Source organism: Syntrophales bacterium, assembly GCA_035363115.1.
GTDB lineage: Bacteria > Desulfobacterota > Syntrophia > Syntrophales > PHBD01 > PHBD01.
In genome coordinates this window covers 285772-342246 of sequence record DAOSEM010000003.1, presented here as the reverse complement: position 1 = coordinate 342246, position 56475 = coordinate 285772, and the positions used below count along the sequence as shown (strand labels likewise).

Genomic DNA, 56475 nt, shown 5'->3' with positions numbered 1-56475 from the left:
GCGAGGAAATCGTAGGTGAGCGCGTGTTCAACCCGGAAGAGGTCTACCGATGAGGACGCTGAAGCTCGGGATCCCGAAGGGAAGCCTGGAGGCAAGCACAGTCGACCTGTTCCGGAAGGCGGGCTGGCGGATCACCTACGACGGCCGCAGTTATTTCCCCGATATCGATGACGACGAGATTTCCTGCTCCCTGGTCCGGGCGCAGGAGATGTCCCGTTACATTGAAAGCGGGGTTCTCGATCTCGGCCTCACGGGTCGGGACTGGATCCTCGAAAACGAGTCGGATGTTGTTGTCGTTGAAAACCTTGTCTATTCAAAGGTATCCGCACGCCAGGCCCGCTGGGTGCTGGTCGTCCGGGAGGATTCGCCCATTCGCTCCATCGAGGATCTGGAGGGAAAACGCATCTCAACCGAGTTGGTGAACTTCACAAAGAAATATTTCCAGGAACGGAACATCCGCGTCCATGTCGAATTCTCCTGGGGTGCCACAGAGGCCAAGGTGGCTGACGGTCTCGTGGACGCCATCGTGGAGGTGACGGAGACGGGTTCCACCCTGCGGGCCAACAAACTGCGTATCGTCGAGGAAATGATGAGAACCAATACGCAGCTTGTGGCCAATCGGGATGCCTTCGAGGATTCATGGAAGCGACAGAAAATCGAACAGATCCGGACGCTTCTCGTTGGATCGCTGCTGGCCATGGGAAAGGTGGGCATCAAGCTGAACGTATCAAAAGAAAACCTGGGACGGGTGATCCTTCTCCTCCCGTCCCTAAAGGCTCCCACCATTTCGAGCCTGTTTTCCGAAGAATGGCATGCCGTGGAAACGATCGTGGACGCGGGCATCGTCCGGGACCTGATTCCGCTTCTCAAGGAAGCCGGGGCGGAGGGAATCATCGAATATTCTCTCAACAAGGTCATCTGACCGGAAGGGATTCCCATGGCGAGGAAGGCGAAGATCAAGCGGAAAACCACGGAGACCGACATCGCCCTGGAACTGGGGCTGGATGGATCGGGGGAAGGGACTCTCTCCACCTCCATCCCTTTTCTGGACCATATGCTGAACCTTTTCAGCCGGCACGGCCTGTTCGACCTGACCATACGGGGAAAAGGGGACCGCGAAGTCGACGACCATCACCTCGTGGAAGATCTCGGCATTTGCATGGGAGAGGCCCTGAAGCAGTCCCTTGGAAATAAGCGCGGCCTGGAACGCTTCGGCGAGGCCACCGTGCCCATGGATGAGAGCCTGTGCAGGGTCGTGATGGACCTGTCGGGCCGGCCCTTCCTGGTTTTCGAAGCCGATTTCGGAGACGGCCGGATCGGGGATTTCGATCCCTCGCTCCTCCGCGAATTCTTCAAGGCGTTTGCAGACCACAGCGGAACGACGCTTCACATCCAGATTATCCACGGCGGAAACAGCCACCATATGGCCGAGGCGATCTTCAAGGCGTTCGCCCGTGCCCTGAGAAAGGCCGTTACCCCCAACGAACGGATCCAAGGGATTCCGTCCACAAAGGGCAGCCTCTGACCGGTCCCGACCGTCGGACTTGCCCGTCCGTAAGGAGGTGACCTTTTGCACAGATCAACCATCGCGGAGCGGTTTGCCCGTATCCTGATCGCGATTATCCCGGTACTAGTGATCGCCGGCTGCGCCTCTTCCCGGACCTCCGTCCCGGCAGCGGGAGGGGAGATCACCGTCCACCGGATCGCCGTGCTGCCGTTCCAGAAGGCCTCTCCGTCGGAAGTGGCAGTCCGGGTGGCAAGAGAGCCGGTCATCCTGGGAGACATGGGAGCCGACCGGCCGGAAGACTCACCGGAACGAATCACAGAACGGATTTTCCTCGACCGCCAGAAAGCCCTGGGCAGAATCCAGATCGTATATCCGGATCGGGCGGGTGCCGCTTACCAGAGCGCATCGTCCGGTTCTTTCACAATGAAAGCCGCCGAGATCCTTCGCAAGATGGGCAGCGACCTGGAAGTTGACGGCATCGTTGTGGGTTACATATATCGCTGGCGCGAGCGGAAAGGTCTCGCCTACTCCGTCGAGAAACCGGCCTCCGTCGCCTTCGACATCCACCTGTACCGGGCCGGTGACGGCGCCCTTCTCTGGCGCGGCCTCTTCGACCAGACCCAGGCGTCGCTGATGGAGGACATGCTTCAGATTCCCTTCTTCTTCAAGGAAAAGGGGAGGTGGCTCACCGCCGAAGAGCTGACCGCAGCCGGCATGGAGGAAGTGTGCAAGACATTCCCGGCAACGCCTTGAGCAAGGCGCGGTTGGGCGCGATAAGGGATCGGCTCCGGCGTCCGGAAGGGAGATTTCATTTTGATCATCATTCCCGCCATTGATCTGAAAGACGGCCGCTGCGTCCGGCTGGCCCAGGGAGACTTCCAGCGGGTAACCGTGTACGGGGAAGATCCCGCCCAGGTGGCCCGGATGTGGAAGGACGGAGGAGCCTCCCGGCTGCACATGGTCGATCTGGACGGGTCCCTGGCGGGAAAGCCCAGGAACGGTGAAGCCGTCGAGGCCGTCGTCAAAGCCACCGGGCTTCCGGTTCAGGTCGGCGGCGGCATTCGCAGCATGGAAACCATCGTTTCCTACATCGAGGCCGGTGTTGCCTGGGTCATTCTGGGTAGCGCGCTCCTGAAAGATGAATCCCTGGTCCGGGAAGCCTGCCGGCGCTATCCGGGCCGGATCATCCTGGGGATCGACGCCCGCGGAGGCCGGGTCTCCGTCGAAGGCTGGACGGAACAATCGGACATTCCTGCCGTCGAGTTGGCGAACCGGTATAGGCAGGAGGCCCTGCATGCCATCGTCTACACGGACATTCACCGGGACGGCATGGAACAGGGAGTCAACGTCGAGGCCACGCGCGCCTTGGCGGATGAGACGGGTCTCCCGGTCATCGCCTCCGGGGGCGTATCCGGGATGAAGGACATCCAGCGACTGCTGGCATCCGGAGGTCCCGGCATCCTGGGGGTTATCGTGGGCCGGGCACTTTATACAGGCGCCCTGCGCCTGGAGGACGCCATCGCCGAGACGCTCAAAACCAACGCCGCAGAAGCCAGGAAGGAGGATTGAAGCCATGGACGACTGCATTTTCTGCAAAATCATCGCCGGATCGATCCCCTGCACCAAGGTCTACGAGGACGAATGGGTCCTCGCCTTCGACGACATCCATCCGGTAGCCCCGGCTCATGTCGTGATCGTCCCGAAGAAACACGTTCCCACCCTCCTCGACGTAAAGGACGAAAACACAAAGCTGCTCCCGCATCTTATCCATGCGGTTCAGGAAGTAGCCCGGCTCAAGGGAATCGACCAGCGGGGTTTCAAGACCGTCATCAATACCAATAAGGAAGGCGGACAGGTCATCTTTCACCTCCATGTCCACGTTGTAGGAGGCGGACCGATCCGCATGAAGGATATGTAAGGAACCATCCGGCCCCTGTTGACAACCGGGGCAACGGGAAACAAATTTAAGAAACAGGTGCGTGCGATGACAATGAAAAAGCAGGTGGAACAGGGAATGATCGAGGCCGCGAAAGCCAGGGACAAGATCCGGCTTTCCGCGCTGCGCCTGATCAAGACGGCCATGCATAACCGGGAGATCGACCTCAGGCGTGAACTGAACGAAACCGAGATCCTGCAGGTTCTCTCCGGAATGGCGAAGCAGAGGAAAGACTCGATCGAGCAGTTTGCCAAGGGCGGACGGATGGACTTGGTGGCCCAGGAAGAGGCTGAGCTCGCGATCATCCAGTCCTTCATGCCCCAGCAGCTATCCCGGGAGGAGCTCGAGGTGGAAATCGACAAGGCGGTCGGTGAAGCGGGGGCTTCGTCCGTCAAGGATATGGGCAAGGTCATGAAGGTCCTGATGCCCCGAATCACCGGCAAGGCGGACGGCAAATTGGTGGGAGACCTGGTCAAGGCCAGGCTGGCCGGTTAGCCCACGGGCCGTTGAAAACGTGATTCTGTCCGCGGGGCGTACACCGGTGACGGACTGCACGAAGGAGAGGCTCCTGCCGAAGAGGATCGATCGGCAACAGGGATTCAAGCAAGGGGCGAAACATATCCATGGGCTTGATACCCGAAGAGAAAGTGGAGGAAATCAAAAGCCGCGCGGACATCGTGGAGGTCGTATCGGATTTTGTGACCCTGCGGAAGGCCGGTCGGAACTATGTGGGCCTGTGCCCTTTCCACCAGGAGAAAACCCCGTCCTTCACGGTCAATCCGGAAAAACAGATCTTTCATTGCTTCGGTTGCGGTGAGGGAGGAAACGCCGTCACCTTCCTGATGAAGGTGAACGCCATGACCTACCCGGAGGCCCTGCGGCACCTGGCGGGCAAGATGGGGATCCAGATCCCCCGAAAGCCTCCGCCCCCCGGGGAAAACCGGGGGTTGCGCAGCGCCATCCTGGACATGAACGAGAAGGCCGCCGCCTTCTTTACGGGCAACCTTCAAAGTCCGGGAGGGATGGATGCCCGCAAGTACCTTGAAAGAAGGGGGATCCGCGAGGAGACGCGGAAGGCCTTTCGCCTCGGCTTCGCAAGAAACGAGTGGACGGGTCTTCGCAAAGCTCTTGAGAGGGAGGGGGTCTCCCTGGATGTAGCGAAGCAGGCGGGACTGCTTCTATCCCGGGAAGACGGCGGTTCCTACGACCGCTTCCGGGGACGCGTCATGTTTCCGATCGAAGATGCCTCGGGCCGCGTGATCGCCTTCGGCGGCCGCATGATTGGCGACGGTGAGCCAAAGTATCTGAATTCACCGGAGACGGCCGTCTTCATCAAGGGGCGCAACCTGTTCGGGATCCGGCAGGCAAAGGAGACGATCCGACGCAAAAGTTGCGCTGTTCTCGTGGAAGGATACTTCGACGTCATCTCCCTTTGGAACGCCGGAGTACGGAACGCCCTTGCCTCTCTGGGTACGGCCCTGACATCGGATCAGGTTCACCTGCTCAAGCGCTATACAAGGGACGTTGCCGTGATATTCGATTCCGATCCGGCGGGCCGCAAGGCCCTGGACCGGAGCCTGGAATTGTTTCTGGCGGCCGACGTGGAGGCCCGGGCCGTGTTTCTGCCCGACGGAGCGGATCCGGACGACTTCGTCCGGGCTTCCGGGGCGGAGGCGCTGGAAGAACTGGTGCAGCGATCCCCGACGTTCATGGATTACTACCTGGAGACGCTGGCCGGCAGCGGAAGCACCGTCAGCGCAAGGACGGCGGCGGCACAGGGCGCCGTGGCCATGCTGGCCAAAGTGGATGATCCCATCAAGCGGAACCTGCTTTTGAAACGGGTGTCCGAAAAGACGGGCCTCGACCAGTCGGTGTTGAAAAGGCAGGTCGGAAAAACCGTGGGCACCCGGGAAACGACCGTATCCGGAGGGAATCCAAAGGACCCGCGACCTGAATCGGACCCGCTGGAGTTGAATCTGGTTCTGCTCATGATCGAGCATCCGTTCCGGATTCCCGACGTGATCGGATCGGGCGTTCTGGACCACTTTGCCGACGGAGCCTTGCATGCCTTTGCGGAGACCCTTTCCAACGCTTTCAGCAGAGACGGACGGATCGACGTGGCCACGCTGGCCATGGAAATCCCCGAGGAAGGGGTCCGACAGAACATATTGAAATCGCTCGTCCAGAAGCAGCCGCTGGATGAAACCCTGGTGGAACGGTTCCTCAGGGACAGCATCGGACAGATTCACCGGAAATGGTTCCGCAGGCAGCACGAACAGTTAAGGCAACGCCTGCTCGGCGCTCAGGAACGGCAAGACGGAGTCCTTTGTGAAGCCCTGCTCCGGGAGAAAGAGCGGCTGCTGAACATGGAAAGGAATCTGCGGAAGGGAATCTGACGGCTCGTTTCCCTCCAGTTTGATGATCCGTAAAAAAACAGGGAGAGAACATATGGCGAAAGACATTCAGTCCGATGAGTTCAAAAAGCTGATTTCCCTCGGCGAGGAGAAGGGTTTTCTCACATACGACGACGTGAACGATCTGTTGCCGTCGGATATCGTCTCCTCCGATCAGATCGATGACATCATTATGCTTTTTGGAGAAAAGAACATCGATATCATCGATACGGACAAGGGCGACAAGCTGATTGTCAAGAAGGCAGCCGAAGAAAACATCGAAACGAAGGAGGAAGACGTTCTCACCCTGATGCCGATCGCCGGGAAGACCGGTGACCCGGTAAAAATGTATCTTCGGGAGATGGGAATGGTGTCCCTGCTCAGCCGCGAGGGTGAGGTTGAGATCGCCAAGAAGATTGAGGCGGGCGACAAGGTCGTCATGGACTCGGTCTTCAGCGTGGACTGTTGCATCAAATATGTGGTCGAGCTGGGCGCAAAACTGAAACGGGACGAGATCCGCATCAAAAGCGTCATCGACAATCTGGAAGATGAGGACGGTTTCGTCGAGGAAGACCTACACAAACAGAGAGTCGTCAAGCTGATCGACCGGGTCGCCACCGTGGACCGGAAAAATGACCAGATTCACAAACGACTCAAGGAAAAGGGTCTCGAGGAGGAAATCCGCAAAGAACTCCGCGACGATCTGGAGAAGAACAGGAAGAACATCGTTCGCCTCTGCCGTAAGGTCCGGTTCAGCAAAAGGCAGACCCATTCCATGGTTGCCATGCTGAAGGAGTATATCGCCGGAGTGGAGGAGGCTGACTGGATGATCCGCCAGTGCAAGGAAAGAACGGGTCTTCCTGTCAAGGAAATGGAGAAGACCTGGTCCCGCCTGCGGCAATCCCCTAAGGAGGCCAAGGCCATCGCAAAGAGCCTGCGGATTTCGCAGGAGCGCCTCAGGGAGTGCGAGGAGCAGTACCGGGAAGCGGCCCGGAAGATCAAGGCCGTGACCCTGGCGACGGGCCTCCCGGCGGCTACGCTGAAGAAGGTTGTCTACCTGATCGAAACGGGAGAATTTGATGCGGAGATCGCCAAGCGGAAACTCGTTGAGGCGAATCTCCGGCTTGTGGTCAGCATTGCGAAGAAGTACACGAATCGGGGCCTTCAGTTTCTGGATCTGATCCAGGAAGGAAACATCGGCCTCATGAAGGCTGTGGACAAGTTCGAATACCAGCGGGGCTACAAGTTCTCCACATATGCCACCTGGTGGATCCGCCAGGCCATTACGAGGGCCATCGCGGACCAGGCCCGAACGATCCGGATCCCGGTGCATATGATCGAGACGATCAACAAGCTGATCCGCACCTCCCGGTACCTTGTGCAGGAACTGGGTCGGGAACCCACACCCGAGGAAATCGCCAACAAGATGGAGTACCCGCTGGAAAAGGTCCGCAAGGTATTGAAAATTGCCAAGGAGCCCATCTCCCTGGAGACTCCCATCGGAGAGGAGGAGGACAGCCATCTCGGTGACTTCATCGAGGACAAGAAGATCATGTCCCCTTCCGAGGCAACCATCAGCATGGACCTCGCGGAGCAGACAAGAAAAATCCTGGCGACCCTGACCCCGCGGGAAGAGAAGGTGCTCCGCATGCGGTTCGGCATCAGTGAGCGCATGGACTATACCGACGAGGAAACCCGAGAGCTTCTCGAATCCTCGCGGCGTGAGACACCGCGTCCGCTGCCGGCATCTACGGGGAAGAAAATGATCAACCCGCCCCGGAGACGAGTCCTCAAGCTTGTGACAAAATAGACCATTGACAGCGCCAACCATCGGGTATAGCAAACAGACGCGCCGTGGACGGATGGACCATACGTTCACGGACGCAGAGTAAATTGAGAGGGCCCATAGCTCAACTGGTAGAGCCACCGGCTCATAACCGGTCGGTCCCTGGTTCGATCCCAGGTGGGCCCACCATTCGTTTATTCAAGGCCATGAAGATACCAGAACACTCATCGGCGGTTTCAACCGCAAGCGGCAGGAAGGGGCGGACCAGTCGGTCGACAATCGCCGGCGGTGCAAGTTCCCGACAGGGAACCTCCGTCCCGCAAGAATAAATCAATGCACCGGCTCCGGTGCATTTTTTTTTGACTCTTTGTTTGAAAGGGGAATGATCCTTGAAAGAACTGCTTTCTCTCTTAAGAGATCTGCAGAAAGTCGATTCCGCAATCGAGAAGATTCAGGGTCGTAAGACCCAATTACCCAGCCTGCTGGAGGCGCTGGATGGGATATTCACGGCGTCCCAGACGGAGATGGTCGAACAGAAAGAAAGGCTTCAGGAAGCAACAAAAAAACACAGGGAAAAGGAAGAACTCCTTCGTAGAGGGCAGGATTCCCTGAAGAAAGCCAAGGCTCGCCAGTTTGAAGTCAAGACCAATAAGGAGTACGAGGCCATCCTGAAGGAAGTCGAGACCCTGGAAATGAGAAACAGCCAGATCGAGGACGAGATTCTCGAGGCGATGGAAGAAATGGACCGGGTACGCGGCCTCGTACAGAACATCGAGCGGGACTTCGATCAGGCCAGGTTGCGCTACGAGGGGGAGCGGAAAGAACGGACCGAGGAACTCGCCCTTGCCGATGAAGATCTGCGTGCGACCAGAGAAAAGAGCCAGGCATTGCGAGAAAAGGTCCCCCCTGACATCCTCAAAAGGTACGAAACGATCCGCAACGCCAGTGCCGGCGTAGCTGTCATCGGCGTCTGGAAGGAAGTCTGCCAGGGATGCCGGATGAATCTCCCTCCCCAACTCTACAACGAGATACAGAGAGAGGAAGAGATCCGGTTCTGTCCCAATTGCAACCGGATCCTCTACTGGGACGACCAGAGCAACGGGAATCATGACAAGAACAATCGGGGCTCTTGATTCCGCCTTCCTGATGGGATATTTTACGGAACAGGCTTATTCCGCATGTTGAAGCGGAGCAGGAAGGGATCTTTGAAAAGGTGCCGGAGCAGATCAGGTGGTCGCCGTTCCCCTGAGGGAACGGAGGAAAGTCCGAGCTCCACAGGGCAGGATGGTCGCTAACGGCGACTGGGGGCAACCCTAAGGAAAGTGCCACAGAAAATATACCGCCTGCATTGCAGGTAAGGGTGAAAAGGCGAGGTAAGAGCTCACCAGTTTCCCGGGTGACCGGGAAAGCTTGGTAAACCCCATCCGGAGCAAGACCGAATAGGAGAACGCTTGAGGACGGCCCGTCCGAGGTTCTCGGGTAGCGTCGCTTGAGGCGGCAGGCAACTGCCGTCCCAGATGAATGGCCACCACCGCCCGGCCGGCAACGGCCGTACGGAACAGAACTCGGCTTACGATCTGGTCCGGCACCCTCTTTTCTACCAGAGACCGTCAAAGGCATCCCGGAAAACCTCAATCCGGGTCCCCGAGACATCCATCTTGACCGATACGACGTCAAAACGGCACTTCTCGTTCACGAGTCCCTTCCAGTTCAGGTAATGAAGGGAAATCCTCGTCAGCCTCCGCTGTTTTTCCGGCCCCACGGACTCCTCCGGCTCCCCGAAGGCCCCGGAGCGCCGTGTTTTCACCTCCACGAAAACAAGAACATCGCCTTCCCTGGCGATGATATCCATCTCGCCGGCTGAACACCGATAATTTCTCTCGACGATCACATATCCGGCTTTTTTCAGATGAGCTGCCGCCAGTTCTTCCCCAATGGCGCCTCTTCGCGGAGTCGGCGCCTCTTTTTTCGTTTCCGACTGGCGCCTCATGAAAAGGGGAGAAGCTCCGAGGGAGAGGAAGAGGCCTTCCCCTTCAGGTGAAAGGATTTGCGGTGAATCTTGGAGGCCCCGTAAACCTGGATGGCGTTCCGGTGTTCCTCCGTTCCGTATCCCTTGTTCCGGAGAAAATTGTACTGCGGAAACTGGTGATGATAGATTTCCATGATCTTGTCGCGGGAGACCTTGGCCACAATGGAAGCCGCGGCAATGGACACGCTCAGGCGGTCTCCTCCGACGATGACCTTCTGATGAAAGTCCAGGGGAATTGCATTCCGGCCGTCGATCAGGAGGTAATCCGGCCGCCGGGACAGGCTGAGGACGGCATCCTTCATCGCGGCCAGCGTCGCCTGCAGGATGTTGATCCGGTCGATCACCTGCGCTTCGATCACTCCAATGCCGACCGCCAGAGCGTCCTGGTGGATCCGGTCATGGAGAGTTTCCCGGACCTGCGGGCGAAGCAGCTTGGAGTCTTTAATGTCGGGATTCCTGTATCCGGAAGGAAAAATGACGGCGGCGGCAACGACGGGTCCGCAAAGAGCCCCCCGACCGGCCTCGTCAACGCCGGCAATGGAGAAAAAACCCTCCTGAAGAGCCTTGCGTTCGAAATGATCCATCGCTCCCTTCGGCGGAGGTCCCCGTAAGAGACCCCGCCGCCGCGGGATGGAGTGCGCCTGTCCCGCTGTTTCAGATCCTGCTTGCGTCCTTGATCCGGGCCTTCTTCCCTCTCAGGCCCCTCAGGTAGTAGAGCCGGGACCGGCGGACCTTGCCGCGGCTGATCACCTCGATTCGGTCGATGACGGGGGAATGAAGCGGAAACGTTCGTTCGACTCCGATACCGTAGGAGATCTTCCGGACGGTGAAGCTGGAACGGTTGCTTCCACGCCTTTTCCGGATCACAACTCCTTCGAAGGCCTGAATTCGCTGTTTCTGGCCTTCCACGATCCGGACGTACACTTTCACCGTATCACCGGACTTGAACTCGGGGATGTCGCCCCGCATTTGTTCCTTTTCAATCATATCCAATACATTCATGGCTAAAACCTCCTTCTATCCCTTCAAGGCAATCCCTGTAATAAGCCTTTGGTCGACCTGTCTCTCTCTTGCTCTCTGCCCGCCGTCATGGAATCGAAAACCGGCGTTACAGACCTTCCCGCTCCTTCTCCAGGACCAGGCTCTGCAGCATTTCCCGGTCTTCGTCCCGCAGCGGTGCTGATTCAAGGAGGTCCCTGCGCCTCTGCCAGGTCCTCTTCAACGCTTCCCTTCTCCTCCAGTCTTCAATGGCCTTGTGATGGCCCGACAACAGAACGTCCGGGACTTTCCATTCCCGGAAATTCTCCGGTCTCGTATACTGCGGGTATTCTAGAAGCCCGTCGGAAAAGGAGTCGGCCTGGGGAGACGTGCTGTTTCCCAGAACACCGGGAACCAGGCGGGCAACGGCATCCACAAGGACCATGGCCGCCAGTTCCCCTCCCGTCAGGATATAGTCACCGATGGAGATCTCCCGGTCGACCAGATGCGTCCGGATGCGCTCGTCCACCCCCTCGTAATGCCCGCAGATCATGACCAGCCTGGACCACGAGGCCAGTTCCCGAACCAGTTCCTGCCGAAGCGGCTCTCCCTGGGGAGTGAGGAGCACGACGAGAGCCCCTTCCCGGTCCGGCACAACGGCTTCCAGCGCCCGAGCCACCGGCTCCACCTTCATGACCATCCCGCCGCCACCGCCATATGGATAGTCATCGGTCATCCGGTGTTTTCCCTCGGCGTAATCCCGGATGTCATGCAGGTGGATCTGGATTATCCCCTTATCCCTGGCCTTCCCGATGAGGCTGGCATCGAAGGGAGATTGAAACATCTCGGGGAAAATCGACAGGACATCGAAGCGGAGCATGGTGGATCAAAGTCCCTCGAGGATCCGGACGCTCATGAATCCTCTTTCCATGTCAATCTCCCGAATCACGTCTGCAATGGCCGGGAGCAGGATCTCCCTTTCACCCCCCCGGCAGACGTAAACATCGTTGCTGCCCGTGGGAAGGATCTCTTCGATGAATCCTAGAAATCGGCCTTCTTCCGATCGGACCTCCAGGCCGATGAGCTGCCACCAGTAATACTCACCCTCGGGCAGTTTCTCCAGGCGATCCGCCGGTATCCAGACGCTGCATCCCAGAAGGGAATCCGCCTGTTCAATCCGGGCAACTCCCTCCACGGCAAGCAAAAATGCCCGCTTGAGCGGGTCTATCGTCTTGATCCGGTACAGAACGGCCGATGCGTCATCCTTCCCGATATACACTTCACGGATGACTTCCAGTGTCCGCTTTCCCTCCAGGAAGGAGAGTACCTTCACGGCTCCCTGCAGCCCGTGACATTTGACGATGCGTCCTATTTCCAGCAGCTTCATGCATCATTCGATGATCTCTAGGACCGTTCTCTTGCGGATTTTCGTGGACGCGGCGCTCAATATGGCCCGCATTGCCTTGGCGGTTCGTCCCTGTTTTCCGATGACTTTCCCCAAGTCCTCCTTGGCCACTCTCAATTCGATCACCGAGGTTTGTTCGCCAACGATTTCATTCACTTCCACCTGATCAGGATGATCCACCAAAGCCTGCGCCATGTACTTGATGAGCTCCTTCATCGTTCCCACCTCCGTGATGTCTGCAAAGATTGAAGCGTCACGAATATCGATTCTCGCCGGCTGCCCATCGGCAGCCTGGGATCTCCTGCGTGCACGATCGATCGTGGGTCGGAAGCGCCCGAAACATGCCGTTGGTCCGGGGATAACGGGCAGCAACTATCCTTTCAGTGGGATTCCCTTTTTCTTCAGCAGCTGGGAAACGGTAAGCGTCGGTTTCGCTCCCTTGGAAAGCCAATCCCGGACGCGCTCATCCTTTACGGTTACTTCGGCCGGCTCTTTTTTCGGGTCGTAGTGACCGACGATCTCAATGAATCTCCCGTCTCTGGGAAATTCGGAATCGGCTACTACGATACGGTAGAAAGGCCTGCTCCGTGATCCCATGCGTGCCAGTCTTATCTTTGTCGCCATCCTATCTGCTTGTAACCTCCTCCGAAAATGGTTTTGCCAACGAAAAGGGTGATTGATTAACATATCTTTTTCAGAATGAAAAGGGAAAATTCCCCCTTCGGAGGGCCTTCATCCCGTCCTTGGAGGTCATCCGTTTCATCATTTTTCTCATCTCAATGTAATTTTTCAACAGCCGGTTCACGTCCTGTACGGAGGTCCCGCTTCCCCGGGCAATCCTTTTGCGCCTTGAGCCTTCGATGATAAGGTAGTTCGCCCTTTCCTGCCGGGTCATGGAATCGATGATGGCAGAGATCCGTACGAGTTCCTTTTCATCGGGCATGGTATCCTTCATCGCCTTCATTCGCCCCAGGCCAGGAATCATGCCCAGAATGTCCTGGAGCGATCCCATCTTTCGGATCTGAGACAACTGGTCGCGGAAATCTTCAAGGGTGAATTCATTCTTACGGATTTTCCGCTCCAGTTCAAGGGCCTTCTTCTGATCGACGACCGTCTGGGCCTTCTCCACCAGGGTCAGAATATCGCCCATCCCGAGGATCCGGGAAGCCATCCGCTCCGGGTGGAACGGCTCCAGCGCGTCCACCTTCTCCCCGACACCGACAAATTTGATCGGCTTTCCAATGACCGCGCGCAGCGAAAGGGCCGCACCGCCCCTTGCATCCCCGTCCATCTTCGTCATGATGACACCGTCGATGCCGAGGCTCTCGTTGAACTTTGCCGCCACGTTTACCGCTTCCTGACCGGTCATCGCATCGGCCACGAAAAGAATCTCCCCGGGTTGGACGGCCTCCTTGATGCGCCGCAGCTCGTCCATCATTTCCTCGTCGATGTGCAGTCGACCCGCGGTGTCGATGATCAGGACTTCATACCCTTTCGAACGGGCCTCATCGACGGCGTTCAGGCAGATTTTCACGGGATCCTTCATGTCATCCGCCCGGTGGAAACCGGCACCGATGGACCCAGTAAGGACCCGCAGCTGTTCGATGGCAGCGGGCCGATAGACGTCGGCGGAAACGAGGGATACCCGTTTCCCCTGAGCCGCCAGGAAACGGGCCAGTTTCACGGACGTTGTCGTCTTTCCGCACCCCTGGAGACCCACCATCATGACCGGCGTTGGGATCCTGTTCCCGAAGCGCATCGCGCTTCCCGTTGTGCCCATGAGCTCCACGAGGCGGTCGTGGACGATCTTGACGACCTGCTGCCCCGGTGACAGGCTTTCCAGAACGTGCTGGCCGACCGCGCGGGTGCGGACGTCCTCAACGAAATCGCGAACGACCCGGAAGTTTACATCCGCTTCGAGAAGAGCCATGCGGATCTCCCGCATGGCCTCCTGGATGTTCTCCTCCGTCAATACGCCGCGGCCCCTGAGCTTCTTGAAGATTCCTTCCAGCTTTTCCGTCAGATTTTCGAACATGATCGTCAGCCTTCGCTGCATGCTTTCGGCACTTTTGTTCCGGAATGCATGCGACACGGCACGCAACCGTCTCCGGACCTTCGCAGAGACAGCCCGTCACCCTGAAAAAATCAGATTTTGCGGATGATGCAGCTTGCTCCTTGGATCTTCTTCGCGATCCGATCAGCGGCCTTTTGCGCCGCCTCCCTGGACTCAAATCCACCGACGACGATACGGTACCAGCGCCCTTTCGCCGGCAGGTCAACAGCCAGAACGCGCGGCTTGAATCCGAGGGACCCCAGTTTTTTCGCCGTCTCGTCAGCCTTCGCTTTTTCCTTGTAGGAGGCGACCTGCAGGCTGAAGGATTCTTTCCCCTTCCCGGTCTCCTTCGCCGGTTCTGACGATTTTCCGGGAGTCACGCTCCCCGTCGTCGCCCCAGGGGCAGGTGCAGGCGGCGCAATCGCCTTTGCGGCCTTTTTCTCCGCAGCCGCATCCTTCGAACCCGCCGCTGCACGTTCCGTCGCACTCGTCGATGGGGCCGCCCCTTTCTGCGCTGCCGCAGCACCTGACGGTGGAGAGGGTACGGCAGCCGGCAAGGGCACCGGCGGCCGGCCGGCCGGCTGAGCCGCCTGGGCCGGTGGAGGAACCGCACCGGATGATGCCGCCTGCCCCACCGGGGTGATACCGGGTGACACTGCTGCAGCCTTCTCCCCTCCCATGGGCGGTGTCTCAACGGCTTTTGCCGGAGCCGTCGCCGTCGTTCCTACCTTTTCTGCCCCGGCCGGGGATGAGCGGCTGATCCGGATGGCCGGATTCTCCATATCCCGGCCCATCTGCAGTCCCACCCAGAAGGAGGCGAAGATGAGAACCGACATTCCCGCGGCAAAGAGCAGCAATCCGCGCTTTCCCAGCCGGAATTCGAATCGCTTTTCGTTCCTCGGGGGCATGCCGCCGTTCTCCTTGCCGCTGCGGGAAAAACCGGATGTTACATCGCTTCGGGCGCCGCCACACCGAGCAGGTTCAATCCGTTTTGGATCACCGTCTGGATACAGGCGACCAGGAAGAGACGCGCCCTGCTCAGGGACTCGTCCTCGGAAAGCACCTTGTTCCGGTTGTAGTAACTGTGAAACAACCCTGCGAGATCGTTCAGATAAAAGGTCAGGCGGTGCGGTTCCAGGGTCAGGGACGCCGCTTCCACGACCTCCGGATAGCGGACAATCGTCTTGATGAGGGCAATTTCCTCGTCCAGATTCAGGGCCGACGGATCCACCTCCCGGCGCACGGGCCTGACGACATTCCGTTCCACCGCGGTCCTGAAGATGCTACAGATCCGGGCATGGGCGTACTGGACGTAATAAACGGGGTTCTCGTTGGACTGGCGCTTCGCCACTTCCAGATCGAAATCAAGGTGGCTGTCGGAGCGGCGCATGAGGAAATTGTACCGGGCCGCGTCCTTCCCCACCTCGTCGACAACCTGCCTGAGCGTAACGAACTCGCCGGCCCGGGTGGACATGGCCACCGGTTTCCCGTCGCGGAGCAGGTTGACGAGTTGCACGAGGATCACCTGTAGTGCTTCGCGCTCGTGACCGATGGCCTGGACGCCAGCCATCATCCGTGGAATGTATCCGTGGTGATCGGCACCCCAGATGTCGATGACCGTATCGAACCCCCGGGCGAACTTGTTCCTGTGATAGGCGATGTCGGCGGCAAAATACGTCGGCTCGCCGTTCTGACGCACCACCACCCGGTCCTTCTCATCTCCATACGAGGTCGTCCGGAACCAAAGGGTGCCTTCCTCTTCGTAGATGAATCCCTTTTGCTTCAACTCCTCAAGAAGTCTTGCAACACCATCGTCCTTGTAGAGTTCCCGTTCGCTGAAATAGAGATCGAAAACCACGCCGAAGGCCTTCAGGTCGTCCTTGATCCCCTCCAGGATCACGCCACCGGCGTCGGAAGACAGGAGCGGCACGGACTCCTGTTCTCCCAAGGTCCGGTAGCGATCGCCGTCCCGGTCCAGGATCTCCCGGGCGAGTTCCGTGATGTAATCTCCCTGGTACCCGTTTTCCGGGAATATGACGTCCTCTCCCAGGAGTTGCAGGTATCGGTAATAAACGGAGCGCCCCAGGTTGTTCATCTGGTTGCCCGCATCGTTGATGTAGTACTCCCGGAAAACCGAGTGCCCGGTGGCGGCAAGGATGTTTGCGACGACGTCACCCACCACGGCACCGCGGGCATGCCCGATGTGCAGGGGCCCGGTCGGATTGGCACTGACGAATTCAACCTGCATTCTCCGGTTCCGTCCGAGGTCCGACATTCCGTACCGTTCACCCCTCTCCTCAACCTCCCCGAGCTTCTGGTACCATTGGACCGGCGCAACGAAAAAGTTGATGAAACCGGGACCGGCGATTTCCATCTTCTGAATGACACCCCCGGAATCGCCGAGCTTCGCCACGAGGATCTCCGCGATCTGGCGCGGCTTTCTCTTCAGGCGGGAGGCCAGGACCATGGCCGCGTTGGAGGCATAGTCACCGTGGACGGGGTCTTTCGTCCAGTCCACTTCAAGGACGGGAACGTCACACGACGGCAGGAGCCCTTCCCGGAAAGAGGCCGTCAGGGCCTCGGAGAGCATGTTTTGCAGCGTTCGTTTCATACCGGTTTTTAAATAATATCCCCTTCAGGACAGCAAAAAGGCTGGCACGGGGCCAACCTTTTCAAAACTGCTGGTTCAGAAACTCACCATTGGGATCCGCATCGAGAAATCCAATGCTTTCAGGCCCGGATCCCGCCGGGGGTCCGTTCCTATCCGTCGAATTTCTTCTTCGCCGTTTCGATATCCTGGTCCTTGATCGCCAGATCCCTCGTGTAATCGGGACAATGCACGTTCCCCGAGGAATCCGTCGAGACGCTGAACCGCTTCTGGCAGGTGCCTCGCCACGCACAGATCGCACAGTATTTTTTATCCGTTCCCATTGAGATCCCCCTTTTCAGCCTTCGATCAACTTCGCGTCCGGAAATCAACCCGCAACAGGCGCCGATTCCTTACCGCTCGGGCGATACATCTATCCGCACCACCCGATGAAGTCAAGCCTTTTTGAGCCTTACGCGCGCGTCAGGAGCCAGCGCAGAAAAGGCTCCCCGGCAAAAAGATAACCCAGGGCCCCAAGGCAGAGGAAAGGGCCGAACGGGATGGGAGTCTCCCGGCCCTTCTTTTTCAGCAGGATGTATCCTACCCCGGCCAGCGCTCCGGTGAAGGAACTCGCCAGAATAATGAAGAGCAATGATTTCCAGCCGAAAAAAGCGCCCAGCATGGCCAGCAGGTTGACGTCTCCGCCGCCCATGCCCTCTTTTCCCGTAATGGCCTCAAAGTACACCGCCACGAAATAGAGGGTGCCCGCTCCGATCATGATCCCCAGAAACGAATCCACCACCGGGACCCGCATGATGAAGACGGCCGCCAGGAGACAGAGCGGAATCCCGGGCAGGGTGATCGCATGGGGGATGATCTGGTGGTCCAGGTCGATGAAGGTGATGACGATGAGGGCACAGACAAACACGAAGGCAGCCAGAAAGGGGAGGCCGAGGCCGAACATGTTGAAAAGCAGCCACCCCAGCAGGGCCGTCAACGCCTCCACCAGGGGATACCGGAAGGAGATGGGCTCTCCGCAGTCCCGGCATTTCCCCCTCAAAATCAGCCAGCTGATGATCGGGATGTTATCGTAGATGCGAATCGGGTGCCCGCACCGGGGGCACCGCGACGCGGGCTTCACGATGGACTGTCCTTCGACGGGCATCCGGGCGATGCAGACGTTGAGAAAGCTGCCGATGCAGGCTGCCGCGACCGTGATGAAGATGTCCATGAATACGGCCATGGTCGCCTTTCGCTATCCGTCCTTCCGGTCCCAGCTGTACGGAATGTCGTTGTTATGGGGATCGGCCCGGTATTCATCCGGGTCGTCGTAGCGGTACACCCGGTCGGGCACGTTCACCACGATCGCTTCCTCCCCGGAGATGCACTTGAAGCCGTGGTAGACGTAAGGTGGAATGTGGACCAGGATGGGGTTGTGCTCCCCGGCAAAGAACTGATTCACTTCCCCGCAGGTCGGGGAATCCTTTCGGGAATCGTAGAGAACGATCTTCATCATCCCTCGGACGACGGCCATGTTGTCCGACTGCTCCTTGTGATAATGCCAGCCTTTGACAACCCCGGGATAGGCGGTGGTCATGTAGACCTGTCCGAAGGTCCGGAACATATCGTCGTCCGCACGGAGGATCTCCATGAGCCGTCCCCGCTCGTCGGGGATCACCTTGAGCTTCTTGATCTTGACGCCGTCGATCATGACGCCTCTCCATTCACTTTCCATCCCACCCCTTCACGCAAGGCGGTTCGCCCCCGTCTTGGCCACCATATTGGAGGCATAGAGAAGGGATTCGAAGGTACCCGCATCGGACCACCAGCCGTCCAGGATGTTCCACTCCATCTTTCCTTCCCGGATGTAGAAGTTGTTCACGTCGGTGATCTCCAGCTCCCCCCGCTGGGAAGGCTTCAGGGTCTTGATGAAATCAAACACGCGGCGGTCGTACATATAAATGCCGATGACGGCATACGAAGAAGCCGGATTCGCCGGCTTCTCTTCCACTCGGACGATGCGGTCCCCTTCGAACACGGGAACCCCGAACCGCTGGGGATCGGAAACTTCCTTGAGCAGGATCCGGGCACCTTCCTTCTGCTCCCGGAAGGCCTGTACGGCCTGGTGGATGTTTTTCTCAATGACGTTGTCGCCCAGGATGACGATGATGCGGTCATCATCGGCAAAGTACTCCGCCAGGCTCAGGGCGGCGGCAATGCCCCCTTCTCCTTCCTGGTAGGTATAGTTGATGTGCCTGAGTCCGAAGTCCTTGCCGTTGCCCAGCAGCCTGAGAAAATCGCCTGAATTCCCGCCGCCTGTCACGATCAGGATCTCGTCGATGCCCGCATTGACGAGGGTCTTGATGGGATAATAAATCATCGGTTCGTTATAGACGGGCAGGAGATGCTTGTTGGTCACCTTGGTCAGGGGAAACATCCGGGTCCCCAGCCCTCCCGCCAGGACAATCCCTTTCATGCAGAGTCTCCTTTCATTACACCGGTTCTTTCAATGGCGCGGGATGTATACCATAAATCCCCCGGATGCCCAACAAAAAGCATTTTTCCTTCCAGGCCGCGCGTGATATAGGTCGGCGACCGCGGCAGCGAAGGAGAAGATCCGGATGAACAGCGACGAACGTTATATGCAGAGAGCCCTTTCCCTTGCAGGGAGAGGCGAATGCCGGGTCACTCCAAATCCGATGGTGGGCGCCGTCATCGTCCGGGGCGGCCGGATCATCGGAGAAGGGTACCACCGATGCTGCGGCAGAGAACATGCGGAGATCAACGCTCTTCAAGCGGCCTCGGAGCCTGTCGAGGGGGCGACCGTCTATGTCACGCTGGAACCATGCAGTCATTACGGCCGGACCCCACCGTGCGTTGAAGCTCTGACAAAACACAAACCGGCCCGCGTCGTCATCGGCACGAAGGATCCGAATCCCCTTGTTGCAGGCGCCGGAATCGCCGCCCTGGAGCGGGCCGGCATCCGGACAACCGTGGGTGTCCTGGAATCCCGATGCCGCGCGCTGAACGAGCGCTTCTTCAAGTATATGGAAACGGGGCAACCCTTCGTCACGCTGAAATTCGCCCAGACGCTGGACGGCCGGATCGCCACCTGTACCGGCCATTCGCGCTGGATCAGCTCTCCCCCCTCCCTCGCATTCGCCCATCGCCTGCGCAGCGTCCACGATGCGATTCTCGTCGGAGCCGGAACCGTCCTGGCGGACGATCCGGAACTGACAGTCCGCCTGGTGAGGGGACGCAACCCTCTCCGGATCGTTGTCGACGGCTCCCTGCGTATTCCCTCTGAGGCCCGGATTCTTCAGGATCTGAGCACCGCAGGGACCCTCGTCGCCGTTACCGAACGTGCCTCCCGACGGAAGATCGATCAGATCAGGCGGAAGGGCGCTGATGTTTTGCAGGTTTCAAAAGATGCGGCGGGCCATGTCGATCTGTACAATCTCTTTATGGCTCTGGGACGCAAGGGAATCACGTCGGTGCTCGTGGAGGGCGGAGCGGGGGTGATCACGTCGGTCCTTCGGGAACGCTTGGCAGACCGGATTGTCGTCGTGGTCGCTCCGAAGATCGTAGGCAGGGGGATCGAAGCGGTGGGAGACCTGGGCATTAAAAAGATGGAGGATTCCCTCGGGCTCACCTGGCGAAGGATCTTCCGGCGGGGAGACGACATGATCTTCGACGGCCGCCTCCGGGACCGTCCGATGCCGCCGAGAACTCCGGACGTTCTCTCCGGCAATTCTGAAAACTTACAAAAATAAGGACTCCCAGGACATGCCCTGGTATGCCATCCATACCAAAAGCCGGCACGAAGACAAGGTCCTCCTGGGGCTGACCCAGAAGGCAATCCACGCCTTTCTGCCGAAAATGGAGGTATGGAGCAAACGCAAAGACCGGCGGAAAAAGATCCATATCCCCATGTTTTCGGGATACATCTTTGCCGAAACAGCCGAGATGGACAACCAGACCCGCCTCGACATCCTCAAGACGGCCGGCGTCGTGCGCATCCTCGGCCGGCCGAACGGCCAGGATCCGATCCCCGTTCCAGACGACAAGATCGACGCCATCCAGCGCCTGGTTACCTCCCGCGTGGAAATCCGGCAGATCCAGTACCCGAAGGTGGGAGAGCGGGCCTGCATTGTCGACGGCCCTTTCCTAGGCATCGAGGGCGTCGTCCTGAAGGCCGACTACCAGCAGGAGATGTTCGTGGTTTCCATTGAGCTCCTTCAGCGTTCCGTGGCAATCCGGCTGGAGGGCTTCCAGGTGGCAAGGATCTGATCCGAAGTTTCGCCTTGACTTTCGGGCCGGTTTTTGAATAAAGGCCCTCCTGTTTTGTACCTATTCTCCCCCCTACAGGAGACGGAATGGCACCGAAGGGAAAGATCGTCATTGACCGGAACCTGTGCAAGGAATGCCACCTCTGCATCCAGGCCTGCAAGCAGGGAAACATACATCCGGGCAAGGAATTCAACCAGAAAGGGTACCGCCCCGTGGAGGCGGTGGAGGACGGTAAATGCACCGGCTGCGCCCTGTGCGGCGTGATCTGTCCGGAGGTGGCCATCGAGGTGTACCGTGAATAAGGTCCTGATGCAGGGAAACTGCGTGATCGGCGAGGCCGCCATCCGTGCGGGCTGCTGCTTCTATGCCGGTTATCCCATCACCCCCCAGAACGAGTTGACGGAGTACATGGCGGAGAACCTCCGCAAGGCGGATGGCGGTGTTTTCATCCAGTCGGAGAGCGAGATCGCCGCGATCAACATGATCGCCGGAGCCAGCGCCGCCGGAGCCCGGGCGATGACATCGTCCTCCAGCCCTGGCATATCCCTCAAGCAGGAAGGCATCTCCTCCATGGCCGCCTGCGAACTTCCCGGCGTGATCGTCAACATGATGCGCGGCGGCCCCGGTCTGGGGAACATCCGACCCTCCCAGGGTGACTATTTCCAGGCCACCCGCGGGGGCGGTCATGGCGACTACCGGACGATCGTCCTGGCACCCGCCACGGGCCAGGAATTGGCGGACCTGACCATGGACGCCTTCGACCTGGCGGACAAGTACCGGACGCCGGTCATGATCCTCGCCGACGGAATGATGGGCCAGATGATGGAGCCCGTGGTGTTCCGGAAACCCAAGCCCCGGCAGTACCCGGATTGCTATGTCCTGAAGGGGGCGGGCGACGGAAAGAGCAAGTTCATCCGTGGACTCATTCTGGACGCCATCGAGATGGAGGAGCACAACTGGAAGCTGGCCCGGAAATACAACCTGATCAGCCGACAGGAGACCCGCTGTGAAATCCACGAGGCGAAGGACGCGGAGATGATGATCGTCGCCTATGGAACCGCCGCCCGGGTCGCCAAGGGCGCCATCCGTCGCCTCCGCGGCATGGACCTGAAGGTGGGGCTGTTCCGCCCCATCAGCCTGTGGCCTTTTCCCACCCGCGAACTCCGGGAGCTGTCGGAGCATATCAAGCACTTCATCGTCTTCGAGATGAGCACGGGACAGATGCTGGACGACGTCCGCCTTGCCCTCCAGGGATTCGCCAACATCGATTTCTTCGGTCGTCCCGGCGGTGTCGTCCCGACTCCGGCGGAACTGTCCAACGTCGTATCCCGCCGGTATCCGCAGAAGGATGCCTACGTGGATCGCTTCCTCCGATTCAAGGTTGTGGAAGGTCCGTTCGGACCATAATCCCGGACCAGCCTGTCAAGGATCCGACAAGTCATGAAAAAGATCTTCGGAAGACCCAGAAGCCTCAAAGCCGCCCCCTACCATTACTGTCCGGGGTGCGGGCACAGCATCGTCCATCGTCTGGTGGCCGAAGTCATCGACGAAATGGACATGCGCGGCAGTTCCATCGGCGTTCCCCCGGCGGGATGTGCCGTTCTGGCATACTTCTACTTTGATATCGACATGATCGAGGCTCCCCACGGCCGCGGACCGGCCCTGGCCACGGGGGTCAAGCGAGTCCTGCCGAAACACCTCGTCTTTTCGTACCAGGGCGACGGCGACCTCGCGGCCATCGGCACCGCCGAGAGCTTCCATGCCGCCAACCGGGGAGAAAACATCACCATCATTTTCATCAACAACGCGGTCTACGGGATGACGGGCGGCCAGATGGCCCCTACAACCATCCTCGGACAGAAGACCACGACGTCCCCCCCGGGCCGGACCCCGCTGCTGGACGGATACCCCGTACGGATCAGCGAGATCCTTGCCCAGCTCAGGGGGTCGGCCTACATAGAGCGCTGCGCCGTCAACAGTCCCGCCGCGGTCATGAAGACCAAACGGTCCATTCGGAAGGCCTTCCAGTATCAGATGGACAACCGCGGTTTCAGCATGGTGGAAATCCTCTCCCCCTGCCCCACGAACTGGAAGATGAGCGCCGTTGACGCCTGCAAGTGGATCGACGAGGTCATGACGAAGGAATTCCCCCTGGGTGTCCTCAAGGACATCGGCGCCAAAGAAGCCGGGAAGGAGAAGCAGTCATGAACGTCAAGACCATCTTCTCGGGTTTCGGCGGCCAGGGCGTACTCATGATGGGCTACAGCCTCGCCCATGGGGCCATGTCGCAAGGTTTTCACGTAACCTACCTGCCCGCCTATGGCGCCGAGATGCGAGGCGGAACGGCCAACTGTACGATCTCCCTGGGGGATGAGGAAATCGCCTCCCCCATCGCCTCGGAGCCGGATTACCTGGTCGTCATGAACGCGCCATCCCTTTACACGTTCCAGAACCGACTGGCCAAGGGCGGCATCCTGTTCCTGAACGCATCCATCATCGAGACCCGGCCGACCCGCCGGGACATCACCTTCTACGCCGTTCCCTGCGCGGAGATGGCGGAGGAAGTCGGCAACCCGAGGGCCGCCAATGTCGTCATGATGGGGGCTTTCCTGCAGAAGACGGGGATCATCCGGCCGGAGACATACATGAAGAGCCTGGAGACCATCATGGGAAGCAAGAAGAAGGCGATGCACGATTCGAACCGGAAAGCCTTTGATGCCGGGTTCCGCTTTCTCGAATCCGTCGACGGGGGGGCCGGCCGATGAAGATCGTCAACCAGATCTCGGTTCTGCTGGACAATGTCCCGGGAACGCTTCTGAAGCTCTCGAACATCCTGGACAACGAAGGCGTCAGCGCCAAGGCGCTGCTCACGGCCAGTACGGCCGAAAGCAGCATGGTCCGGCTGGTGGTGAACGAGCCGGAACGGGCCGCCGCCATCCTGACGACATTCGGGTACAATTATGAAGTAACGGCGGTTCTGGCGGCGGAGGTACCCGACCACCCGGGAGGAATGAACGCCATCCTCAAACCCCTGGCCGGCAGCGACGTCAACGTCCATTACCTCTATACGACCATCAACCGAATCGGCCGGGAGACCATTGTGATCCTGGGCGTGGACAAGATCGAAGAAGCGGCCCGAATCCTGAAGCAGAACTGGGTGCGCATCGTGGGCGAAGAGATATACTCCCTGTGACGGGACGCTGAAAAACGTCCGCTTCAACGCCCCGGCTCCACCCCGGTCGACACGGGAAACACACTACATACTTCCGCATCATAAAAAAGGGAACGATTCGGAATCCGTTCCCTTTTGTTCTTTGTGCCACGGCGTGGGGTTCGTCGCGGAACCCTCAGCATCGTTTCAGAAGGCAGGCCCGCCTTTTTCGCACCCCAAAGGGAAAATCCATTTTCTGCAGCAACGTTCAGAGCGCCCGCCGGCGGATTTCTCCCCACAGGGCGTTCTTGCCGGCTCCCGTCCGGGCTGAAACCATCGGGAGAGGATCCGCCCATCCAATCGCAGAGCGGATCAATCGCTCCCGCGCCAGCTGTTGTGTTCGCGAAAGGGTGTCGACTTTCGTCAGGACGACCAGCGTTGGATTCTTCATGAGAGCGAGCCACTCCAATAACGCCTGATCGTCGGGGGTGACGTCGCGGCGGATATCCAGCAGGAGAATAAGGAGTTTCAAGGGTCCCCTGTCCGTCAGGTACCCCTCGATCAGGGGACCCCAGTCCTCCCGAATGGACCGGGCGACCCGGGCGAAGCCATACCCGGGAAGGTCCGCAAACAGCAACTCGCTGTCGACGCGGAAAAACTGGATCGCCCTTGTCTTCCCGGGTGCCTTGCTCGTTCTGGCCAGGCCCCGGCGATTCAGAAGAGCGTTGATCAGGGATGATTTCCCGACATTGGAGCGGCCGGCAAATGCGATCTCGGGGAGCCCCTCCCGGGGGAACTGAGAAGGATCGGCGGCGGTTCCTGCAAAAACGGCCTGGGTCATTCTGAAAGACTTTCCAGTTTGGATCGGCCGGCTCTTGAGCCTCCCGAATCATTCCTTTTCAAAGTTGATGCCGTACTTCTCGAGCTTCCGCTCGAATGTGGGCCGGGAGATGCCGAGGCTTTCACAGATTTCCCCCTTGTTCCGGCCTCCGTCGGCCAGAATCCTCCGGATCTGGTCCTCCTCCAGTTCATCCAGGGTCATGATCTTCCCCGAAAAACTCCGGTACGGCAGCTTTGCTTTCTCCGCTTTTTCTCCGGGGCCCGCCCCGGCCTTCTCGTCCTCCAGGAGTTCCGGGAAATCGCTCTTTCCCAGGACCTGCCCCTTGGCAACAACCGCCGCCCGGACCAGCAGGTTTTCCAGCTCCCGGACGTTGCCGGGCCAGTCATACTTCATGAAGACGTCCATCATTTCCTCGGACACGCTCACGATTCGCTTGTGGAGGTCCACATTGATCTTCGCCAGGAGGTAGTCGACGAGGGAGGGGATATCCTCCCTGCGCTCTCGCAGGGCGGGAATACGGATCGACACGATGTTCAGCCGGTAATAGAGATCCTCCCGGAATTTCCCCTCCTCCACCAGGGTCTTCAGATCCCGGTTGGTCGCGGCGATGACCCGGGCGTGGACGGCCACCCGGTCCTTTCCCCCGACCCGCTCGAACTCCATCTCCTGAAGGACCCGGAGGAGCTTGGCCTGAAGATTGAGGGACATCTCGCTGATCTCGTCGAGGAAAACCGTTCCCTGCCTGGCCAACTCAAATTTCCCGAGTTTGCGCGTGAACGCGCCTGTGAAGGATCCCTTCTCGTGGCCGAAGAGCTCCGATTCCAGCAGGGTCTCGACGATGGCGGAACAGTTGATGGCGATATACGGTTCGTCGGGCGACGTATTGTTGTGTATGACCCGGGCGATCAGCTCCTTGCCGGTACCGCTCTCGCCCTGGACCATCACCGTGGTCTTGCTCTGGGAGACCACGCCGATGGTCTTGAAAATCTCCCTCATCAGCCGTCCCGCGCCGATGATGTCTCCCACCTTGAAGCGCCGGGAGGGCTCCATGAGGAGGCCGTCGATCTTCTTTTCCATCTCGTTGGTCTTGAGGGCCTTTTTGATGGCCACGTCCAGTTCGTCGACATTAACCGGCTTGTGGATGTAATCGAAGGCGCCGCCCTTCATGGCCTTGATGGTCGAGTCCATGTCGTGGTGGGCCGTGATCATGATGACTTTCACATTCTCGTTTTCTTCCCGGAGATCCTCCAGGACGGTGAAGCCGTCAATGTCCGGCAGACGGATGTCCAGGATCACCACATCGGTGGGACCCTCCACGTATCGGTTGAGACCGGACGTCCCGGTATTGGCCGTCACCACTTCATATCCCTCTTCCGAGAGGTACATCTCGAGGGTTTCACAGATGGATTCGTCGTCATCGATGACAAGAATCTTGGCCATTCCGTCGCTCCTCTGGATCCGGCTCAATTCCCGTTCCTCTCAACCGCAGCGCCGGCCGCTTTGCCGTTTCCCATGCCAAGCGGAAGCGTCACGATCACCCGGGTCCCCTCTCCCCTGCGGCTCCGGATCTCAATGTTTCCCCGATGAAGATCCACGATCTTCTTGACCTGTGTCAGCCCCAACCCCGTTCCGTAGCTTTTCCGGGTAAAAAAGGGATTGAACACATGCGGCATCGCTTCCTCATCGATCCCGCAGCCGTTGTCTTCCACCTCCACGACCAGCACGGGTTGTCCTTCCTCTGCCCGCATCATTGTGCTTACGACCAGCCTGCCGTCAGCCTCCATGGCATCGATTGCATTCCGGTACAGGTTTTGGAAAAGCTGCTCCAGCATGGCCCCATCGACGGCGGCGACGGGAACATCCTCGGCGAAGCGGTATTCGACCTGTATATTCTTGTCCGCCAGGGATTTTTCCACCATCTCCATGGCATTTTCCAGAACCCGGCGGATGTCGGTCATCCTCTTTCTCGGCTCCTCCGGGCGCGCGAAAATGAGCACGTCGTTCACCAGGTGTTCCAGGTGCTCCACTTCCCGCTGCGCGATTTTGAAGCGTTTGAGATCGTTTCCGGTAGGCTGCAGCCTCTTTTCGAGAATCTGCAGGCTCATCTTGATGGAAGAAAGGGGATTCCGGACTTCGTGGGCAATGCCGGCCGAAAGCTGGCCGACAGCCGCCAGTTTCTGGCTCTCGTAGAACTTCTCCTCCAGCTCCTTGAACTCCGTAATGTCCCGCTCGACCACCACGAGCCGTTCCGTTCCGCGGAGAGGACGTGCGGTGAGAAGAAGGTTCCGGCGGGTTCCGTCACTCAGGGCCACCTCCATTTCAAACGGTGTGAATACCCCTCTTTTGGCATCCTCGAACCGGGCCAGCAGATCGTCCCGATGTTCGGATCCCACAAAATCCGTGAAGTGCCGGCCCTTCATTTCTTCGGCTGTCAGTCCATTCATGAACTTCGGGATGCGGCTGATGAAGTTGACCGTTCCATCGGGTCCCAGATCAAAGAGGTTATCCGGAGAGCTTTCAACAATGGACCGCAGATAATTATGGACCGCTTCGATCTGATGGCGGAGGTTGACGTTCTCCGTGACCTCGTTCTCCAGGGTCTCGGCGTATTCTTTCATGTTGTTGGACATCTCCACTTCGCGGGTGACGTCCTGAAGCGTTTCGATGGCCGCGATGACCTGTCCCTTTTCGTCGAAGATCGGCGCCGCCAGGAAATACAGGTGGCGCGGCTTGCCGCCGAGATCCTCGTAGTAATCCCGGGCCTCGTAAGCGCCCTTGACCACGGTGGAGGGACGGACCATTTTTTTTGCGTAATAACGATCCAGCTCCGCAATATTGTTATCCACGATCAGGTCGGCAATGAGCGGACGCTTTTCCTTGTAAAACGGGAGGTACTGCTTGTCCGTCCCGATCATTTCATTGACACCGTAACCGCTCATTTCCGTCAGTGCACGATTCCAGAAGATGATTCGATGGGAGCGGTCGATAACGAACATCGGGATGGGTGAGCCCTCGATGACTCCCTCAACGGTTTTCTTTTCCCTGGCCAGCTGCTCCTGCGAATCCCTGAGGTGCTGTGCCATCTCCACTTCCGGGGTTACATCCTGAAGGGTCTCAATGGCGGCGATGATCTGGCCCTTCTCGTCAAAGATCGGCGCGGCAAGAAAATAGAGGTGCCGGGGCTTGCCTCCCAGATTGTTATAATAGTCTCTGGCTTCGTAGGCTCCCTCCACCTGTTTGGACGGCTGAACTTTCTTCGTGCCATAAAATTGCTCCAGTCCCGGCATATCCTGATCCACGATCAGGTCGGCAATCACCGGACGCTTCTGGTCCGGACCATAAAAAGGAATATACTGCTTGTCGGTTCCGATCATGTCGGCCTGCTCCAGGCCGGTCAGATCGGCACAGGCCTTGTTCCAGAGAATGATACGGTGGTTGCGGTCAATGACAAAGGTGGGAATGGGGGAACCCTCTATGATTCCCTCGACAGTCTTTTTCTCGCGGAGGAGGCGTTCCTCCCAGGCTTCCACTTCCTGAAGGCGGGCCAGTTCCTCACGAATGAACTTCCTTCGCCGGGCCATGTAAGCCAGGGTGACTCCGCCCGTGAACAGGACAAGGATCAGCCCCGCTGCGACAAGGGCGAAGGTCAGCTCCTGCCGGCTGAACGGTTCCGCCACCCCTTTACGCAGGGCATGATTCACCGTCAATGCCATGAGGACCAGGAAGAGCAGAAGGAAAAAGGTCGTCAGCCAGACGGGAAATTTGATATTGGGTCGCTGAAGCATCCGGTTATCGGGCTTTCCCATGACGGCATACAGAGCGATCGGGTCCTGACGGGCCAGCTTGTCATCCGCTGGTCCCGACGGATGCAAACTCCAACAGTGTCGGCATACTACAGGGGGGCCTCCAAAAATTCAACCGAAAATGCTACAGGATTTCAGGACATCTGCCCCTTTCCAAGCCAGGGGAGAATGCCCCGGGGCGTCCCCCGGACACATGTCAAAGAAAGGGCGAGCCGCCGCGAGCGGATGCCCTCTGTATGGATTCCGCTGCAATCCGAAAGAGGAGAACTGTGATCATGCCCATACGCCGTGAAAAATATCAGGAACTGACCGAGCGGATGGCCAGTCTCGGAGTTTCGGAAAGCGATTTCCGGGAGCACTTCACCCGCTCTTCGGGTCCCGGAGGGCAAAAGACCAATAAGACTGCCACCTGCGTACACCTCGTTCATGTTCCCACCGGCCTGTCCGTGAAGTGCCAGGAGGAGCGCTCCCAGGCACTGAACCGTTTTCTCGCCCGGCGGATTCTGCTGGACCGGATCGAGAACCGGCAGAAGGGGATCTTAAGTGAAGAGAGACGGAGGTGGGAAAGAATCCGTCGGCAGAAGCGACGCCGGTCGCAGCGTGCCAAGGAGAGAATGTTGCAGGATAAGCACCACCAGTCCGAGAAAAAGCGCCTCCGCTCGTCCGCGCCAGATGACGAACGCCGTTAAGGGCAAAAAAAAACGGGAGCAAGGAGCATTATTTGCGGCGCTCCTTCTCCCGTTTTTTCTATGATAACAGGATCGCTCTTGCTCTATGCAATGAGCTTCAGCAGCGGATTCGCATAAAGCAGAATCAGCGCGATAACCAGGGCGTAAATAGCCAGCGATTCGATCATGGCCAGACCAACCATCATGGTGAGGAGGATCTTGCCCTGGGCTTCGGGGTTACGACCAACGGCGCTCGTGGCTCCGCCAAGACCATGTCCCATACCGGTTCCGGTTCCGTTTGCCGCGATTCCAACACCAAGGCCGGCCGCCAGCACGCTGCAACCGATAATGATGGCCTTCGTGTAGTTCACCGCCGCTCCCGGAGCCGCCGCTTCCGCCGCCATGGCCAACGGAGCCCACAGCAACACGATCAACAAACCAGCAGCTGCATACACCATCCTTTTTTTCCTCATCATCTACCTCCTTGAAGGATTTTCCCGTCCCGTCGAAGCGCCGCCAATCCTTATCTGGTGAAGCTTCGCGGCCGAGTGCCACATTCCTAGCCCCCGTTGACAAAAATGTCAAGCCATATTTCCGCGCCGACACGGGAAAAACTTGCCCACCTGACTTGACAGGGGAAAATTGATGTTTAATATATCCGCGAATTACTACATCCTGTCAGAAATTCTTGTAAAAATAAGAGATTAACCAAAGAAAGGAGAGGTTGGAGAATGAAGATCAGGCCGCTTCAAGATCGGGTCATCGTCGAGAGGGTGGACGAGGAGCAGAAGACCAAGGGAGGCATCATCATCCCCGACACCGCCAAAGAAAAGCCGATGGAAGGCAAGGTCGTAGCCGTGGGAAAAGGCCGCACCGCGGAGGATGGAAAGCTGATCAAGCTGGATGTCAAGGCCGGTGACCGAATCCTCTTCAGCAAGTACGCCGGTACGGAAGTCAAGGTGGAAGGCAAGGAATACCTCATTATGCGAGAGGATGACATTCTGGGAGTCATTGAAAAGTAAATAAAGGTCAGAAGGAGGAGGATAGAATGGGATCAAAAGTTTTACAGTACGACGAGGAGGCCAGGAAGTCGATCCTCAAGGGTGTCAATACCCTGGCCGATGCCGTAAAGGTCACACTGGGACCCAAGGGAAGAAACGTAATTCTGGATAAATCATTCGGTGCCCCAACCGTGACAAAGGACGGCGTTACCGTAGCCAAGGAAATCGAGTTGGAAGACAAATTCGAGAACATGGGCGCCCAGATGGTCCGCGAGGTTGCCAGCAAGACCAGCGACGTTGCCGGAGACGGGACGACGACCGCCACCATCCTGGCTCAGGCCATTTACCGTGAAGGCGCAAAAACCGTAGCCGCCGGAAGCAATCCGATGGACCTCAAGCGGGGAATCGACAAGGCCGTGGAAACCGTGGTCGGCGAACTGAAGAAACTCAGCAAACCCACGAAAGATCAAAAGGAAATCGCCCAGGTGGGAACGATCTCCGCCAATAACGATGCGGGGATCGGAAACATCATTGCCGAGGCCATGAGCAAGGTCGGCAAGGAAGGTGTTATCACCGTGGAAGAGGCGAAAGGTCTTGAGACGGAGTTGGAGATCGTGGAAGGCATGCAGTTCGACCGCGGCTATATCTCCCCCTATTTCGTAACCAATCCCGAAAAAATGGAAGTGGTCCTCGAAGATGCCTTCATCCTCATCAACGAGAAGAAGATCAGCGGCATGAAGGACCTACTCCCCATCCTCGAACAGATCGCCAAGATGGGACGACCCCTCCTGATCATCGCCGAGGATATTGAGGGCGAAGCACTGGCTACACTGGTGGTGAACAAGATCCGCGGAACCCTCCATGTGGCCGCAGTCAAGGCACCAGGCTTCGGCGACCGGCGAAAGGCCATGCTCGAAGACATCGCCATCCTCACCGGTGGAAAGATGCTCTCCGAAGACCTCGGCTCCAAGCTTGAGAACGCCCGGGTTGAGGACCTCGGACGGGCCAAGAAGATCATCATCGACAAGGACAACACAACGGTCATCGATGGGGCGGGAGACCGCAAGTCCCTCGAGGGTCGGGTGAAACAGATCCGCGCACAGGTTGAAGAAACCACTTCCGATTACGACCGCGAAAAACTCCAGGAACGCCTGGCGAAGCTCGTCGGCGGGGTGGCCGTGATCCGCGTAGGCGCCGCCACGGAGACCGAAATGAAGGAAAAGAAGGCCCGCGTCGAAGACGCCCTGAACGCGACCCGTGCGGCGGTTGAGGAAGGCATCGTCCCCGGAGGCGGTGTGGCTTATGTCCGCTGCGTCCAGGCCTTGGACAAGCTGAAACTTACCGGGGACCAGCAGATCGGCATCAACATTGTCAAGAAGTCCCTGGAGGAGCCTCTCAAGATGATTGCCTCCAATGCCGGGTGGGAAGGCTCCATCGTGGTGGAAAAGGTCAAGGAAAAGAAGGGAGCCTTCGGGTTCAACGCGGCCAACGAAAAATTCGAGGACATGATCCAGGCCGGCGTCATCGATCCCACCAAGGTCACCCGTTTCGCCCTCCAGAATGCCGCCTCCGTGGCGTCCCTGATGCTGACGACCCAGTGCATGATCGCGGACAAGCCGGAAGAGAAGGGTGCGGGAATGCCCCCCATGCCCGGCGGAGGATATCCCGGCATGGGCATGTAAGAAATCTGCAGCAAACCGAACCGTTCCCTCTGAAGGGCTCCCGGCCGACCGCCGGGGGCCCTTTCTTATTCTTGAAAATCCATACCTTTCTGTGGTAGGCGTCATCGGACATAAAACCCTGAAACAGGAGCAGATGATGGACTACAAGGGCAGCCTGAACCTACCGAAGACGGATTTCCCGATGAAGGCCAACCTGGCGCAGCGGGAACCTGAAATGCTGCGTGCCTGGGACGAAGCGGATATCTACGGCAAAATCCGCGATGTCTCCAAGGGACGGCCGGCATACATCCTCCACGACGGGCCTCCCTATGCGAACGGGAACATCCATCTTGGAACCGCGCTCAACAAGATCATCAAGGACATGGTCATCAAGTCAAGGAACATGTCGGGATTCGACAGCATTTACGTACCCGGCTGGGACTGTCACGGTCTGCCCATCGAACACCAGGTCGACAAGGAACTGGGTGAGAAGCGCTACGAAATGTCCCAGGCGGACAAACGGAGATTCTGCCGGGCCTATGCAGAGAAGTTCGTGGACATCCAGCGGCAGCAGTTCAAGCGGCTAGGGGTCTTCGGCGATTGGCCGAATCCCTACCTGACCATGACCTATGACTACGAAGCCATAACGGTTGCCGAATTCGGGAAGCTCTGGCTGGGCGGAAGCGTCTACAAGGGAAAGAAACCGGTTTACTGGTGCGCTTCCTGCAAAACGGCACTCGCCGAGGCCGAAGTGGAGTACGGCGACCATACAACGCCCTCCATCTATGTAAAGTTCCCCATGATTTCCGACATCAGCGCGGTTCGGCCCGCCCTGAAGGGCGAAAAGGTCAGTGTTGTTATCTGGACGACCACTCCCTGGACGATTCCCGCCAACCTGGCCATCGCCTTTCACGAAGAGTTCCTCTACGTTGCGGTCAAGATCGAGAATGAAGTCCTGATCCTGGCCAAAGACCTCCTGGACTACTGCCTGGATGCTTTCGGCTGGAAGGGAAAGCCCTATGAGATCCTGGACGAGTTTCCCGGCCGGGAAATGGAAGGGCTCAAGTGCCGCCATCCTCTCATCGATCGCGAGAGCCTTCTCATCCTCGCCCCCTTCGTTACCCTGGAAGCGGGGACCGGATGCGTCCACATCGCCCCGGGACACGGACAGGAAGACTATGAGATCGGAATGGAATACGGGCTGGACAACTATGCCCCCGTGGACGAGGACGGCAAGTTTACCCCCGACGTGGCAGACTTTGCCGGCCAGTTCGTCTTCGACGCCAACGGCCCGGTCAACGAGAAGCTGCGGGAGAAGGGCGCCCTCCTCGGCCTGGTGGACATCGAGCATTCCTATCCCCACTGCTGGCGCTGCAAACAGCCCATCATCTTCCGGTCCACGGAGCAGTGGTTCATCTCCATGGAGCGCAACGACCTGCGGAAGAAAACCCTGGAAGCCATCGACACAGTGCGCTGGATCCCCTCCTGGGGACGGGACCGGATCTACGGCATGGTCGAGAACCGCCCGGACTGGTGCATCTCCCGCCAGCGCCTGTGGGGAGTGCCGATCACAATTTTCTACTGCACGGCGTGCCAGAATGAATTCCTGACGAAGGAGATGCTGGATCACGTTGTCTCCCTCGTCCGCCAATACGGGGCGGACGTCTGGTACGAGCGGGAGGCCAAGGATCTGATGCCGTCCGGGACGGTCTGCCCCCACTGCCAGGGAACCGAATTCCGCAAGGAGACCAACATCCTGGATGTCTGGTTCGACTCCGGAGTCAGCCATGCCGCGGTTCTGGAAACATGGTCGAACCTTCACTCCCCCGCGGACATGTACCTGGAAGGAAGCGACCAGCACCGGGGCTGGTTCCACTCGTCCCTGCTGGAATCCGTCGGAAGCAGGAACCGGGCTCCCTACCGGAACGTCCTGACCCATGGATTCGTCGTCGACGGAGAGGGTAAGAAAATGTCCAAGTCCGTCGGCAACGTCGTGGATCCCCAGGACATCATCGACAAATACGGCGCCGAAATCCTCCGCCTGTGGGTGGCCGCCGAGGACTACACGGTGGATATCCGGATCTCTGAAGAGATTCTCAAGCGCCTCGTCGAGGCCTACCGGCGTATCCGCAACACGAGCCGGTTCATCCTCGGAAACCTTTACGATTTCGACCGCCGGAAAGATTCGGTCGCTTACGACGACATGGAGGAAATGGACCGCTGGGCCCTCCATCGCCTCCAGGAGATCACACAGAGGGTCGTGGACGCATACGAAAACTTCCAGTTCCACGTCGCCTTTTACACCCTGCACAACTTCTGTACGGTGGACTTGAGTGCCCTGTACCTGGATGTCCTGAAGGACCGCTTCTACACATCCAGGGCGGCGTCCCGGGAGCGCCGCTCCGCCCAGACGGCCGTCACGATCATTCTTGACGCCATGGCCCGCCTGCTGGCTCCGATCATGACGTTCACTGCGGAAGAGATCTGGTCCGCCCTGCCGGCCTGGGACGGAAAGGCCGCCAGCGTCCACCTGACGGATTTCCCGAAGGCCGACCCGGCGCTCCTGAAAGCGGAGCTCGGAGAGCAGTGGAAAGCCTTGATCACCCTGAAGGGCGAAATCGCCAAGGCCCTGGAGCTGGCCAGAAAGGAAAAAACGATCGGCCACTCCCTCGATGCCCGGGTCCGGATTGCTCCTCCGGAAGGACACCGGTCCCTCCTGGCGTCGCACCTGGAGGATCTGCGGGCGCTCCTAATTGTCTCCCAGATCGAGCTGAGCGAGCGGAACGCCCTTGAGAACCCTTACGAAAGCCAGGAAATCGAGGGGCTGGCGGTTGGCGTGGTCCGTGCTACGGGAAACAAATGCCAGCGCTGCTGGAACTACAGCGACACGGTGGGAACGGCCGCCGCTCACCCTGACCTGTGTGATCGCTGCCTGAGCAACCTGCCGTAGAAACGGAACGGTCTCTCAAGGGATCCGGGAACGTTTCCCCGCAGGCCGAAGGCAACGGACATGACGACTCTAAGGAAACAGGCGCCTCTTCTGGCGATCGTGATTCTGGTGGTACTGGCCGACCAGGTCACCAAGGCATGGGTGACCACCGCCATGAACCTTCACGAGTCCATCCAGGTCATTCCCGGCCTGTTCAGCATCACCTACGTTCGCAACCCCGGGGCGGCCTTCGGTTTCCTGGCCGGGGCGTCGCCGCTGGTCCGTCTCACTTTCTTCATCGCGGTGACCCTCCTCGCCATCGGCCTGATCCTGTACTCCCTCTTCAAGGACCGGTTCATCCAGGCATCCTGGAGAATCCCCCTGGTCCTCATCCTGTCCGGGGCACTGGGCAACCTGGCCGACCGGGTCCGCTTCGGGGAGGTCATCGACTTCCTGGATTTCTATATCGGATCGGCGCACTGGCCTGCCTTCAATGTGGCCGATTCCGCCATTACGGTGGGAGCCGTCCTGCTCACGATCCTTGCCTTCCGGGGTGAAAAGGACGTCCTCGAGGCAGGTTCCTGATTCCCGAAGGGATCTACAGCCATGTCCTTCAGGCCGGCACTGTTTCTCTCCAGGCTCCTGTCATCGGCAAGGCTGTTCATCCTGAGCTTTGCGCTTCTGATCCTGGCGGGCGCACTGTTCCTGTGGCACCCCGTCTGCGCCGCGAAGACCCCGCTCTCTTTCGTCGATGCCCTGTTCATGTCGGCTTCCGCCGTCTGCGTCACGGGGCTGGCCACCGTCGACATCGGACGGGATCTCTCTCTGACCGGCCAGATCGTGACGCTGGTCCTCTTTCAGCTCGGAGGGCTGGGCATCATCACGTTCTCCACCGTTCTTCTCGGTATCGTGGGCCTGGGAGTCCCCTTCAAGGGGCGGGAAATCATCCAGTCCACCTTTCTCCACACGCCGCGCCGCGATTTCCTGATGATTGCGAAGTGGGTCCTTCTGTACACCCTCGTGATCGAGAGCGCCGGAGCGGTGCTGCTCTTTCTCCGCTTCATCCGGGAACAGCCCGCCGGGCAGGCGGCCTACTCGGCGATCTACCACGCCGTATCGGCCTTCAACAACTGCGGCTACACCCTGTTCACGGACAGCCTTGTCCGGTACCAGGGGGACTGGCTGGTGAATGCCACCGTCATGGCCCTCATCGTCCTGGGCGGGATCGGATTCATCGTCCAGTACGAGATCTTCACGAAATTCCGGGGGCGGCAGCAGCGCCTGTCGGTGCACACCCGGATCGTCCTGTTGACGACCTCCATCCTGATCGTCGCCGGGGCCCTGTTTTTCTACCTCTTCGAATTCAGCCACGTACTGAAGGGCATGCCGGTGGACGAGCAGTTCCTGGTCGCCGTTTTCCAGTCCGTGACGACCCGGACGGCGGGATTCAACACGGTGGATATCGGTCAACTGACCAACGGAACGATTCTCGTCATGATGATCCTGATGTTCATCGGGGCATCCCCGGGATCGACCGGCGGAGGGGTCAAGACCACCAGCTTCGCCCTGCTGATGCTCATGATCTGGAACCGGATGAAGGGATTCGATGCGGTCAGCATCTACAACCGGACCATGCCGGCGGAGATCCTCACCAAGACAATCCTGATCATTTTCGCCTCGGCTTTCTCGGTCTGCCTCATTACCTCGTTTCTCCTGCTGGTGGGGTCCAATCCGGGACAGGACCCCGCACTGACCCGCCATTTCTTTGTCGAATACAGTTTTGAAACCGTCTCCGCATTCGGGACCGTGGGGCTGTCCATGGGCATCACGTCGAAGCTGAGCGACCTTCAGAAACTGGCCATTGTCTTCATGATGTTTGCCGGCCGGCTGGGGCCCCTCACCCTGGCCTTCTCCTGGAGCCGGACGAAACGGGGAGTGACCTATGCGGAAGAATCCGTCATGGTTGGATAAGGAGGTGTCTCGATGAAACGGGTCATCGTGATCGGGCTGGGCATTTTCGGCTTCAACATCGCGAAGGAGCTATTCGAGCACGGCTTCGAGGTCATCGCCGTCGACAAAAGCAAGGACGCCGTCCAGCGGATCCGTGACTATGCCACGAAGGCCGTGCTCGCCGACGGGACGGACCGGGATATCATGGACATGATCGGGATCCAGGAAGACGATCTGGTGATCGTGTCCTTCGGAGAAGACCTGGCCGCCAGCACGCTCATCACGCTGCACCTGAAGCAGCTGGGCGTGAAGACCATCATCACCAAGGCCGTCAGCGAGGACCACAAGCTGATCCTGGAACGTGTGGGTGCCACCGAGGCGATCATCCCGGAAAAGGTCATGGCCGCCAAACTGGCCAGAAGCCTCCGGTACCCGAACGTTCTGGATTACATTCCCCTCTCGGACGATTACATGATCTCCGAGATCGCCCCCCCGTCCGGCTTTCTCGGGAAATCCATCGGTGAGCTGCAGCTCCGCGGCCGGTACAACATCGAGGTCATCGCGGTGCGGGACGTCCTCACGGACCGGATTTCCATGGTCCCCACCGCCGGTTACGTGCTCAAGGACGGCGAGGCCCTGGTCGTGGTCGGGAGGGACAGGGATATCGAGAAGATCAAGTGAGCCGGAACAACCGGCGTTACGACGCCGCCTTTCCCGGCTTTTCGCTCCCGTCCAGGATGATCGTGGCATCCACGGCACAGAGTCCATCCCGCGTGACGAGGAGCGGATTGATATCGATCTCCCGGATCCGCGGAACCGCCAGCCCGAGGTCTCCCAGGGCGATCAGTACCCTGGCCAGATGCTCCCGGTCAACCGGCGGGGCGCCGCGATAGCCGTTGAGAAGGGCCTGTCCCCGGATGCGCCCGATGAGCCTGAGCGCCTCGTCCATGCCGAGCGGAGCCACGGCGAAGGCGGTGTCCCGGAGGACCTCCGTCAGCGTTCCGCCGAGGCCGATCAGGACGCAGGGACCGAACTGGGAATCCCGGACCAGTCCCGCGATCAGTTCCCCCTCCCCCCGTACCTGCCGCTGGACCAGGACCTCCCCGTCATCCGACAGGCCGTTCCGGATCATGCCGTATGCCTCACGGAGTCCCTGCGCATCCTTGATGTTCAGGCGCACCAGCCCGGCTTCGCTCTTGTGCACAAGGCCGGGCTGCAGGCCTTTGAGCACCACGGGATAGCCGATCCGATCCGCTTCCTTCAGACAGGCCTCCTCGCTTGCGACCCTCGTCTCTTCCACGGTTGGAATCCCCCGGGAACGGAGAATCCGTTTGGACACCTCCTCATCCAGGGCTCCCCGGGCGTTTCGAATCAACATCTCGATTTCCGGTGCGATCCGTCCCGGTGACGGCAGCGGATGCTTCGGCGATATCGCTTCCCCGGCGGGCCGCCTCCTCAAAACGGCTTCGAGGCATTCCACGGCGCGATACAGCTCCTGAAACGCCAGCACGCCGAAGGAGCGGGCCTGCTGCTGAAACTCGGAGACCTTGTCTCGCGTTCCCAGGAGCCATAGAAACACGGGCTTCCCCGCCTTCCGCGACTGGGCGGCCAAGTCTTCCAGATCCATGGTGATGCGAAAATTGCCGACGAAAGCCAGAAGCAGGACACCGTCCACCCCCGGATCCGCCAGGATGGACCGCAGGGCCGTGCCGTATACATCCACGCCGGTCCCCATGTTCTTTTCCATGGCGGGCCAGACATCCACCGGATTGGCGACGGGCATCCAGGAAGGGAAAAGCTCCTGCACGGCGGTGGTGGTCTCTTCGGACAGGTCGGCTACTTCCAGCCCCACGTCCTCGAAGAAATCCGCCGCCATGATCCCCGCTCCACCGCTGAAGGTGAGAACGGCGATCCTCCCCTTCCCGGAAGCCGCCGATGGAGCGGCGGCCAGAGACCGGCAGAGATCCATCCATTGCTTGAAGTCCCTTGCCTCGGTAACTCCAGCCTGGGCCAGGGCACCGGAGATGACGGCATGGTTTCCCGCCAGGGAGGCGGTATGGCTCATGGCGGCCTTTGCGCCCCGACTGCTCCTCCCGCCCTTCAACACGACGACCGGTTTGGAGCATGAGCGGCAAAGCTCCAGGAACCGGCGGCCGTCCCGGAAGGATTCCAGGTACAGGCCGATCACCCTCGTGTCCGGATCCCCGGCCAGGTACTCCAGCAGGTCGTTTTCGTCCACGTCGGCCTTGTTTCCGATGGAGCATGCCTTGCTGATGCCCATCACTCCGTGGGTCATGAGGTCCACCAGGAATCCCGCCGAGAGAAGACCGCTCTGAACGACCAGGGACACGTCCCCCGGAACCAGGCCCCGGAGGAGGGCGTTGGGATCCATAAAGGAAAACACATGGCTTCGAACGGCATCGACAAGGCCCATGCAGTTGGGGCCCCAGATCCGGATCCCCAGTTCCCGTCCCCTGGCGACCATCCGGTCCTGCAAGTTCCGGCCTTCCGGGCCCGTCTCGGCGAATCCCCCGGACTCGACGATCACACCCCGGATTCCCCTGCCGGCACACTCGTCCAGAGCCGTGAGAACCTGCGGGGCCGGAACAAACAAAATCGCCAGATCCACGGCATCGGGAACCTCCCGAAGGGAAGGAACGCAAGGGATCCCCTCGATTTCTGAGTACTTCGGGTTAACCGGGCAAATTACTCCCCGATAACCCGTGATCAGGTTCTTCAGGATGGCGTTTCCTCCCTTCGAGGGGTTCGGGGTGGCCCCCACAACGGCGATTCCCCGGGGTTCAAAAAAGAATTTCATACGATTCCTCCCGATGAATGAATGAGCGACGTGTATCCGTATTACAAAACGGGGATGAATGGAAGTCCGCAGAAGGTTGAATCATCGCAGGCTTCGATTGGACAGCCGGAGGTATCCTGTGCTATGAGAATCATGAATTGCGTTCTGCAATTTCTTCTTTCGAGAGTCGTCCAGGAACAATAAGTCTGCAGGATTCAAGCACAATCGGGAAGGAGGTGAAGAAGCCAGAGATCTTGCATGGAGCCAGCTGACCGACACAAGGGGGAAACGTCCACTCAATCAATGTCGACCAATCCATTCACCATCGGAACGGATTAAGGAGGGATCGCATGAGCTGGAAGGATGTTTACAACAGCAGGCTGATGTCGGCACAGGACGCAGCTAAGATCGTTCAATCAGGCGACCGTTTTTGGACCCCTTTGCTTCTGGGACAGCCGTCCATGCTGATCATGGACGCCATCGCAGACCGTAAGGACGAACTCAAGGACGTGGAGTACTGTTTCGCTCTCGTTCTCCGACCCTACAAACTCTTCAAGCCGGAATACCGGGATGCCTTCAAGCTGGTCTGCGGATTCTACAGCACGCCGCATCTCCAGGAGCTTGCCAAGACGGAATGGTCCAACTTCTGGCCCGCCCAGAGCTCGGATATCTCCATCAAAAACTTGCACCGCCAGCGGACCTATCCCCGCCGCGGAGGCATCGTCATGCAGGTCACGCCCCCGGACGAGCACGGCTACGTGAACCTCGGGCTGGATACGTTCTACACAGAGCAGATCATGGATCAGTCGGACTGGATCATCGCCGAGGTGAACGAGAACATGCCCCGGACCTACGGACAGACAAACTTCCACGTCTCCCGCTTCACCGCCTTCGTTGAAAATCCCAACCCGGTCATTGCCGTCCCCACCCCTCCGCCTTCGGATGTGGAAATCAAGATGGCGGAAAACGTCGTGAAGCTCCTTCGGGATCGGGACTGCATCCAGGTGGGCATCGGCGCCGTTCCGGCCATGATCAGCAAGCTCCTGGAGCACTCGGGGCTCAAGGACATGGGCATCCACACAGAGATGGCCCCGGCGGGAACCCACAAACTGGTCGAGAAGGGGGTCGTTACCTGCAAGTACAAGAAAGTGAACAACGGCAAGATCATCCTGGCCTTCACCATGGGGGACAAGGAACTCTACGACTTCCTGGCCAACAACCCCATGGTGGAATACCGCCCGACCATCTACGCGAACTACATCCCGACCCTTGCCCAGGAGGAGAACGTGGTGGCCATCAATGGCTCCATCGAAGTAGACCTGACGGGGCAGATCGTCTCCGAGTCCGTCGGAAATTTGATGCGGACTGGTTCAGGCGGCCAGTTGGACTTCGTCATCGGCTCCTTCTGGTCCAAGGGCGGCCGGGCCATCAATCTGGTGCCGTCGACTACGCTGAATGACACGGTCTCCAGAATTGTCCCCTATATCTCGTGGGGTTCCAGGGTCACAGTGCCCCGTCATTACGCGGGATTCATCGTCACAGAATACGGGGCAGCGGACCTTTACGGCCGGACGGAACCGGAGCGGGCGGAGGAACTGATCAAGATCGCCCATCCGAAATTCCGGGAAGAACTGGAAAAGGCGGGTCGGGAACGGGGCCTGATCAAGAAAAAGACCTTCTGAGCCGGCATGGGGAATCAACCTCCCTGCCGGCAGGAAAGCAGCGGGAGAATACACGGGGGGGCCTGAAAGGGCTCCCCCGTTTTTTGGGTCATTGAACGAAACCCGGCAGCCACAGGGCGATGGCTGGAAACAAGATCAACAGGAGAGCCATCACCAGCTGCGCCAGGAGGAGTTTCGTTGCTCCGCTGAAGATGACCTGGAGCGGCACATCCTTGGCCACACCGGCCACGACGTAAACGTTGATGCCGACCGGTGGCGTGATGACGCCCATGCCCGTGACCAGAACGATGACAACGCCGAACCAGACCGGATCATAACCCAGGGTGGTAACCACGGGGAAGAAGATCGGGATCGTGAGCATGATCATGGCCAGGGAGTCCATCAGGCACCCCAGCAGGAGATACGTCAGGATGATGAGGCCGATGATCAGGGGCGGCGGAAGGTCCAGACCCGCCACCCAGCCGCCCACCTCGGAGGGAATGGTCGTCACGGCCAGGAAATGGCCGAAGACCGTGGCCCCCGCCACGATGACCATAATCATGCAGGAGATCCTTGCCGTCTCCTGGAGGGACAGGACGAATTTCCGCCAGGTGATGTTTCTCCCCACCAGGGCGATGAGGATCGTGCCCAGAGAACCGATGCCGGCCGCTTCCGTGGGAGTGAAGATGCCGATGAACAGCCCTCCCATGACCATCACAAACAGGGCCAGCGTCTCGATCACACCGGCCAGCGAGGAAATCTTCTCGCTCCAGGGAGCCCGGACGTCCTTCCGGCATAGATCCGGACGGAGTGTGGTCCAGATTACGACGACGAGAACAAAGAAAAGCGCAAGCAGGATCCCCGGCAGGACGCCCGCCAGAAAGAGCTTCCCGATGGATTGCTCCGTCATGATCCCATAGACGATGAAGATCGTGCTGGGCGGGATCAGGATGCCGAGGCTCCCTCCCGCCGCAACCACACCCGTTGCCAGGGCCGGGTCGTAGCCCCGCTTTTTCATCTCCGGCAAGGCTACGGACGACATGGTGGCCGCCGTGGCGCTCGTGGAACCGCAAATGGCCGAAAAGGCGGCGCAGGCGCCGATGGTGGCGATCGCCAGGCCGCCCCGCAGATGTCCGAAGAACTTGTGGGCGGAATTGAACAGGCGCCCGCTGATCCCAGAGTGGAAGGCCACCTGGCCCATGAGCACGAACAGAGGAATGACCGTGAGGTTGTAGGAACTGAAGACGGAAAAGACATCCCGGGCCATGAGATGCAGGGCCGCATCCCAGGAGACGAGGACCCCGAAGCCGAGGAATCCCACGATGGCCATCGTGAACCCGACGGGGATCCGCAGGAACATCAGCAGGATGAGCAAAATAAAGCCGGCAAAACCGGTAGTGATGGGCGTCACGAAAACCAGACCCTCCTGGCAAAACGAACCAGGTCAACAATGAGGACACAGCAGAGGAGAGCACAGCCGACGGCGATTCCCCAGGCAAACGGCGAAATCGGCATGGCCAGGGTCAGGGACACCTCGCCGCTGGCCTGCAGGTCCCGTGCGTAGACAGCGCTCTGCCAGGCCAGGATACCGAACAGCAATGCGCCGGCCACGGCCTCCAGGCCGTCGATGTAGAGCTGCCATCGGACCGGCAGCCTGGAGGTCAGAAACTCCACGGCAATATGTCCCCGCTCGATGGATGTCTGCCCCAGGGCAAACGCCGTGACGACCGTTCCCAGAAAACCCACGATTTCATACGTCCCGGGAATGGGATACCGGGCCAGGCGCAGGATGACATCCGCGCAGGTCAGGAACATCATGGCCACAATGCCCGCGCAGGCAATGCCGTTCGCAAACCCGATTGTCTTCAGGTATCTCCGTTTCCAGGGCATGGTGCTCCCCTCTGCTGCACGTCTCCGGGCGGTCCGCTACTACTTCTTCTTGGCTGGACGACCCGACTTCCCAATCAGGAGTTCGGCTTCCTGGACCACTGATTTCCCGGACACCCCGCTCGCCTTCACGGTATTTACGTATTCGTCGATCACGGGATCAACGGCCTTCCTCCAGCGAAGACTCTCGGCCTTCGAAAGCGGGAGGATTTTATTGCCAAGCTTGAGGCTGTATGCCCTCCCCTCGGCATCGAGGTCGTCCCAGGCCTTGCCGTGTACGTCAATCCATTCGGTGCTCACATCCTCCATGGCCTTACGGACATTCGGAGGCAGGGAGTTCCATTTTTTTAGGTTCATGACAACGAACATCGCCGTGGTGTAGCCGATATCACGGCATTCCGTCGTATTCTTGATCACCTCCGCCTGCTTCCATCCCTTGAGAACCTCAATGGGACCGATCGTCCCTTCCACAACCCCCTTCTGCAGGGATTCATAGGTCGACCCCTGGGGCATGGCAACCGGAACGGCTCCCAGGGCTTTGATGACCTTCGCGCTGAGACCCGTCGAACGGATCTTCATACCCCTCAGGTCTTCCAGTTTCCGTACCGGCTTTACGGTATGCAGGAGCCCCGGTCCGTGAGCATGCAGATAGAGAACCTTGACCTGATTCAGTTCCCGGGGCTTCAGTTTCTGATAGAACTCGTTGGCCACCCTGGTCGCGGTCCGGCCGTTCGGGTACCCGAGAGGAAGATCCAGCGCCTCCATGACGGGAAAACGGCCGCGGGTGTATGCGAACGCGGACATGCACATGTCGGAGATTCCCTTTACGACGCCATCGTAGCACTGATCCGCCTGGGTAAGGGATCCTCCGGCGAAGACCTGGATTTTCACCTGCCCCTGGGTCCGCTTTTCCACTTCCTTGGCCCATGCGTCGGCAGCCACTTTCTGGCCGTGATTCGGCGGGAAAAAGATGCTGTAGGTCAACTGGGTCGGCCCCGCCCAGGCGGTGGTCAGGCCGGAGAACACCCCCAGCAAGAGGACTGCCAATGCGATCCGGATGATTCTTTTCATGATTTCTCTCCCTCCTGGTAATGAAGAATGGTCGTCATGTCAGCCGGCCGGCATGGTTTCCGGATTCCGGGGATCCGTGCCGCAGCCGCCGTTTCCACTCATGGAAGGCCTGCCTGTTCGCTCGACGGTCGGACAGGCAGGCCGCCGGTAGGCGTAACACGTGGAACAGAAATAATATCGGGCCTGGATGCTGTAAAACATCATGAAACCGCAATTTCCCGCTTCGGGTTATGAATTTGTAGGGTGAAAGGGACGGACGATAAAGCTGGGAGAAGCCTGCTTTCCCACCGGGCAGCGGCAGGAAGCAGGCATCAATACATATAAGGCTGGGCGAGAAGGGTTTTCATGGATGCTCGGAATGTGGTGTCCGAAATCACGTCTGGTTCCTCAAAACAAAAAATAGGTTTTCACTCCTATGGGATCGACCGTTACCTGTCAAGCATTATTATCCGTCCGGGATTGATTCTGCTGGCTGACCTCGCGGCGCAGCCGCTCCACTTCTTCCCTGTACTGCTCGGCCCTGGCCTTGGCGAGCTCGATCTCTTCCCGGGCCTTGTCCAGCTTTTCTTCGTTCTTGTGGCGATCCTCCCGGATCTTGTCCTGAATATCGTCGAATCCGACATACATGGCAAGAATGCCGCCCATGATCAGAACAACGGGCAGCCCGCCCTGGACAATGACGAGAAACTGGTGCCCCCAGAACATGATCCCGATGAGACCGCAGACCGTGGCAACGGCGCCGCCAATGAGAAGAGTCATTCCCGTTCACCTCCCGCAACGGACCCTGTTTGCACCAGGTTTTTTCTTTTTTGCCGCGCATTGACTCGAAACCGTCAATATCATAGAGAAGTGTTGCAGGCAAGACGAAACGAGCCGCCGGGAGGCTTCCCGACGTGCCATTTTCGATACCTATCGACCCGAAATAACAGTATAATTTCTCGACCTTATTTTCGTTGACATTCGCCGGTGGCCATGATAGGGGGCGCGATGAAATGGGACAAATCAGACAGGCAGTCCCTGATCCAGTTGGCATACGCAAGCACCATCGGAATCGCGATGGTATTGACCATTTTCGGTGGGCTCTATTTCGGAGCCTGGCTGGACCGGAAACTGGGAACGGATAATCATTACTTCATGTTCCTGTTTCTGGCGGTCGGCGTGATCGTCGGATTCCGGAACATCTACCTGATGATCCAGAGAAGCGCGACGGATGAGGAACCCGTCATCCGATACATTAAAAGTGAACCGCATCGAAAAAGACCCCCTCCAGGCAAGACTTGAAATCACAAACTGGCTCGTGCTGGCGGTTTGTCTGATCATCAGTGTTTTGCTGATGTCCGCACCGTTCACCTATGGAATCCTTCTGGGCGGTTTCATCAGCATCGTCAATTTCCACTGGCTCGACCGGGACCTGCGGAAGATATTCTCCAACCTCTCCGGGAAAGCCAAGTCCGCCCTGCTCTTGAAATACTACCTGCGCCTCGCCGTTACGGCCGTGGTGCTTTACATCCTGATCAGCCAGTCCCTTGTGGATATCATCGGCCTGCTTGTCGGTCTTTCCGTGGTGGTGATGAACATCGTGCTGACGGCGGTTCTGGTATTCTCAAAAAAAAATTGCGTTGAGGAGGTTTTATAGAACATGCACGGCGAATTTCTGTTTGTTCACATTCCCGGCGTTGCCGACCATGTCACGCATACGTGGCTGATTATGGCGCTTCTGGCTCTCTGCGGTTTTCTGGCCACCCGTAGAATGTCGGTTTATCCGGGGCGTTTCCAGAACGTCATGGAGGTCGTCGTGGGAGCCCTCAACTCGCTGCTCGTCGATACCATGGGGGAACAGGGCAAAAAATTCTTCCCGCTGATCGCGACGCTGGGACTCTTCATTCTGGTTTCCAACCTCCTCGGTCTTGTCCCCGGATTCGTCTCTCCGACATCAAGCTTGAACATGACCATCGCCATGGCGCTCATCGTATTCGTGTTGACTCACGTGGTGGGCGTCCAGATCCAGGGCCTCAAGTACTTCAAACAGTTCCTCGGACCGGTCTGGTGGCTCATCCCCCTGATGCTGCCCATCGAGATCATCAGCCACCTGTCCCGTCCCCTGTCCCTGTCGGTGCGGCTCTTCGGGAACATCGAAGGCGGGCACATCGTGATCATCGTTCTGTTGATCCTCGTTCCACTCCTGATCCCGCTGCCCATCTACATCCTGAAGGTTCTGATCTCCTTCATCCAGACCCTCGTATTCATGCTTCTTTCCATGATGTACATTGCAGGGGCCATGGAAGAGCATCACTGATCCGGCAGAAATCAACGCAACAAAAAAGCGCCTCGATGTGAGGCGCTTTTTTTATTTCTTTCCGCTGTCCCGGGGTTCCGTCTTTTCGCGGGATGGCTTCCCGTTCCATCGGCTCCGGGAATCGCCTTCCCGAACCGGGACGAATTCTCCCCTCGGAACTTCTATTTCCCAGAGAGATAGGCGTCGATGGCCTGGGCCGCTTTCCGACCCGCCCCCATGGCCAGGATGACCGTGGCCGAGCCGGTAACGATGTCTCCGCCGGCATAGACGCCCTTTCGCGTCGTCTCCCCGGACTCCCCCCTCGTGATAATATAGCCCCAGCGGTTCGTCTCGAGACCCGGGGTTGTGGAGGGAACGATGGGATTGGCCATGGTCCCCACGGCCACGACCACCGTATCGACGTCGATGACGAATTCAGAACCCGGGACAGGAACTGGACTTCTCCTCCCCGAGGCATCCGGTTCACCCAGTTCCATGCGCAGGCAACGGATCCCCGTCACCCATCCGTCCTTGTCGCCGATATATTCGACCGGATTCGTCAGCAGTTTGAACTGTACGCCCTCTTCCTTGGCGTGGTGAACTTCTTCGATCCGGGCGGGCATCTCCGCCTCGCTCCGCCGGTAGATAATGTAGGCATTCTCCGCCCCCAGGCGCAGGGCCGTTCTCACGGAATCCATGGCCACGTTGCCCCCGCCGATGACAGCCACGTTCTTCCCTCGGACGATGGGGGTGTCGTACTCGGGAAACCGGTAAGCCTTCATGAGGTTCGACCGGGTCAGGTACTCGTTGGCCGAGTAGATGCCGCTCAGGTTCTCCCCGGGAATGTTCATGAAGACAGGGGCGCCGGCACCCACTGCAAGATAGACGGCGTCATAGCCCTCTTCGAAAAGTTCGTCCACCGTCTTGATCCGTCCGACCAGAGCATTCAGGACGATCTTGACTCCCAGGCTGCGAAGGTAGTCCACCTCCGCCTCCACGATGGCCTTGGGCAGCCGGAACTCGGGAATCCCATACACCAGGACGCCGCCCGCCTTGTGGAGGGCCTCATAAATGGTGACCTCGTAGCCCAGTTTCACCAGGTCTCCGGCGATGGTCAGTCCGGACGGACCCGCTCCCACAACGGCGATCTTCCTGCCGTTCGAAGCCGGCTTTTCCGGGGCAGCCACCTGGCCCGTGTTCCGTTCGTAGTCCGCCGCGAACCGCTCGAGGCGGCCGATGGCCACCGGCTCGCCCTTCTTCCCGAGGATGCAGAACTTCTCGCACTGGTCTTCCTGCGGGCAGACCCGCCCGCAGACGGCGGGCAGGCTGTTCGTTTCCTTCAGCGTGCGGGCGGCGCCCAGGAAATCCCCATCGGCGATCCGCTTGATGAACTCGGGAATCCGGACGTCGACGGGACATCCCTCGATGCACCCGGGCTTCTTGCACTGGATGCAGCGCTTCGCCTCGAGAATCGCCGTCTCGGTATCATATCCGAGAGGAACCTCGTCGAAGTTCCTGATCCGGTCCGCCGGGGCCTGCTCCGGCATCGCCTGCCGGGGGATCTTCTCCTTCTTTTCCTTTTTCGGTTCAGTTTCCATGCGACCCGCACCTGTGCTTTTCGTAGGACTGCTTTTCCTCTTCGCAGTACATCCTGAGCCGGCTGGCAAGAAGGTCGAAGTTCACCTGGTGCCCGTCAAACTCCGGTCCATCAACGCAGGTGAATTTCGTCTTCCCGCCGACTTCCACCCGGCAGGCACCACACATCCCGGTGGCGTCCACCATGATCGGGTTCAGGCTGACGGTCGTCGGAATGGCGTAAGGCCGTGTCAGATTTGCCACCACCCTCATCATGGGCACCGGTCCGATGGCGAAGACATGGTCGACCTTTTCGCCGCGGTCGATGATCTGCTGCAGGACGGTGCTGACGAATCCATGGAATCCATAGCTCCCGTCATCCGTGCAGACCACGAGTTCGTCGCTGGCGGCGCGCATTTCCTCTTCGAGAATGATCAGGTCCTTCGTCCGGGCACCGATGATGGAGGTCACCCGGTTCCCCTTTTCCTTGAGGGCCTTCGTGATGGGGTAGATAACCCCGACGCCGACGCCTCCGCCGACGCAGACGACATGGCCGAAGATCTCAATGTCCGTTGGATTTCCCAGGGGACCCTGAACATCCTGGAAGGCATCCCCCGCCTTCAGGGCGGACATGGCCGCCGTCGTCTTCCCCACGACCTGGTAAATGATCGTAATCGTACCCCGGCCTGCGTCCGACTCGACAATGGTCAGCGGGATGCGCTCTCCCCTCTCGTCGATCTTGAGGATCACGAACTGACCGGCTTTTCTTTTCCGGGCAATCTCCGGTGCCAGAATCTCCATCCGGAAGACCGCCTCGGACAATTGCCGCGCTTCCACCACCGTGTACAAAGTCATATCCCCCCTGACATAAAAAGGGGAGCCCTGAAGCTCCCCGGAGTCGACTCCCTTTGCGGCTTTGGAATACAGCCGACGTTTTTCGAAAGGCCCGCCGCTTCAGTATTCTTTCGTCAGCTTGTCCAGCTCCGCCAGGGTGAACACGGGGCCGTCCTTGCAGACGTACTTGCTGCCGACGTTGCAGCGACCGCACTTCCCGATGCCGCACTTCATCCTCATTTCGAGGGACGTGATGATGTTCTCCTTGGAGAACCCAAGATCGAAGAAGACCGGCAGGGTGAAGCGGATCATGACCGGCGGACCGCAGATGACCGTCACGGCGTTCTCCGAACTGGGCGCCACCTCCTTGCAGACCGTGGGAACGAATCCCTCCCGCCCCTTCCAGCCAGCGTCTCCCTTGTCGACGGTCACGTTCAGGTCGATATCGTCCCTCTTGGACCAGGCTTCCAACTCATCCTTGTAGATGAGAAGTCCCGGGTTGCGGGCGCCATAGACGACGGTGATCTTGCCGAAGCGCTTCCGGTTGTCCCCGTGGATCATGTAATTGATCAGGGAGCGCAACGTCGTGAAGGCGAATCCGCCGCCCACGATGACGATGTTCTTGCCCTCCAGGAATTCGATGGGCCAGGAGTTGCCCAGGGGCCCGCGGAGCCCCATCCGGGTTCCTTCCTCCATTTCGTGGAGGGCCGACGTGACGACGCCGGCCTTCTGAACCGTGAATTCGACGTATCCCTGCTGGGTGGGAGATGACGCGATTCCGATGGGGGACTCGCCCTTGCCGAAGATGGACAGCTCCCCGAACTGGCCGGGGGTGTACCGGAACTTTTCCTCGTCCTCCTTATTGAGGAAGGCGAAGCGGAAGGTCTTGATGTCCTTGGTGTCCACCTCGGTGACGATCTTGATCACTTCCACGGGGTAGGGTACATATGGATTCTGCATTGCGCTCTCCCGAAATTATAGTTTCGAAATATCCTCGACGATTTTCCGGATGTCGATGTTGACGGGGCAGTACATCACGCAACGCCCGCAGCCCACGCAGGCGATGGCATCGAAATTGTCCACATAATACTTGAACTTGTGCATCGTCCGCTGGCGCCAGCGCTCCTTCTGGGTCATCCTCGGGTTGTGCCCTGACGTCTCCTTCGTAAACAGCCAGTACATGCAGGAGTCCCAGTTCCGCAGGCGCCGGCCGTCGCCGTACTTCATTTCGTCGCTGATGTCGAAGCAATGGCATGTGGGGCACAGGTACGTACAGGTCCCGCAGGCAAGGCATTTCTGGTGGATCGTGTTCCAGAAGGGATGCTCGAAGTTCACATCCAGGATCGGCTTGATCTCCTTCGCGGGGATCTTCGACGAAATGGCCTGCTCGGCCTGCGCGGCGATCTCTTCCTTCTTCTTCGCCGCCCCTTCGTCGGCCTGGACATCACCGAAATACTTCAGGAGTTTCGACCCCTTTTCGGTCACGAATTCCGCCAGGAACTGATCTCCCAGGTCCGTCAGGAGGACGTCGGCCCCCTCGGATGAAACCGGGTGTCCCCCCACGGACGTGCAGAAGCAGGTCGTGTAGGGAGGACGGCTGCAGGCCATGGCCACGATGGTCGTCTTGTTCCGCTTGTCGATCCAGAAGGGATCCCTGTATTTTTCCTGATCGAAGAGCATGTCCAGGAGGGCAAAGCTCCGGGCGTCGCAGGGGCGCACACCGAAGAGTACCGCCTGTCCGCTTTCCGCTTCCAGGCTCGCAAACTCCGTTCCCTTCGGCGTCCTCGTGTAGCGCATCATCACTTCCGTCCGCGGGAAAAAGAAGTTTTTCGGTGCGTTTTTGCTGTTGGAGAAGGATGTGAGGGGCTCGTCCCCTTTTTCCAGCAGCTTGAAGAGGACGTTGTCCTCCACTTTCACCGGCGCGAACACGGGTCCGTCCTCACCGATCTTCCTGATGATGCCCCCGAGGGCGTCCTTCTTGATCAACCGTTTTTCCATAACGTCCCTTTTTCTTCTGTCTGAAAGATGTTTGTCACCGCCGGTTCGCGGCGGCCGTCCGAAAGGGTCTTATCGCTACAGGAGGCCCAGACCGCTCACCAGGGGGGTCGGGTCCACGTTGTGGAGCTTGAACCAGGACGCAGGCCCCTGGAGCCCCATGGCCAGGGCCACCAGTTCCGTGAAATAGAAGACGGGCAGGCGGACATTCTCGCTGGCCCTCATGTCCACGTTGGCCATGCAGACCGGACAGGCGGTCACGATGCAGTTGGCCCCCGCCTCCCGGGCCATGGAGACCAGTTTGTCCACCATCTTGATCACGATGTCCGTCCTGCTGATGGTCAGGCTGCCGCCGCAGCAGTCGGTCTTGTAGGACCAGGGACGCACGTCGGCTCCCATCGCCCCGAGCAGTTTGTCCAGAAGCACCGGGTTTTCGTAATCATCAAACTGGCAGACCTCCGGCGGTCGCAGCAGGAGGCAGCCGTAATAGGAAACGGGCTTCAGGCCGGTGAGTTTCCGGGTAACCTTGCCTTCCAGGGTGTCCAGCCCGATGTCCTTGCAGAAGATATCGATGGGGTTGCGAACGGAGACCGTCCCCTCGACTTTCCGCCCCAGGATCTTCTCGATGTCCGTCTTCAGAGCGGCATCGTGCCCCAGGTGGTGCTGTGCCGATTTGAAGCGGTTGAAGCAGGCGGCGCAGGGGACCATGACGTCCTTCAGGTCCGACTTTTCGGCAGCCGCCAGGTTCCGGGCGGGAAGAGCCACGGACAGCCTGAAATTCGTGGCGTGGGCCGATGTCGCCCCGCAGCAGGACCAGTCCTCCACTTCCTTTAGCTCGATCCCGAGAGCCCGACTGACCGCCTTGACGGACTGGTCATATTCCTTCGCCGTCCCATGGAGGGAACATCCCGGATAATATTGAACTTTCAACGCGTGCCTCCTTCAGGTGGACTGTTGCATCAGGCATTCTTCGTCTTGTCGAAGATGCCCCGCACGGACTGGATATCCTTTGTCTTGGGAGAAATGAGGGCGAGCTTCCCTTTCATGAACATGCTCAACCCCATCGCGGCATCCGAGAAGAGATCTCCCGACTTGAGCTTGTAGTTGACTGTCATCATCGTCTCGTTGATGCGGCCATTGGAACGGATGTTCGCCAGGAAGGCCTCGTGGAAATGGAGAACGTTCTTCTCCCGGGCTCCGACGCCGGAGACGATGGCCATCTCGCGGAGGGCGTCCATCATGCGGGCAATGTCCACCTCGTTCGGGCAGCGGGTGATGCAGGTCTCGCAGGAGGCGCACAGCCAGATGGTGGAGCTGCCCAGCACCTTGTCCCTCATCCCCAGCTGGATCATCTTGATGATCTTGTTGGGATTGTATTCCATGACGGAGGCCAGGGGGCAGCCGGCGGTGCATTTCCGGCAGTGGTAGCATCGCTGGATCGGAACGCCGTTTATTCTTTCGTTCACTTCATCGAGAAATGTCTTCATGTCCTCTCCGTTCGTCTCGCTATCTTCGGTCAGCGGCCAGCACCCGAAGGATTTGACCAGTACCTTGCTCATTTCTCTACGGGTTGAAGATAAAATCGTCCTTGTCGTTTTCGCTGTAGGCCGACAGCGGCGGGACATCCTCCATCGAGGAGCCGGCCCGGTTGTTGAACATCTCCAGGCAGTCCTTGTCGAGCTTCTTGAGGAACTTTCTCAGGTCCACCCCCATGGGGCAGACGGACACACAGGAGCCGCAGTCCACACAGCGCCCCACCATGTGAAAGAGGCGCATGAACTGGAAGACCTGGGTGTCGGTGGCGTCCTCGCCGATGCCGACCCACTGCGGCTGGCTCTGGTCCTGGAAACAGATGGCGCAGTAGCAGGAAGGACAGGCCTGGCGGCATGCATAGCAGCGGATGCACTTGGCCATTTCCTTCGTGAAATAGGCCCAGCGCTCCTCGATCGGCAGGTTTTCGAAGGCCGTCACCTCGTCGTATTCCCGGTCTGCATCCATAGGCGGGGCCTTCTCTCCCAGCATCACGTCCGAGATCACCGGATTGTTGAAGCGGCAGGTGAGGCAGCAGTCCGCCAGGGCGTCCTTCAGGGCCAGTTTCTTATCGCCGGCGGCGGTTTTCACGGTGATGGAGTCACCCGACACCGCCGCATCGAGGACCTCTTCCCCTCCCAGGGCGGCGGAAAATTTCTTGCGCTCGATATAACCTGTGCAGGGCACGCCAAGGATCACGACCTCGTCCCGTTCATACTGCCTTTCCTGAAGACACAGAACGATCGACCGGGTCGTACACCCCCGGGCCACGACACCGACGACCTTTTTCTTGCGGTCCTCCGGCTTGACCCGCTTCTGTGCGTTGCGGTGCTGGGAGATCAGGTCGTGGACGAACTTGGCGAGGTTCTGGGTGCAGAAGGAGTTCCACACCAGCTTCTGGGCTTCTTCCGGGAGGGTGATGAAGCAGGGGGTCGCCGTTGCGGGCAGTGTTCCCGCTTCGTAGCCGACGATGACATCCACCTTCTTCTCCTCCAGGAGCCTGCCTGCCTCTTCCCGCAGCTTTTTCTGAATGTTTTCCACTTTGTTCGAGTCCTCGTCTTCGAGTTATATACGAAATGATGTCTGGCACCCTGAGCCCCGCACAACCGTTCCGGATATGGATCTCCAGATCATCCGGGACGGCCCGCGCGGCTTAGAGTTTCTTCACCAGCTTGTTCGCCGGACCGAGGGAGGTCACCCGCTCCGTCACTCCCTTGATGACCTTGGCGAACCGCTCCCCTTCGGAGGCGGACACCCAGGTGAAGATCGTCCGGTCTCCCTCCACGCCGATGTAGGAAAGGAAACGTTTCAGCGCGGCGAATTTCCGCCGGGCCGAGAGGTTGCCCGTCAGGTAGTGGCATTCCCCGGGGTGGCAGCCGGAAATCAGAACGCCGTCGGCCCCTTCCTGGAGGGCCTTCACGACGTAAAAGGGATTGATCCGTCCCGTGCAGGGGACGCGGATGATGCGAACGTTCGGGGGATACTGGATCCGGCTGATCCCGGCCAGGTCCGCCCCGGCGTAGGTGCACCAGTTGCAGACGATGGCCACGATTTTCGGCTCCCAGTTTCCCTTGGCTTCTTGTCCAGACATATCGGCTCCGTTTCTATTGGGATTCAATCCTTGCTATCGCGCTACATGGCAGCGATCTGCGCCAGCACTTCCTCGTTGTTGAAGCCGTTCAGGTCCACGGCGTTCATGCGGCAGGAGGCTGTGCAGACCCCGCAGCCCTTGCAGAGGACGGTGTTGACCACCGCGCACCCCTCGGCGAGGTCCACGGCAATGGCCCTGAAGGGGCAGTTGACCTCGCAGAGCCCACAGGCGGCGCACCGCTCCTTGTTGACATAGGCCGTCTTGCCCTCGGCCTCGATGAAGTCCTTCGTGAGGATCGTGCAGGCCCGGGAGACCGCCGCGTTGGCCTGGACGATGGAGTCCTCGCTCAGTTTCGGCGCGTGGGACATGCCGCACATGAAGACGCCGTCGGTGGCGAAATCGACCGGACGGAGCTTCACGTGGGCCTCCAGGAAGAACCCGTCCTGGTTGGTCGGCACCTTCAGCATCTTTCCGATTTCCTCGTTCTCCGGGTTCGGAACGGTACCGACGCTGAGGGCCAGGAGATCCGTCTTGAACTCCACCGTCTCGTTGAGGATGGGGTCGAGCAGGCGGATCACCACCTTGTCACCCTCGGTCCTGACCTCGGGCTTCCGGTCCTCATCGTAGCGGACGAACTTGACGTTCAGCTCGCGGGCCTTCTTGTAGTAGTCCTCCTTGAGGCCGAAGGTCCGGATGTCGCGATAGAGAATCGTGACGTCCTTCTCCGGGTCCGCTTCCTTGAGCTTCAGGGCGTTCTTGATCGCCTCGGAGCAGCAGTAGCGGCTGCAGTAAGGCCGCTCGGGGATGCGGGAACCAACGCACTGGATCATGGTGACGCTCTTGGCCGCCGCCGCCTTGGCATCCTTCTCGGCGATCAGCTTCTCGAGCTCCCGCTGGGTCAGGACGCGGTCCGACTGGCCGTAGAGGTACTCTTTCGTCTCCAGCTCGTACCCGCCGGTGGCCACGATGACCACTCCGTGCTCGAACTGCTCTTCCCCGTCCTTCGTCTTGACGGTGGTCTTGTAGTTGCCGATGAAGCCCTCGATCTTCGCGATTTCCGTTCCCGTGAAGACCGTGATCAGGTCGTTCTTCTTCACGCGATCGATCAGGCCCGTCAGGTGCTTCTTCGTATCCAGGCCTTCGAGGGTGAAGTAAAGGTTTGCATAGTTGCCGCCGAGGGACGGTTTCTTCTCTACGATGTAGGACTTGAATCCCTGGTCCGCGAAAGAGAGGGCCGCCGTGATGCCCGCCAGCCCGCCGCCGATGATGAGGACGTTCTTGTTGACGTTCAGCTGACCCGGCTTCAGGGGCTTAAGGAACTGGGCCTTGGCGATGGACATCCTCACCAGGTCCTTGGCCTTCTCGGTGGCCGCCTCGGGCTCGTGCATGTGAACCCAAGAATCCTGGTCCCGGATGTTCGCCATCTCGAAGAGGTAGCGGTTGAGTCCCGCCTTCTCGCAGTTCTCCTGGAAGAGCCCCTCGTGGGTCCGGGGGGAGCAGGAGGCGACGACGACGCGGGTCAGGTTCTGCTCCTTGATGACCTCGCCCATTTTCACGGCTGTATCCTGGGAGCAGGTGAAGAGGTTGTCCGTGGCAAAGACCACGTTGGGCAGGCTCTTGGCGTACTCGACGACCTCCGGAACGTTGACCACGCCGCCGATGTTGATGCCGCAGTGGCAGACAAAAACGCCCGTCCGGGGGCCGACCCCGCGGATATCCGACTCCAGGGGAAGTTCCTCCTCGGTGATCATCGTACCCCGGCGCTCCGACAGGAGGCCGGCGGCGCAGGCCGCGGCGCTCGACGCCTCCATGACCGTCTCGGGAATGTCCTTGGGCCCGCCGAAGGCGCCGCAGACGAAGACGCCACTCCGGCTGGTCTGAACGGGGTTATCGAGGGCGGTCTGGCAGAAGCCGTGCTCTTCGAGATTGATTCCCAGAGCCTTGGCAAGTTTCGCCGCCTCCGGGGGAGGCGTCAGACCGACCGAGAGGACCACCATTTCAAACTCTTCCTCGACAAGCTTGCCGTCCTCGGTCACGTATTTCATCAGCAGGTTCTTGGACTGCTGGAGTTCCTTCACGCTGGAGGGCATGGAGCGGACGTAACGGATCCCGTACTCGTTCTTCGCCCGGTTGACGAACCGGTCGAAGTCCTTGCCGTGGGCCCGGATGTCCATGAAGAAGATGGTCGGCTCCAGGTCCTTGGCGTGCTCCTTGCCGATGATGGCCTCCTTCGTGGCATACATGCAGCAAACGGAGGAGCACCAGCTGTTGCCGCAGGAGGTGTCCCGGGA

60 protein-coding genes, 1 tRNA gene and 1 other RNA gene (2 of these 62 cut by a window edge) are annotated in these 56475 nt (G+C 59.1%); 30 read left to right on the top strand and 32 right to left on the bottom strand.

Annotated features, from left to right (window positions below; all coding sequences use genetic code 11):
• From hisI to rnpB, 12 genes are all read left to right on the top strand, one after another.
• Positions 1-53: the 3' end of a phosphoribosyl-AMP cyclohydrolase gene (gene hisI / locus PLO63_09490; protein ID HOI74365.1), read on the top strand. Its footprint begins 322 nt before the window's first position; the window shows 53 of its 375 coding nt (coding positions 323-375); the start codon falls outside the window, past its left edge; its stop codon occupies positions 51-53.
• Complete coding sequence (gene hisG, locus PLO63_09485) at positions 50-922, top strand: ATP phosphoribosyltransferase (protein ID HOI74364.1); 873 nt, start codon at positions 50-52, stop codon at positions 920-922. Before hisI ends, hisG begins: the two co-directional genes overlap by 4 nt.
• 15 nt (positions 923-937) lie before the next feature.
• A complete protein-coding gene (hisB, locus tag PLO63_09480) occupies positions 938-1525 on the top strand; it encodes an imidazoleglycerol-phosphate dehydratase HisB (protein HOI74363.1) in 588 nt (195 codons plus the stop codon).
• Between the two features lie 45 nt (positions 1526-1570).
• On the top strand, positions 1571-2260 hold the full coding sequence (locus PLO63_09475; GenBank protein ID HOI74362.1) for a hypothetical protein: 690 nt from the start codon (positions 1571-1573) through the stop codon (positions 2258-2260).
• Positions 2261-2320: 60 nt separating this feature from the next.
• Entirely contained in the window at positions 2321-3076 is a 756-nt protein-coding gene (gene hisA, locus PLO63_09470; GenBank protein HOI74361.1) for a 1-(5-phosphoribosyl)-5-[(5-phosphoribosylamino)methylideneamino]imidazole-4-carboxamide isomerase, read from the top strand.
• 4 nt (positions 3077-3080) lie between these two features.
• Positions 3081-3425: a histidine triad nucleotide-binding protein gene (locus PLO63_09465; protein ID HOI74360.1), complete on the top strand. Its 345-nt coding sequence runs from the start codon at positions 3081-3083 to the stop codon at positions 3423-3425.
• Positions 3426-3491: 66 nt separating this feature from the next.
• The gene (locus PLO63_09460) at positions 3492-3938 is read left to right on the top strand and encodes a GatB/YqeY domain-containing protein (GenBank protein HOI74359.1); all 447 of its coding nucleotides are present in this window, start codon (positions 3492-3494) and stop codon (positions 3936-3938) included.
• A 128-nt stretch (positions 3939-4066) separates the two neighbouring features.
• Positions 4067-5839, top strand: coding sequence for a DNA primase (gene dnaG, locus PLO63_09455; GenBank protein HOI74358.1), 1773 nt, complete (start codon positions 4067-4069; stop codon positions 5837-5839).
• A gap of 22 nt (positions 5840-5861) precedes the next feature.
• Entirely contained in the window at positions 5862-7646 is a 1785-nt protein-coding gene (locus PLO63_09450; protein ID HOI74357.1) for a sigma-70 family RNA polymerase sigma factor, read from the top strand.
• Positions 7647-7735: 89 nt separating this feature from the next.
• Positions 7736-7811 (top strand) — tRNA-Ile (locus tag PLO63_09445).
• A gap of 200 nt (positions 7812-8011) precedes the next feature.
• Positions 8012-8755 (top strand): C4-type zinc ribbon domain-containing protein, encoded by a 744-nt coding sequence (locus PLO63_09440; GenBank protein HOI74356.1) that lies wholly within the window; start codon positions 8012-8014, stop codon positions 8753-8755.
• 85 nt (positions 8756-8840) lie between these two features.
• An RNA gene (gene rnpB, locus PLO63_09435) (RNase P RNA component class A) lies at positions 8841-9210 on the top strand.
• 9 nt (positions 9211-9219) lie between these two features.
• On the opposite strand, the gene PLO63_09430 is transcribed toward rnpB, so the two are convergent.
• From PLO63_09430 to PLO63_09365, 14 genes are all read right to left on the bottom strand, one after another.
• Complete coding sequence (locus PLO63_09430) at positions 9220-9612, bottom strand: YraN family protein (GenBank protein HOI74355.1); 393 nt, start codon at positions 9610-9612, stop codon at positions 9220-9222.
• Positions 9609-10235, bottom strand: coding sequence for a ribonuclease HII (locus PLO63_09425; GenBank protein ID HOI74354.1), 627 nt, complete (start codon positions 10233-10235; stop codon positions 9609-9611). Before PLO63_09425 ends, PLO63_09430 begins: the two co-directional genes overlap by 4 nt.
• A 70-nt stretch (positions 10236-10305) precedes the next feature.
• Positions 10306-10653 (bottom strand): 50S ribosomal protein L19, encoded by a 348-nt coding sequence (rplS, locus tag PLO63_09420; GenBank protein ID HOI74353.1) that lies wholly within the window; start codon positions 10651-10653, stop codon positions 10306-10308.
• Between the two features lie 106 nt (positions 10654-10759).
• Positions 10760-11509, bottom strand: a complete 750-nt coding sequence (gene trmD / locus PLO63_09415; protein HOI74352.1) for a tRNA (guanosine(37)-N1)-methyltransferase TrmD — start codon at positions 11507-11509, stop codon at positions 10760-10762.
• A gap of 6 nt (positions 11510-11515) precedes the next feature.
• The gene (rimM, locus tag PLO63_09410; GenBank protein ID HOI74351.1) at positions 11516-12016 is read right to left on the bottom strand and encodes a ribosome maturation factor RimM; all 501 of its coding nucleotides are present in this window, start codon (positions 12014-12016) and stop codon (positions 11516-11518) included.
• A gap of 3 nt (positions 12017-12019) precedes the next feature.
• The gene (locus PLO63_09405) at positions 12020-12250 is read right to left on the bottom strand and encodes a KH domain-containing protein (GenBank protein ID HOI74350.1); all 231 of its coding nucleotides are present in this window, start codon (positions 12248-12250) and stop codon (positions 12020-12022) included.
• Between the two features lie 156 nt (positions 12251-12406).
• Positions 12407-12658, bottom strand: coding sequence for a 30S ribosomal protein S16 (gene rpsP / locus PLO63_09400; protein ID HOI74349.1), 252 nt, complete (start codon positions 12656-12658; stop codon positions 12407-12409).
• A 70-nt stretch (positions 12659-12728) separates the two neighbouring features.
• Positions 12729-14069, bottom strand: a complete 1341-nt coding sequence (ffh, locus tag PLO63_09395) for a signal recognition particle protein (GenBank protein HOI74348.1) — start codon at positions 14067-14069, stop codon at positions 12729-12731.
• Between the two features lie 110 nt (positions 14070-14179).
• Positions 14180-14995, bottom strand: a complete 816-nt coding sequence (locus PLO63_09390) for an SPOR domain-containing protein (protein HOI74347.1) — start codon at positions 14993-14995, stop codon at positions 14180-14182.
• A 38-nt stretch (positions 14996-15033) separates the two neighbouring features.
• Positions 15034-16698, bottom strand: a complete 1665-nt coding sequence (argS, locus tag PLO63_09385) for an arginine--tRNA ligase (protein HOI74346.1) — start codon at positions 16696-16698, stop codon at positions 15034-15036.
• A 149-nt stretch (positions 16699-16847) separates the two neighbouring features.
• The gene (locus tag PLO63_09380) at positions 16848-17018 is read right to left on the bottom strand and encodes a hypothetical protein (GenBank protein HOI74345.1); all 171 of its coding nucleotides are present in this window, start codon (positions 17016-17018) and stop codon (positions 16848-16850) included.
• 128 nt (positions 17019-17146) lie between these two features.
• A complete protein-coding gene (locus PLO63_09375) occupies positions 17147-17917 on the bottom strand; it encodes a prepilin peptidase (protein HOI74344.1) in 771 nt (256 codons plus the stop codon).
• Positions 17918-17929: 12 nt separating this feature from the next.
• Entirely contained in the window at positions 17930-18409 is a 480-nt protein-coding gene (locus tag PLO63_09370) for a dTDP-4-dehydrorhamnose 3,5-epimerase family protein (protein HOI74343.1), read from the bottom strand.
• Positions 18410-18418: 9 nt separating this feature from the next.
• Positions 18419-19150 (bottom strand): sugar phosphate nucleotidyltransferase, encoded by a 732-nt coding sequence (locus PLO63_09365; GenBank protein ID HOI74342.1) that lies wholly within the window; start codon positions 19148-19150, stop codon positions 18419-18421.
• 145 nt (positions 19151-19295) lie between these two features.
• Here PLO63_09365 and ribD point away from each other — a divergent pair, with 145 nt between their 5' ends.
• From ribD to PLO63_09330, 7 genes are all read left to right on the top strand, one after another.
• Complete coding sequence (gene ribD / locus PLO63_09360) at positions 19296-20447, top strand: bifunctional diaminohydroxyphosphoribosylaminopyrimidine deaminase/5-amino-6-(5-phosphoribosylamino)uracil reductase RibD (protein HOI74341.1); 1152 nt, start codon at positions 19296-19298, stop codon at positions 20445-20447.
• Positions 20448-20460: 13 nt separating this feature from the next.
• Positions 20461-20964 carry a UpxY family transcription antiterminator gene (locus PLO63_09355; GenBank protein HOI74340.1) on the top strand — a complete coding sequence of 168 codons (504 nt, stop codon included), beginning with the start codon at positions 20461-20463 and terminating at the stop codon, positions 20962-20964.
• Positions 20965-21050: 86 nt separating this feature from the next.
• Complete coding sequence (locus PLO63_09350) at positions 21051-21266, top strand: 4Fe-4S binding protein (protein HOI74339.1); 216 nt, start codon at positions 21051-21053, stop codon at positions 21264-21266.
• A complete protein-coding gene (vorB, locus tag PLO63_09345; GenBank protein HOI74338.1) occupies positions 21259-22371 on the top strand; it encodes a 3-methyl-2-oxobutanoate dehydrogenase subunit VorB in 1113 nt (370 codons plus the stop codon). The genes PLO63_09350 and vorB overlap by 8 nt, the downstream gene beginning before the upstream one ends.
• A gap of 33 nt (positions 22372-22404) precedes the next feature.
• Positions 22405-23172 carry a thiamine pyrophosphate-dependent enzyme gene (locus PLO63_09340; GenBank protein HOI74337.1) on the top strand — a complete coding sequence of 256 codons (768 nt, stop codon included), beginning with the start codon at positions 22405-22407 and terminating at the stop codon, positions 23170-23172.
• A complete protein-coding gene (locus PLO63_09335; GenBank protein ID HOI74336.1) occupies positions 23169-23729 on the top strand; it encodes a 2-oxoacid:acceptor oxidoreductase family protein in 561 nt (186 codons plus the stop codon). The genes PLO63_09340 and PLO63_09335 overlap by 4 nt, the downstream gene beginning before the upstream one ends.
• On the top strand, positions 23726-24157 hold the full coding sequence (locus tag PLO63_09330) for a hypothetical protein (protein ID HOI74335.1): 432 nt from the start codon (positions 23726-23728) through the stop codon (positions 24155-24157). Before PLO63_09335 ends, PLO63_09330 begins: the two co-directional genes overlap by 4 nt.
• Positions 24158-24383: 226 nt before the next feature.
• Here the strand turns inward: PLO63_09330 and yihA are convergent, their stop codons facing one another.
• Genes yihA through PLO63_09315 form a run of 3 tightly spaced genes read right to left on the bottom strand, consistent with a single transcriptional unit; the run spans position 24384 to position 28741 of the window.
• Entirely contained in the window at positions 24384-24956 is a 573-nt protein-coding gene (yihA, locus tag PLO63_09325; protein HOI74334.1) for a ribosome biogenesis GTP-binding protein YihA/YsxC, read from the bottom strand.
• 48 nt (positions 24957-25004) lie between these two features.
• Positions 25005-26396: a sigma-54 dependent transcriptional regulator gene (locus PLO63_09320; protein ID HOI74333.1), complete on the bottom strand. Its 1392-nt coding sequence runs from the start codon at positions 26394-26396 to the stop codon at positions 25005-25007.
• Positions 26397-26419: 23 nt separating this feature from the next.
• Positions 26420-28741, bottom strand: coding sequence for a PAS domain S-box protein (locus PLO63_09315; GenBank protein HOI74332.1), 2322 nt, complete (start codon positions 28739-28741; stop codon positions 26420-26422).
• A gap of 293 nt (positions 28742-29034) precedes the next feature.
• Here PLO63_09315 and PLO63_09310 point away from each other — a divergent pair, with 293 nt between their 5' ends.
• A complete protein-coding gene (locus PLO63_09310; GenBank protein ID HOI74331.1) occupies positions 29035-29448 on the top strand; it encodes a peptide chain release factor-like protein in 414 nt (137 codons plus the stop codon).
• Between the two features lie 83 nt (positions 29449-29531).
• Here the strand turns inward: PLO63_09310 and atpE are convergent, their stop codons facing one another.
• A complete protein-coding gene (gene atpE / locus PLO63_09305) occupies positions 29532-29903 on the bottom strand; it encodes an ATP synthase F0 subunit C (protein HOI74330.1) in 372 nt (123 codons plus the stop codon).
• Positions 29904-30158: 255 nt separating this feature from the next.
• Here atpE and groES point away from each other — a divergent pair, with 255 nt between their 5' ends.
• The 6 genes from groES to PLO63_09275 all read left to right on the top strand — a co-directional run bounded on the left by groES (position 30159) and on the right by PLO63_09275 (position 37649).
• Positions 30159-30449 (top strand): co-chaperone GroES, encoded by a 291-nt coding sequence (gene groES, locus PLO63_09300; GenBank protein HOI74329.1) that lies wholly within the window; start codon positions 30159-30161, stop codon positions 30447-30449.
• Positions 30450-30475: 26 nt separating this feature from the next.
• Positions 30476-32110 (top strand): chaperonin GroEL, encoded by a 1635-nt coding sequence (groL, locus tag PLO63_09295; GenBank protein HOI74328.1) that lies wholly within the window; start codon positions 30476-30478, stop codon positions 32108-32110.
• A 133-nt stretch (positions 32111-32243) separates the two neighbouring features.
• Complete coding sequence (gene ileS, locus PLO63_09290) at positions 32244-35039, top strand: isoleucine--tRNA ligase (protein ID HOI74327.1); 2796 nt, start codon at positions 32244-32246, stop codon at positions 35037-35039.
• A 60-nt stretch (positions 35040-35099) separates the two neighbouring features.
• Positions 35100-35603: a signal peptidase II gene (gene lspA, locus PLO63_09285; GenBank protein HOI74326.1), complete on the top strand. Its 504-nt coding sequence runs from the start codon at positions 35100-35102 to the stop codon at positions 35601-35603.
• A gap of 21 nt (positions 35604-35624) precedes the next feature.
• A complete protein-coding gene (locus tag PLO63_09280) occupies positions 35625-36989 on the top strand; it encodes a potassium transporter TrkG (GenBank protein ID HOI74325.1) in 1365 nt (454 codons plus the stop codon).
• Positions 36990-37001: 12 nt separating this feature from the next.
• Entirely contained in the window at positions 37002-37649 is a 648-nt protein-coding gene (locus PLO63_09275; GenBank protein ID HOI74324.1) for a TrkA family potassium uptake protein, read from the top strand.
• Between the two features lie 16 nt (positions 37650-37665).
• Here the strand turns inward: PLO63_09275 and PLO63_09270 are convergent, their stop codons facing one another.
• Complete coding sequence (locus tag PLO63_09270) at positions 37666-39786, bottom strand: acetate--CoA ligase family protein (protein HOI74323.1); 2121 nt, start codon at positions 39784-39786, stop codon at positions 37666-37668.
• A gap of 329 nt (positions 39787-40115) precedes the next feature.
• Here PLO63_09270 and PLO63_09265 point away from each other — a divergent pair, with 329 nt between their 5' ends.
• Entirely contained in the window at positions 40116-41447 is a 1332-nt protein-coding gene (locus tag PLO63_09265; protein ID HOI74322.1) for an acetyl-CoA hydrolase/transferase C-terminal domain-containing protein, read from the top strand.
• Between the two features lie 88 nt (positions 41448-41535).
• Here PLO63_09265 and PLO63_09260 read toward each other — a convergent pair whose 3' ends face one another.
• From PLO63_09260 to PLO63_09245, 4 genes are all read right to left on the bottom strand, one after another.
• Positions 41536-42837 (bottom strand): TRAP transporter large permease, encoded by a 1302-nt coding sequence (locus PLO63_09260; protein ID HOI74321.1) that lies wholly within the window; start codon positions 42835-42837, stop codon positions 41536-41538.
• Positions 42834-43316 carry a TRAP transporter small permease gene (locus tag PLO63_09255; GenBank protein ID HOI74320.1) on the bottom strand — a complete coding sequence of 161 codons (483 nt, stop codon included), beginning with the start codon at positions 43314-43316 and terminating at the stop codon, positions 42834-42836. Before PLO63_09255 ends, PLO63_09260 begins: the two co-directional genes overlap by 4 nt.
• A 39-nt stretch (positions 43317-43355) precedes the next feature.
• On the bottom strand, positions 43356-44384 hold the full coding sequence (locus tag PLO63_09250) for a TRAP transporter substrate-binding protein (GenBank protein HOI74319.1): 1029 nt from the start codon (positions 44382-44384) through the stop codon (positions 43356-43358).
• Positions 44385-44819: 435 nt separating this feature from the next.
• Positions 44820-45143, bottom strand: coding sequence for a hypothetical protein (locus PLO63_09245; GenBank protein HOI74318.1), 324 nt, complete (start codon positions 45141-45143; stop codon positions 44820-44822).
• A 228-nt stretch (positions 45144-45371) separates the two neighbouring features.
• Between PLO63_09245 and PLO63_09240 the strand changes: the two genes are divergently transcribed.
• From PLO63_09240 to atpB, 3 genes are read left to right on the top strand one after another with little or no spacing between them, the layout of a single operon-like run.
• Positions 45372-45665: an AtpZ/AtpI family protein gene (locus PLO63_09240; GenBank protein HOI74317.1), complete on the top strand. Its 294-nt coding sequence runs from the start codon at positions 45372-45374 to the stop codon at positions 45663-45665.
• On the top strand, positions 45625-46020 hold the full coding sequence (locus PLO63_09235) for an ATP synthase subunit I (protein HOI74316.1): 396 nt from the start codon (positions 45625-45627) through the stop codon (positions 46018-46020). Before PLO63_09240 ends, PLO63_09235 begins: the two co-directional genes overlap by 41 nt.
• Positions 46021-46023: 3 nt before the next feature.
• A complete protein-coding gene (atpB, locus tag PLO63_09230) occupies positions 46024-46680 on the top strand; it encodes a F0F1 ATP synthase subunit A (GenBank protein HOI74315.1) in 657 nt (218 codons plus the stop codon).
• Positions 46681-46841: 161 nt separating this feature from the next.
• Here the strand turns inward: atpB and gltA are convergent, their stop codons facing one another.
• The 9 genes from gltA to PLO63_09185 all read right to left on the bottom strand — a co-directional run.
• Positions 46842-48257, bottom strand: a complete 1416-nt coding sequence (gene gltA / locus PLO63_09225) for an NADPH-dependent glutamate synthase (protein HOI74314.1) — start codon at positions 48255-48257, stop codon at positions 46842-46844.
• Positions 48247-49089: a sulfide/dihydroorotate dehydrogenase-like FAD/NAD-binding protein gene (locus PLO63_09220; protein ID HOI74313.1), complete on the bottom strand. Its 843-nt coding sequence runs from the start codon at positions 49087-49089 to the stop codon at positions 48247-48249. Before PLO63_09220 ends, gltA begins: the two co-directional genes overlap by 11 nt.
• Before the next feature lie 99 nt (positions 49090-49188).
• Positions 49189-50028, bottom strand: coding sequence for an FAD/NAD(P)-binding protein (locus PLO63_09215; GenBank protein HOI74312.1), 840 nt, complete (start codon positions 50026-50028; stop codon positions 49189-49191).
• 15 nt (positions 50029-50043) lie between these two features.
• On the bottom strand, positions 50044-51066 hold the full coding sequence (locus PLO63_09210) for a 4Fe-4S dicluster domain-containing protein (protein HOI74311.1): 1023 nt from the start codon (positions 51064-51066) through the stop codon (positions 50044-50046).
• Positions 51067-51141: 75 nt separating this feature from the next.
• Entirely contained in the window at positions 51142-51993 is an 852-nt protein-coding gene (locus tag PLO63_09205) for a CoB--CoM heterodisulfide reductase iron-sulfur subunit B family protein (GenBank protein ID HOI74310.1), read from the bottom strand.
• Between the two features lie 29 nt (positions 51994-52022).
• On the bottom strand, positions 52023-52550 hold the full coding sequence (locus tag PLO63_09200; GenBank protein ID HOI74309.1) for a 4Fe-4S dicluster domain-containing protein: 528 nt from the start codon (positions 52548-52550) through the stop codon (positions 52023-52025).
• 76 nt (positions 52551-52626) lie between these two features.
• The gene (locus PLO63_09195) at positions 52627-53634 is read right to left on the bottom strand and encodes a 4Fe-4S dicluster domain-containing protein (GenBank protein ID HOI74308.1); all 1008 of its coding nucleotides are present in this window, start codon (positions 53632-53634) and stop codon (positions 52627-52629) included.
• Positions 53635-53746: 112 nt separating this feature from the next.
• A complete protein-coding gene (locus PLO63_09190; protein ID HOI74307.1) occupies positions 53747-54184 on the bottom strand; it encodes a hydrogenase iron-sulfur subunit in 438 nt (145 codons plus the stop codon).
• A 41-nt stretch (positions 54185-54225) separates the two neighbouring features.
• Positions 54226-56475: the 3' portion of an NAD(P)-binding protein gene (locus tag PLO63_09185; GenBank protein ID HOI74306.1), read on the bottom strand. 1719 nt of this gene lie beyond the right edge of the window; the window shows 2250 of its 3969 coding nt (coding positions 1720-3969); its start codon lies off the right edge, out of view; its stop codon occupies positions 54226-54228.

Bases quoted from the DNA above. Each gene is read 5' to 3' on its own strand.
- hisG (HOI74364.1), top strand. From the start codon at position 50: ATGAGGACGCTGAAGCTCGGGATCCCGAAGGGAAGCCTGGAGGCAAGC.
- hisB (HOI74363.1), top strand. From the start codon at position 938: ATGGCGAGGAAGGCGAAGATCAAGCGGAAAACCACGGAGACCGACATC.
- PLO63_09465 (HOI74360.1), top strand. From the start codon at position 3,081: ATGGACGACTGCATTTTCTGCAAAATCATCGCCGGATCGATCCCCTGC.
- PLO63_09460 (HOI74359.1), top strand. From the start codon at position 3,492: ATGACAATGAAAAAGCAGGTGGAACAGGGAATGATCGAGGCCGCGAAA.
- dnaG (HOI74358.1), top strand. From the start codon at position 4,067: ATGGGCTTGATACCCGAAGAGAAAGTGGAGGAAATCAAAAGCCGCGCG.
- PLO63_09450 (HOI74357.1), top strand. From the start codon at position 5,862: ATGATCCGTAAAAAAACAGGGAGAGAACATATGGCGAAAGACATTCAG.
- PLO63_09430 (HOI74355.1), bottom strand. From the start codon at position 9,612: ATGAGGCGCCAGTCGGAAACGAAAAAAGAGGCGCCGACTCCGCGAAGA.
- PLO63_09425 (HOI74354.1), bottom strand. From the start codon at position 10,235: ATGGATCATTTCGAACGCAAGGCTCTTCAGGAGGGTTTTTTCTCCATT.
- rplS (HOI74353.1), bottom strand. From the start codon at position 10,653: ATGAATGTATTGGATATGATTGAAAAGGAACAAATGCGGGGCGACATC.
- trmD (HOI74352.1), bottom strand. From the start codon at position 11,509: ATGCTCCGCTTCGATGTCCTGTCGATTTTCCCCGAGATGTTTCAATCT.
- rimM (HOI74351.1), bottom strand. From the start codon at position 12,016: ATGAAGCTGCTGGAAATAGGACGCATCGTCAAATGTCACGGGCTGCAG.
- PLO63_09405 (HOI74350.1), bottom strand. From the start codon at position 12,250: ATGAAGGAGCTCATCAAGTACATGGCGCAGGCTTTGGTGGATCATCCT.
- rpsP (HOI74349.1), bottom strand. From the start codon at position 12,658: ATGGCGACAAAGATAAGACTGGCACGCATGGGATCACGGAGCAGGCCT.
- ffh (HOI74348.1), bottom strand. From the start codon at position 14,069: ATGTTCGAAAATCTGACGGAAAAGCTGGAAGGAATCTTCAAGAAGCTC.
- PLO63_09390 (HOI74347.1), bottom strand. From the start codon at position 14,995: ATGCCCCCGAGGAACGAAAAGCGATTCGAATTCCGGCTGGGAAAGCGC.
- argS (HOI74346.1), bottom strand. From the start codon at position 16,698: ATGAAACGAACGCTGCAAAACATGCTCTCCGAGGCCCTGACGGCCTCT.
- PLO63_09380 (HOI74345.1), bottom strand. From the start codon at position 17,018: ATGGGAACGGATAAAAAATACTGTGCGATCTGTGCGTGGCGAGGCACC.
- PLO63_09375 (HOI74344.1), bottom strand. From the start codon at position 17,917: ATGGCCGTATTCATGGACATCTTCATCACGGTCGCGGCAGCCTGCATC.
- PLO63_09370 (HOI74343.1), bottom strand. From the start codon at position 18,409: ATGGAAAGTGAATGGAGAGGCGTCATGATCGACGGCGTCAAGATCAAG.
- PLO63_09365 (HOI74342.1), bottom strand. From the start codon at position 19,150: ATGAAAGGGATTGTCCTGGCGGGAGGGCTGGGGACCCGGATGTTTCCC.
- ribD (HOI74341.1), top strand. From the start codon at position 19,296: ATGAACAGCGACGAACGTTATATGCAGAGAGCCCTTTCCCTTGCAGGG.
- PLO63_09355 (HOI74340.1), top strand. From the start codon at position 20,461: ATGCCCTGGTATGCCATCCATACCAAAAGCCGGCACGAAGACAAGGTC.
- PLO63_09350 (HOI74339.1), top strand. From the start codon at position 21,051: ATGGCACCGAAGGGAAAGATCGTCATTGACCGGAACCTGTGCAAGGAA.
- PLO63_09340 (HOI74337.1), top strand. From the start codon at position 22,405: ATGAAAAAGATCTTCGGAAGACCCAGAAGCCTCAAAGCCGCCCCCTAC.
- PLO63_09335 (HOI74336.1), top strand. From the start codon at position 23,169: ATGAACGTCAAGACCATCTTCTCGGGTTTCGGCGGCCAGGGCGTACTC.
- PLO63_09330 (HOI74335.1), top strand. From the start codon at position 23,726: ATGAAGATCGTCAACCAGATCTCGGTTCTGCTGGACAATGTCCCGGGA.
- yihA (HOI74334.1), bottom strand. From the start codon at position 24,956: ATGACCCAGGCCGTTTTTGCAGGAACCGCCGCCGATCCTTCTCAGTTC.
- PLO63_09320 (HOI74333.1), bottom strand. From the start codon at position 26,396: ATGGCCAAGATTCTTGTCATCGATGACGACGAATCCATCTGTGAAACC.
- PLO63_09315 (HOI74332.1), bottom strand. From the start codon at position 28,741: ATGCTTCAGCGACCCAATATCAAATTTCCCGTCTGGCTGACGACCTTT.
- PLO63_09310 (HOI74331.1), top strand. From the start codon at position 29,035: ATGCCCATACGCCGTGAAAAATATCAGGAACTGACCGAGCGGATGGCC.
- atpE (HOI74330.1), bottom strand. From the start codon at position 29,903: ATGATGAGGAAAAAAAGGATGGTGTATGCAGCTGCTGGTTTGTTGATC.
- groES (HOI74329.1), top strand. From the start codon at position 30,159: ATGAAGATCAGGCCGCTTCAAGATCGGGTCATCGTCGAGAGGGTGGAC.
- groL (HOI74328.1), top strand. From the start codon at position 30,476: ATGGGATCAAAAGTTTTACAGTACGACGAGGAGGCCAGGAAGTCGATC.
- ileS (HOI74327.1), top strand. From the start codon at position 32,244: ATGATGGACTACAAGGGCAGCCTGAACCTACCGAAGACGGATTTCCCG.
- lspA (HOI74326.1), top strand. From the start codon at position 35,100: ATGACGACTCTAAGGAAACAGGCGCCTCTTCTGGCGATCGTGATTCTG.
- PLO63_09280 (HOI74325.1), top strand. From the start codon at position 35,625: ATGTCCTTCAGGCCGGCACTGTTTCTCTCCAGGCTCCTGTCATCGGCA.
- PLO63_09275 (HOI74324.1), top strand. From the start codon at position 37,002: ATGAAACGGGTCATCGTGATCGGGCTGGGCATTTTCGGCTTCAACATC.
- PLO63_09270 (HOI74323.1), bottom strand. From the start codon at position 39,786: ATGAAATTCTTTTTTGAACCCCGGGGAATCGCCGTTGTGGGGGCCACC.
- PLO63_09265 (HOI74322.1), top strand. From the start codon at position 40,116: ATGAGCTGGAAGGATGTTTACAACAGCAGGCTGATGTCGGCACAGGAC.
- PLO63_09255 (HOI74320.1), bottom strand. From the start codon at position 43,316: ATGCCCTGGAAACGGAGATACCTGAAGACAATCGGGTTTGCGAACGGC.
- PLO63_09250 (HOI74319.1), bottom strand. From the start codon at position 44,384: ATGAAAAGAATCATCCGGATCGCATTGGCAGTCCTCTTGCTGGGGGTG.
- PLO63_09245 (HOI74318.1), bottom strand. From the start codon at position 45,143: ATGACTCTTCTCATTGGCGGCGCCGTTGCCACGGTCTGCGGTCTCATC.
- PLO63_09240 (HOI74317.1), top strand. From the start codon at position 45,372: ATGAAATGGGACAAATCAGACAGGCAGTCCCTGATCCAGTTGGCATAC.
- atpB (HOI74315.1), top strand. From the start codon at position 46,024: ATGCACGGCGAATTTCTGTTTGTTCACATTCCCGGCGTTGCCGACCAT.
- gltA (HOI74314.1), bottom strand. From the start codon at position 48,257: ATGGAAACTGAACCGAAAAAGGAAAAGAAGGAGAAGATCCCCCGGCAG.
- PLO63_09220 (HOI74313.1), bottom strand. From the start codon at position 49,089: ATGACTTTGTACACGGTGGTGGAAGCGCGGCAATTGTCCGAGGCGGTC.
- PLO63_09215 (HOI74312.1), bottom strand. From the start codon at position 50,028: ATGCAGAATCCATATGTACCCTACCCCGTGGAAGTGATCAAGATCGTC.
- PLO63_09210 (HOI74311.1), bottom strand. From the start codon at position 51,066: ATGGAAAAACGGTTGATCAAGAAGGACGCCCTCGGGGGCATCATCAGG.
- PLO63_09200 (HOI74309.1), bottom strand. From the start codon at position 52,550: ATGAAGACATTTCTCGATGAAGTGAACGAAAGAATAAACGGCGTTCCG.
- PLO63_09190 (HOI74307.1), bottom strand. From the start codon at position 54,184: ATGTCTGGACAAGAAGCCAAGGGAAACTGGGAGCCGAAAATCGTGGCC.